The 57,671-nt window shown below is 39.9% G+C and carries 54 protein-coding genes and 1 pseudogene (1 of these 55 running past the window's edge); 20 read left to right on the top strand and 35 right to left on the bottom strand.

What is annotated here, in order from left to right; all coding sequences use genetic code 11:
- Nucleotides 1-1,791 (bottom strand): annotated as a pseudogene (locus ACO1QW_RS12320) (hypothetical protein); the annotation flags it as partial.
- 555 nt (nt 1,792-2,346) lie between these two features.
- On the bottom strand, nt 2,347-2,841 hold the full coding sequence (locus tag ACO1QW_RS12325) for a phosphoribosyltransferase family protein (RefSeq protein WP_486258932.1): 495 nt from the start codon (nt 2,839-2,841) through the stop codon (nt 2,347-2,349).
- 250 nt (nt 2,842-3,091) lie between these two features.
- Between ACO1QW_RS12325 and ACO1QW_RS12330 the strand changes: the two genes are divergently transcribed.
- Both ACO1QW_RS12330 and ACO1QW_RS12335 read left to right on the top strand, forming a co-directional pair.
- On the top strand, nt 3,092-4,060 hold the full coding sequence (locus ACO1QW_RS12330; protein ID WP_486258934.1) for a PepSY domain-containing protein: 969 nt from the start codon (nt 3,092-3,094) through the stop codon (nt 4,058-4,060).
- A gap of 249 nt (nt 4,061-4,309) precedes the next feature.
- Nucleotides 4,310-5,626 (top strand): 4Fe-4S dicluster domain-containing protein, encoded by a 1,317-nt coding sequence (locus ACO1QW_RS12335; RefSeq protein ID WP_486258936.1) that lies wholly within the window; start codon nt 4,310-4,312, stop codon nt 5,624-5,626.
- A 124-nt stretch (nt 5,627-5,750) separates the two neighbouring features.
- Here ACO1QW_RS12335 and ACO1QW_RS12340 read toward each other — a convergent pair whose 3' ends face one another.
- The 8 genes from ACO1QW_RS12340 to ACO1QW_RS12375 all read right to left on the bottom strand — a co-directional run bounded on the left by ACO1QW_RS12340 (nt 5,751) and on the right by ACO1QW_RS12375 (nt 11,632).
- A complete protein-coding gene (locus tag ACO1QW_RS12340; RefSeq protein WP_486258938.1) occupies nt 5,751-6,443 on the bottom strand; it encodes a LysE family translocator in 693 nt (230 codons plus the stop codon).
- A 33-nt stretch (nt 6,444-6,476) separates the two neighbouring features.
- Nucleotides 6,477-7,547, bottom strand: a complete 1,071-nt coding sequence (locus tag ACO1QW_RS12345; RefSeq protein ID WP_486258940.1) for a hypothetical protein — start codon at nt 7,545-7,547, stop codon at nt 6,477-6,479.
- Nucleotides 7,534-8,268 carry an NRDE family protein gene (locus tag ACO1QW_RS12350; protein ID WP_486258942.1) on the bottom strand — a complete coding sequence of 245 codons (735 nt, stop codon included), beginning with the start codon at nt 8,266-8,268 and terminating at the stop codon, nt 7,534-7,536. Before ACO1QW_RS12350 ends, ACO1QW_RS12345 begins: the two co-directional genes overlap by 14 nt.
- A complete protein-coding gene (locus tag ACO1QW_RS12355; protein ID WP_486258944.1) occupies nt 8,256-8,756 on the bottom strand; it encodes a hypothetical protein in 501 nt (166 codons plus the stop codon). The genes ACO1QW_RS12350 and ACO1QW_RS12355 overlap by 13 nt, the downstream gene beginning before the upstream one ends.
- 172 nt (nt 8,757-8,928) lie before the next feature.
- Complete coding sequence (locus tag ACO1QW_RS12360) at nt 8,929-9,333, bottom strand: DoxX family protein (protein WP_486258946.1); 405 nt, start codon at nt 9,331-9,333, stop codon at nt 8,929-8,931.
- A 27-nt stretch (nt 9,334-9,360) separates the two neighbouring features.
- Nucleotides 9,361-9,816: a YHS domain-containing (seleno)protein gene (locus ACO1QW_RS12365; RefSeq protein WP_486258948.1), complete on the bottom strand. Its 456-nt coding sequence runs from the start codon at nt 9,814-9,816 to the stop codon at nt 9,361-9,363.
- Nucleotides 9,817-9,869: 53 nt separating this feature from the next.
- The gene (locus ACO1QW_RS12370) at nt 9,870-10,571 is read right to left on the bottom strand and encodes a Crp/Fnr family transcriptional regulator (protein ID WP_486258950.1); all 702 of its coding nucleotides are present in this window, start codon (nt 10,569-10,571) and stop codon (nt 9,870-9,872) included.
- A 20-nt stretch (nt 10,572-10,591) separates the two neighbouring features.
- Nucleotides 10,592-11,632, bottom strand: coding sequence for a hypothetical protein (locus ACO1QW_RS12375; RefSeq protein ID WP_486258952.1), 1,041 nt, complete (start codon nt 11,630-11,632; stop codon nt 10,592-10,594).
- Nucleotides 11,633-11,726: 94 nt separating this feature from the next.
- Here ACO1QW_RS12375 and ACO1QW_RS12380 point away from each other — a divergent pair, with 94 nt between their 5' ends.
- The 6 genes from ACO1QW_RS12380 to argS all read left to right on the top strand — a co-directional run bounded on the left by ACO1QW_RS12380 (nt 11,727) and on the right by argS (nt 17,994).
- Complete coding sequence (locus tag ACO1QW_RS12380; protein ID WP_486258954.1) at nt 11,727-12,506, top strand: (Fe-S)-binding protein; 780 nt, start codon at nt 11,727-11,729, stop codon at nt 12,504-12,506.
- A 24-nt stretch (nt 12,507-12,530) separates the two neighbouring features.
- The gene (locus tag ACO1QW_RS12385; protein ID WP_486258956.1) at nt 12,531-13,034 is read left to right on the top strand and encodes a hypothetical protein; all 504 of its coding nucleotides are present in this window, start codon (nt 12,531-12,533) and stop codon (nt 13,032-13,034) included.
- A gap of 37 nt (nt 13,035-13,071) precedes the next feature.
- Nucleotides 13,072-13,593 (top strand): hypothetical protein, encoded by a 522-nt coding sequence (locus tag ACO1QW_RS12390; protein WP_486258957.1) that lies wholly within the window; start codon nt 13,072-13,074, stop codon nt 13,591-13,593.
- Nucleotides 13,594-14,324: 731 nt separating this feature from the next.
- Entirely contained in the window at nt 14,325-15,140 is an 816-nt protein-coding gene (locus ACO1QW_RS12395; RefSeq protein ID WP_486258959.1) for a hypothetical protein, read from the top strand.
- Nucleotides 15,141-15,286: 146 nt separating this feature from the next.
- Nucleotides 15,287-16,099: a hypothetical protein gene (locus ACO1QW_RS12400; protein ID WP_486258961.1), complete on the top strand. Its 813-nt coding sequence runs from the start codon at nt 15,287-15,289 to the stop codon at nt 16,097-16,099.
- Nucleotides 16,100-16,218: 119 nt separating this feature from the next.
- Nucleotides 16,219-17,994 (top strand): arginine--tRNA ligase, encoded by a 1,776-nt coding sequence (gene argS, locus ACO1QW_RS12405; RefSeq protein ID WP_486258962.1) that lies wholly within the window; start codon nt 16,219-16,221, stop codon nt 17,992-17,994.
- Nucleotides 17,995-18,090: 96 nt separating this feature from the next.
- Here argS and ACO1QW_RS12410 read toward each other — a convergent pair whose 3' ends face one another.
- The 7 genes from ACO1QW_RS12410 to ACO1QW_RS12440 form a co-directional block, all read right to left on the bottom strand.
- A complete protein-coding gene (locus ACO1QW_RS12410; protein ID WP_486258964.1) occupies nt 18,091-20,334 on the bottom strand; it encodes a TonB-dependent receptor in 2,244 nt (747 codons plus the stop codon).
- A gap of 201 nt (nt 20,335-20,535) precedes the next feature.
- The gene (locus ACO1QW_RS12415) at nt 20,536-21,228 is read right to left on the bottom strand and encodes a hypothetical protein (protein ID WP_486258966.1); all 693 of its coding nucleotides are present in this window, start codon (nt 21,226-21,228) and stop codon (nt 20,536-20,538) included.
- Between the two features lie 166 nt (nt 21,229-21,394).
- Entirely contained in the window at nt 21,395-21,907 is a 513-nt protein-coding gene (locus ACO1QW_RS12420; protein ID WP_486258968.1) for a heavy-metal-associated domain-containing protein, read from the bottom strand.
- A 64-nt stretch (nt 21,908-21,971) separates the two neighbouring features.
- Nucleotides 21,972-22,571: a heavy-metal-associated domain-containing protein gene (locus ACO1QW_RS12425; RefSeq protein ID WP_486258970.1), complete on the bottom strand. Its 600-nt coding sequence runs from the start codon at nt 22,569-22,571 to the stop codon at nt 21,972-21,974.
- Between the two features lie 75 nt (nt 22,572-22,646).
- Nucleotides 22,647-23,045, bottom strand: coding sequence for an HYC_CC_PP family protein (locus ACO1QW_RS12430; protein WP_486258972.1), 399 nt, complete (start codon nt 23,043-23,045; stop codon nt 22,647-22,649).
- Nucleotides 23,046-23,089: 44 nt separating this feature from the next.
- Nucleotides 23,090-25,117 carry a putative porin gene (locus ACO1QW_RS12435; RefSeq protein ID WP_486258974.1) on the bottom strand — a complete coding sequence of 676 codons (2,028 nt, stop codon included), beginning with the start codon at nt 25,115-25,117 and terminating at the stop codon, nt 23,090-23,092.
- A 70-nt stretch (nt 25,118-25,187) separates the two neighbouring features.
- Nucleotides 25,188-26,009: a purine-nucleoside phosphorylase gene (locus tag ACO1QW_RS12440; protein ID WP_486258976.1), complete on the bottom strand. Its 822-nt coding sequence runs from the start codon at nt 26,007-26,009 to the stop codon at nt 25,188-25,190.
- Nucleotides 26,010-26,235: 226 nt separating this feature from the next.
- Between ACO1QW_RS12440 and sucC the strand changes: the two genes are divergently transcribed.
- From sucC to ACO1QW_RS12455, 3 genes are all read left to right on the top strand, one after another.
- Nucleotides 26,236-27,447: an ADP-forming succinate--CoA ligase subunit beta gene (gene sucC / locus ACO1QW_RS12445; protein ID WP_486258977.1), complete on the top strand. Its 1,212-nt coding sequence runs from the start codon at nt 26,236-26,238 to the stop codon at nt 27,445-27,447.
- 147 nt (nt 27,448-27,594) lie between these two features.
- Nucleotides 27,595-28,209, top strand: a complete 615-nt coding sequence (locus tag ACO1QW_RS12450; RefSeq protein ID WP_486258979.1) for a hypothetical protein — start codon at nt 27,595-27,597, stop codon at nt 28,207-28,209.
- A 103-nt stretch (nt 28,210-28,312) separates the two neighbouring features.
- Entirely contained in the window at nt 28,313-28,801 is a 489-nt protein-coding gene (locus tag ACO1QW_RS12455) for a GNAT family N-acetyltransferase (protein ID WP_486258981.1), read from the top strand.
- Nucleotides 28,802-28,849: 48 nt separating this feature from the next.
- Here ACO1QW_RS12455 and ACO1QW_RS12460 read toward each other — a convergent pair whose 3' ends face one another.
- Genes ACO1QW_RS12460 through ACO1QW_RS12480 form a run of 5 tightly spaced genes read right to left on the bottom strand, consistent with a single transcriptional unit; the run spans nt 28,850 to nt 30,944 of the window.
- Nucleotides 28,850-29,473: a SprT-like domain-containing protein gene (locus tag ACO1QW_RS12460; RefSeq protein ID WP_486258983.1), complete on the bottom strand. Its 624-nt coding sequence runs from the start codon at nt 29,471-29,473 to the stop codon at nt 28,850-28,852.
- Entirely contained in the window at nt 29,466-29,879 is a 414-nt protein-coding gene (locus ACO1QW_RS12465) for a hypothetical protein (protein ID WP_486258985.1), read from the bottom strand. The genes ACO1QW_RS12460 and ACO1QW_RS12465 overlap by 8 nt, the downstream gene beginning before the upstream one ends.
- Nucleotides 29,876-30,115 (bottom strand): hypothetical protein, encoded by a 240-nt coding sequence (locus ACO1QW_RS12470; RefSeq protein WP_486258986.1) that lies wholly within the window; start codon nt 30,113-30,115, stop codon nt 29,876-29,878. Before ACO1QW_RS12470 ends, ACO1QW_RS12465 begins: the two co-directional genes overlap by 4 nt.
- The gene (locus tag ACO1QW_RS12475; RefSeq protein ID WP_486258988.1) at nt 30,093-30,530 is read right to left on the bottom strand and encodes a bactofilin family protein; all 438 of its coding nucleotides are present in this window, start codon (nt 30,528-30,530) and stop codon (nt 30,093-30,095) included. The genes ACO1QW_RS12470 and ACO1QW_RS12475 overlap by 23 nt, the downstream gene beginning before the upstream one ends.
- Nucleotides 30,531-30,542: 12 nt before the next feature.
- Nucleotides 30,543-30,944: a hypothetical protein gene (locus tag ACO1QW_RS12480; RefSeq protein WP_486258990.1), complete on the bottom strand. Its 402-nt coding sequence runs from the start codon at nt 30,942-30,944 to the stop codon at nt 30,543-30,545.
- A 125-nt stretch (nt 30,945-31,069) separates the two neighbouring features.
- On the opposite strand from ACO1QW_RS12480, the gene porW reads away from it, so the two are divergent.
- Together porW and ACO1QW_RS12490 are read left to right on the top strand one after the other, a co-directional pair.
- Nucleotides 31,070-34,132, top strand: coding sequence for a type IX secretion system periplasmic lipoprotein PorW/SprE (gene porW, locus ACO1QW_RS12485; RefSeq protein ID WP_486258992.1), 3,063 nt, complete (start codon nt 31,070-31,072; stop codon nt 34,130-34,132).
- Nucleotides 34,133-34,218: 86 nt separating this feature from the next.
- Nucleotides 34,219-36,597, top strand: a complete 2,379-nt coding sequence (locus ACO1QW_RS12490) for a transglycosylase domain-containing protein (RefSeq protein WP_486258994.1) — start codon at nt 34,219-34,221, stop codon at nt 36,595-36,597.
- 122 nt (nt 36,598-36,719) lie between these two features.
- Here the strand turns inward: ACO1QW_RS12490 and ACO1QW_RS12495 are convergent, their stop codons facing one another.
- Entirely contained in the window at nt 36,720-37,010 is a 291-nt protein-coding gene (locus tag ACO1QW_RS12495) for a hypothetical protein (RefSeq protein WP_486258995.1), read from the bottom strand.
- Between the two features lie 207 nt (nt 37,011-37,217).
- Here ACO1QW_RS12495 and glmS point away from each other — a divergent pair, with 207 nt between their 5' ends.
- From glmS to ACO1QW_RS12510, 3 genes are all read left to right on the top strand, one after another.
- Nucleotides 37,218-39,053, top strand: a complete 1,836-nt coding sequence (glmS, locus tag ACO1QW_RS12500; RefSeq protein ID WP_486258996.1) for a glutamine--fructose-6-phosphate transaminase (isomerizing) — start codon at nt 37,218-37,220, stop codon at nt 39,051-39,053.
- Nucleotides 39,054-39,141: 88 nt separating this feature from the next.
- Nucleotides 39,142-41,340, top strand: a complete 2,199-nt coding sequence (locus ACO1QW_RS12505; RefSeq protein ID WP_486258998.1) for a DUF4954 family protein — start codon at nt 39,142-39,144, stop codon at nt 41,338-41,340.
- A 16-nt stretch (nt 41,341-41,356) separates the two neighbouring features.
- On the top strand, nt 41,357-41,770 hold the full coding sequence (locus ACO1QW_RS12510) for a DUF1801 domain-containing protein (RefSeq protein WP_486259000.1): 414 nt from the start codon (nt 41,357-41,359) through the stop codon (nt 41,768-41,770).
- A gap of 48 nt (nt 41,771-41,818) precedes the next feature.
- On the opposite strand, the gene ACO1QW_RS12515 is transcribed toward ACO1QW_RS12510, so the two are convergent.
- From ACO1QW_RS12515 to ACO1QW_RS12545, 7 genes are all read right to left on the bottom strand, one after another.
- Nucleotides 41,819-43,138 (bottom strand): citrate (Si)-synthase, eukaryotic, encoded by a 1,320-nt coding sequence (locus ACO1QW_RS12515; protein WP_486259002.1) that lies wholly within the window; start codon nt 43,136-43,138, stop codon nt 41,819-41,821.
- A gap of 344 nt (nt 43,139-43,482) precedes the next feature.
- Entirely contained in the window at nt 43,483-43,860 is a 378-nt protein-coding gene (locus ACO1QW_RS12520; RefSeq protein ID WP_486259004.1) for a response regulator, read from the bottom strand.
- Nucleotides 43,857-46,223, bottom strand: a complete 2,367-nt coding sequence (locus ACO1QW_RS12525) for a PAS domain S-box protein (protein ID WP_486259006.1) — start codon at nt 46,221-46,223, stop codon at nt 43,857-43,859. The genes ACO1QW_RS12520 and ACO1QW_RS12525 overlap by 4 nt, the downstream gene beginning before the upstream one ends.
- Nucleotides 46,216-46,539: a circadian clock KaiB family protein gene (locus ACO1QW_RS12530; RefSeq protein ID WP_486259008.1), complete on the bottom strand. Its 324-nt coding sequence runs from the start codon at nt 46,537-46,539 to the stop codon at nt 46,216-46,218. Before ACO1QW_RS12530 ends, ACO1QW_RS12525 begins: the two co-directional genes overlap by 8 nt.
- Before the next feature lie 20 nt (nt 46,540-46,559).
- On the bottom strand, nt 46,560-46,853 hold the full coding sequence (locus ACO1QW_RS12535; RefSeq protein ID WP_486259010.1) for a circadian clock KaiB family protein: 294 nt from the start codon (nt 46,851-46,853) through the stop codon (nt 46,560-46,562).
- Between the two features lie 12 nt (nt 46,854-46,865).
- Entirely contained in the window at nt 46,866-48,293 is a 1,428-nt protein-coding gene (gene kaiC / locus ACO1QW_RS12540; RefSeq protein WP_486259012.1) for a circadian clock protein KaiC, read from the bottom strand.
- 183 nt (nt 48,294-48,476) lie between these two features.
- Nucleotides 48,477-49,640, bottom strand: coding sequence for an LptF/LptG family permease (locus tag ACO1QW_RS12545; protein ID WP_486259014.1), 1,164 nt, complete (start codon nt 49,638-49,640; stop codon nt 48,477-48,479).
- A 117-nt stretch (nt 49,641-49,757) separates the two neighbouring features.
- Here ACO1QW_RS12545 and ACO1QW_RS12550 point away from each other — a divergent pair, with 117 nt between their 5' ends.
- Genes ACO1QW_RS12550 through ACO1QW_RS12565 form a run of 4 tightly spaced genes read left to right on the top strand, consistent with a single transcriptional unit; the run spans nt 49,758 to nt 54,127 of the window.
- Nucleotides 49,758-50,645, top strand: coding sequence for a diiron oxygenase (locus ACO1QW_RS12550; RefSeq protein ID WP_486259016.1), 888 nt, complete (start codon nt 49,758-49,760; stop codon nt 50,643-50,645).
- On the top strand, nt 50,642-51,637 hold the full coding sequence (locus ACO1QW_RS12555; protein WP_486259017.1) for a 3-oxoacyl-ACP synthase III family protein: 996 nt from the start codon (nt 50,642-50,644) through the stop codon (nt 51,635-51,637). The genes ACO1QW_RS12550 and ACO1QW_RS12555 overlap by 4 nt, the downstream gene beginning before the upstream one ends.
- Before the next feature lies 1 nt (nt 51,638).
- Complete coding sequence (locus ACO1QW_RS12560; RefSeq protein WP_486259019.1) at nt 51,639-53,171, top strand: class I adenylate-forming enzyme family protein; 1,533 nt, start codon at nt 51,639-51,641, stop codon at nt 53,169-53,171.
- Nucleotides 53,172-53,188: 17 nt separating this feature from the next.
- Nucleotides 53,189-54,127 carry an NAD-dependent epimerase/dehydratase family protein gene (locus ACO1QW_RS12565; protein ID WP_486259339.1) on the top strand — a complete coding sequence of 313 codons (939 nt, stop codon included), beginning with the start codon at nt 53,189-53,191 and terminating at the stop codon, nt 54,125-54,127.
- A gap of 2 nt (nt 54,128-54,129) precedes the next feature.
- On the opposite strand, the gene ACO1QW_RS12570 is transcribed toward ACO1QW_RS12565, so the two are convergent.
- The 5 genes from ACO1QW_RS12570 to ACO1QW_RS12590 form a co-directional block, all read right to left on the bottom strand.
- Nucleotides 54,130-54,921, bottom strand: coding sequence for a glycerophosphodiester phosphodiesterase (locus tag ACO1QW_RS12570; RefSeq protein WP_486259021.1), 792 nt, complete (start codon nt 54,919-54,921; stop codon nt 54,130-54,132).
- Between the two features lie 65 nt (nt 54,922-54,986).
- Nucleotides 54,987-56,126 carry a tRNA guanosine(34) transglycosylase Tgt gene (gene tgt, locus ACO1QW_RS12575; protein ID WP_486259023.1) on the bottom strand — a complete coding sequence of 380 codons (1,140 nt, stop codon included), beginning with the start codon at nt 56,124-56,126 and terminating at the stop codon, nt 54,987-54,989.
- Nucleotides 56,127-56,235: 109 nt separating this feature from the next.
- Nucleotides 56,236-56,598, bottom strand: a complete 363-nt coding sequence (locus tag ACO1QW_RS12580) for a nuclear transport factor 2 family protein (protein WP_486259024.1) — start codon at nt 56,596-56,598, stop codon at nt 56,236-56,238.
- A gap of 32 nt (nt 56,599-56,630) precedes the next feature.
- Entirely contained in the window at nt 56,631-57,122 is a 492-nt protein-coding gene (locus tag ACO1QW_RS12585) for a DUF983 domain-containing protein (protein ID WP_486259026.1), read from the bottom strand.
- Between the two features lie 4 nt (nt 57,123-57,126).
- Nucleotides 57,127-57,671, bottom strand: partial view of a helix-turn-helix domain-containing protein gene (locus tag ACO1QW_RS12590; RefSeq protein WP_486259028.1) — the 3' portion only. It continues 340 nt past the right edge of the window; only the last 545 of its 885 coding nucleotides appear in the window; its start codon lies beyond the right edge, outside the window — the gene reads right to left on this strand; the stop codon is at nt 57,127-57,129.

Below are 57,671 nucleotides of genomic sequence, written 5' to 3' on the forward strand. Positions count from 1 at the left end.
AGAGTTGTTAGTTGCACCTGCTATTGGTGAACCATCCTTACTCCACTGGTAAGTGAACGGACCGGTACCACCTGCGGTTGTAGAGAAGGTTACACCTTCACCACCAACACATCTTGTTGCATCACTTGGATCTGTAGCTGTTGTTACAGGGTTCACTGTAAGTGTTGCACTCTGACTTGCTGTACCACAGGCACCTGTTACGGTTACACTGTATGTACCTGCTTGTGCTGCTGTGACAGGACCAGCTACTGTATAAGAACTCATCGTTGCTCCTGCGATCGGTGCACCATCTTTACTCCACTGGTAAGTGAACGGACCGGTACCACCTGCGGTTGTAGAGAAGGTTACACCTTCACCACCCACACATCTTGTTGCATCACTTGGATCAGTAGCTGTTGTTGGCGGATTAACAGTTATTGAATAAGTACATACCGTTGGACTTAATTCGGTATTGGCATAAGAAATAGTCAATGTTAATGTAAAGCTTTGCGCACCTGCTTTCACACTTACTGATTGACCGTTATCAGCCCCAGTAATAGAAGCACCATTATTCACTGTCCATTTCCATGTTTCATTCGCTGTAGGCGCTCTGCCTGCACTATACATATTAGTTGTACCGCTACATACTGCAGCAGTAGGAACTTCCGGACAACTGCCGGCTGTATTTACCGTTACCGAACAATGGGACGTAGATATACATCCTGTTGCTTTATTTGTAACAGTTACAGTAAAGGAAATAACCTGGCCTGCATCAAGTGGACCTGCAGTATAAACAGGATTCTTGATATTATTTGCATTAAAAGAACCTGCTCCATCTTCTGTCCACGCATAAGTATAATGAGTAGGATCTGTATCAGCATTTCCACTCAAATCAACATTTAATTGTGTGTTGTGAGCAGCAGAGGTAATATCGATCAATGTTGGCATGGCGCTGCAACTGATCACCGGCAAAGGATTGATCGTTACAGTTGCCTGGTTAGTAACAGTCGAACATTTATCCGCTGGTACTCTGTAAATACTCACATAATAAGTTCCCGCTGCAAGTCCTGTCCATGATAACGTGCCATTGTTACCATCTTTTGGTGCCTGCACATTAATATCATCAGCCGTGCTGGCTGTACCATTGGTATTTACCAATTGGTATTTTGCTCCTGATGTAGCATTGCTCAGCGTTATTGTTCCTGTAGCCGGCGCACAAACTGCACTGCCGGTTAAAGTTCCCGGCTGTATGGGTATACATGCTTTGGTTAAACAGGTACCCCCTGCTACATCTATAATACAGCACTCGGTTCCGTATTTGATAATTGCAAAGTCGGGCGACAATTCCCAACTACCATTAAGGGTTAACCGATACCAGATTACTTTGCTTCTGGCACCATCGTCGAATTTAAAAACCGGCCCATCATAACATGATTTAGCCGGCGGATTCTTTCCATAACTTGTTTTTGATGGCTCCCAATTCATACCATCATAACTGGTTTCTGCTACTGCCCCTTGAAGTGCAGCTGCAATATCAACCGGGTCATTAGGGTCAGGGCATTCTAAAGGAAAAGAGAAATTGCTGAGCGCATGCTTTGCTCCCGTCTGTGTTACCTTGTATGTAAACGTGGTTTTGTTGTTGGCTGCATCGTAGCTGCGTGTAGCTTCAACTGTAAAGTTGTTGGCACAGGTCTGCGACTGAACCTTTGTAACAAAACCCGTCAACAGAAAACACAGGAACGTACTCATCAACAAACCGCTCCATTGCCCCTTTGCAGATAGTTTCGGGTAGAGTTTTAAAAATTGTTTCATAACAGATGAATTAAATGTAAAATCTCGAATGAGGTTAAAAAACCTGGAAACATGTTCCAGGATAAGTGTTTGAAGACTGTCCTAAGTAGAATTCATTTCATCATTGTTTTTTAAGTGAAAGATGTTAACTGTTCAGGTTTAGCAAAAGATGAGATTTTAAAGAAGGATAGTTTGCTCGGCTGCAAAACATAGCACGTTAAGCACTATACCACGCACAGCATAGCAAATCATTTACAATGTGAATTATGAACAAGGACAGTAAAAAATATAACGGGGACAGTTATATAACGGTAACTGGTAACGGCAATTCAGGAATACAGGATTTAAGAAGGTATTGGTATTAATTCTACTTCAGAGGGTGGAATACACACGGGTAAACAAAAAATTTCGAAGGGGCGGTGCAAGCTTTCAAGGGGAGGCGGTTAGCGATAAGTAAACATAGCTATAAATTCCTAAAAATCCAATATTTAGTTAAGGTGGGAGAAGACATTTTTTATTCTCTCATACAAAATGTGGCAGTTTTCAAAACCTGTGAAGCTTCAGGTTTAGCTTGGGTTAAATCAGGTATGCACCTGTAATTTCTTCACCCGTTAATTCCACATAAATATGCTCTTCCAATGTTGTTGCAACCGATAAACCCACATAATCGGGCTGCACAGGAAATGTTTTATGGGTACGCTCCACCAATACCAACGTTTGAATTTTCTTTGGTTGGAAATTTAGAAAGGGCTTTAACGCATAAAGCATTGTCTTGCCACTGTTCGCCACATCATCGATTAATAAAACAGATTGGTTATTGAACCCGATTTCACGGTCAAGAAAAACTTCCACAGGATATTTCTTATCGAGCGTTACTTCCACCAGCTCCACGTGAATATTGCTGATATTCATCACTTCCTCAGCCAGTTTTTTTGCAACGATTAAACCACTCTGCCTGATGCCCGCAAAAAAAAGTTGCTGCTCATCATGATTGCGTTCTACAATTTCAAATGCCAAACGTTTCAATTTGCGTTGCGTGCTCTCTTTATCCAGAATGTATTTCTTTTCCATGTTGGGCTAAAGATGCAAATTTAAAAGGAATTTCAGCTGACAAAAAACATTCACTATAAGACGCTGATATTTCGATTCCTCTTCACCTGATGTCATCGTCAACCAGCATCAGATCATTGAACATTTTTTCTTCAAACTTCTTATTCTGGCACAATAGTTTCGGTCATTTCGTAATGTTTTAAAGTGGGGCGCTTCTATTGTTTCTAGAGTTTGCTCCGCACCAGTATTGTTCATTAAAAAATAATTAACCATGAAAAAAATCTTAATGATGGGCGCAGTACTGCTTACGGCCGCCAGTGCAGCGTCGGCAAGTGATGGCAGATCAGCATCTCAAAATTCAAAAAGTTTATACGTAAATCAGCCCGATACGGTTATTGTGCCTTCAGGCATTCAAACTTCATTCGTCAGGCTATATCCCAACGCCAACAGGGTGGTATGGTACCGTTACACTCCCGCCAACATCGTAATTGAACCGGGAATGTGGTATTCAACCATGGACACAAGTGACTACTATGCAAATTTTTGGTGGAACGATGACGAATACATTGCCTGGTACGACAATGGTGCATGGATACATTCTACTCAACGCATCGACAGATCAGACTTGCCCGATCAGGTTAGCCAGGCCATCAGTCGTGAATACCCCGGGTTTGTAGTTACTGATGTAGACATTGAACACGATCAGAATCAAAAATTATACGAAGTAAAACTGGATAAAGGAAATACCCGTTGGAATGTGCACTACTCTCCTACCGGAACAGTTGTAAAGAAAAAAATGAAAAACCTTTCGAAGGTCGATGCGGAAGCTGCGATGGTAACTGATTTTGAAACCCGTTACCCCACCGCTTCTACTGTAACATGGTATCGTTATTCACCAGCCGACAGAACAGATCTTGTGCCGTCTGATTGGCAATATGCATTGGACGAGCAGGATTATGAAGTACGTTATATCATGGACGGAAATGAATACGTCGCTTATTATGATAATGGAAAATGGTTACGTTCCGAAACAATGGTATTCGATCGTTCCAAATTACCTGCTTCAGTAACCAATGCCATCAATAGTCAATATGCTGGCTACAGTATTAAGGACGTTGACAGGGAAGACGAGGACAAGCAAATTATTTACGAAGTGGAATTGGTAAAAGGCAATGAAAAATGTAAAATTCATTACGCAGCTGATGGAACTATTGTTAAGAAAAAATGTAAAATGAAATAGTTTATAACCTTTGTCAAAGCCCCGTTTATTACGGGGCTTCTTTATTTCTGATTGAGATCGATCAATATTCAACTTTAAACTTCAAATCTTTCACCACTAACCTTAAACCTTCCCTCTTCAGCCCTTAACCAATAACTCTTAACCCAAAAGATTCAACCTGCCTGCTTCACGCTTAAACATTAACCATCAACAACTAACCCCTAACCATTAACAACTAACCTTTATCTTAGCAATACAAATAACGTTTGTATGCAGCTTGTTCAACAGGTTTTATTTGCACTATGTTTCGGTGGCGCTGTTTGGTTCTTCAGCAAAAAAGTGAAGGAGATCCGCAGAAATATTCTGCTCGGGGTTGATGAAGACCTTACAGATAATCCATCGCTTCGTTGGAAGAATATGTTGCTGTTGGCCTTTGGTCAAAAGAAGATGTTTAAAAATCCGTTAGTGGCAATCTTGCATCTTGCAGTGTATGTTGGATTTGTCATCATCAATATTGAAGTGCTTGAAATTGTATTGGATGGTTTATTTGGAACACATCGTTTATTCTTTCCCTTGCTCGGTTCTTTTTATTCATTCCTTATCAATTCATTTGAAATACTGGCTTTACTGGTGCTGGTTTCCTGCGTTATTTTTTTAGTGCGTAGAAATATATTGAAATTAAAACGCTTCCTGAGCAACGATCTTAAGGGATGGCCACGGAGCGATGCAAATAATATTCTAATTACAGAAATTGTGCTCATGGCACTGTTTCTCACGATGAACGCTGCCGACCGGGCTTTACAACTCAATGGTGCCGATCATTATCATGATACAGGCAGCTTTGTCATCTCGGGTTTATTGGCACCTTCCTTAGCAGGTTTATCTGAAACTTCATTGATGGCAATTGAACGTACCGCCTGGTGGTTGCACATACTCGGCATTCTTGCATTCTTAAATTATTTACCATGGAGTAAGCATTTACATATTCTGCTCGCTTTCCCAAACGCATGGTATGCACGTCTTACCAAAATGGGCGAAATGGCAAATATGCCTTCGGTGCAAAATGAAGTAAAGTATATGATGCAGCCTGAGCTTGCTCCGGCGGATGCTGCTCCGCCATCGAAGTTCGGCGCAAAAGATGTGTTTGAACTTAGCTGGAAAAGTTTGCTCGATGCTTACAGTTGCACAGAATGCGGTCGATGCAGTGCGGCTTGTCCTGCAAACATCACCGGCAAATTATTGAGTCCACGTAAGATCATGATGAGCACACGGGATCGTTTGGAAGATGTTGGCCGCAACATAAATGCAAACAAAGAATTCGTGGCTGATAATAAAACCTTGCTCAACGATTACATTACTGTGGAAGAATTACGTGCATGCACAACCTGCAATGCCTGTGTTGAAGAATGCCCCGTGAGTATTAACCCGCTCAGCATTATTCTTGAATTACGTCGTTCGTTAATTATGGAAGATAGTAATGCACCGGGCGAATGGAATGCCATGTTCAGTAACATTGAAAACAATTTTGCTCCCTGGAAATTTAGTCCTGATGAACGGGATAGATGGGTGGAAGAAATGAAATCATAACAGTGCATTTGCTTTTTTTTTCCGGCTTCACAATTTCATAGCACCCACATTGGCGACCCTCCATTCATGTTCGGTGCACTTGGCAGCACGCCCCTCGTACATCGTACTTACACCGTTGTACTTCCTAATGAACTTTATCCTCCAATCCTGCTGTTACTTCTTCAGGATGTTCTAATTGATGCACGGCATCTTTGTGTTTAAATATGCGGTAGAGTTGAAATAAGCCCGTAAAAAGAAATACGCCGCCAATGATCCAGTGAAGCATATCCTGTCTCGCATTCAAATGGTCAACAAGTAATCGTCCGCCAAAAATAAATATACAGTTACCTGCAAAAGTACCAATACCAATTCCTAAGATATAAGCATTGTAATTACTTACTTCCGGCTTTAATATTTTTTTGGTGAACAGCACGGTGCTCCATCCAAACCAAAAAGGAATTTGCACCGGGTTTATCAAACTCATGGTAAAGCCAAGCAGTCCACGGTGCATACCACTCGACAAAATAATATTTTCACTTACCGAGGGGTGAGCAGCGGCCCAAAAACTTGATGCTGCTAATGCAAATACGATAAGCACAGTTAACCATTCCAGTGCTTTTAATAATTTTTCCTGCCTGCGTACCCAATCCATTGCAACGAGAGAAATGCGCACATAAATAATTTCAGCGGTTAACGAACCCGCCGAAAACCAAAGCGCAGGCGAAATGCCATCGGTAATACCGATTTGCATTGCTGCAATGTTAAGTGTTCCAAGAGGCAGTGAACCAAGAAAGCTGATGATAAAGCCCCACATTAAAATTTTAGCAACCTGTGGCATAAAACAAATATAAGGCTTGAAACAAATGAGCCATTATAATTTTGGAGCAATGGCATCCAATGCTGTCACATGAAGATTATTTGTGCGAAACATTTCTCTTGCTTCATTTATAGTCATGTACGGATAACCTTTTGCATGATTCCGTTTACTGATGCTGTATAAAATAAACCAATGCCTGATGATTTCCTTCCAGGCATAAAACAAGGAATGTTTAGGATCATACATATGTGTAGGATCACTGCCTGCACCATTGAGTTCAATGATGTGAAAATTCTTTCCCTGCCTCAGATCGTCCCAATCATTGTACATCACATCCAAACGTCCGTAATAAAACCCGTTGATCTGCCTGCACACTGCATCTATGTTATCAATAAATGTTTCATCCGCTTTATCACTCCAGTCAACAAACTTCGATCCTCTTGCATGATTACCATAAGGCGCAAGAATCAGTACTTCACCCTTCGGTAATACGTTCAAAATATCTTTTCCATAAATCTGTTTTAATGCATCTATCTGCAAAATATAACGTGGCTCTTCCAAAATCAATTGATACAATGTCGACACTCCATCACCAAGTACAGTCATCGGTTCTTTTGCCACAATTCCGGTTACGGTTCCTGCAGCAATATCGGGCATGCGATAATAAAAAATACCAACCTCGTGTTTGTAAGGCGATAATTGCTGCACCATAAAATCAACAGTGCAAACTTCTGCATAGTGTGCTAACTCAGCAATGTCTTTTACTTTCTTCACTGCTTTGCCCTGCATGCCAATCACAGGTTTTGCAATAAGCGGAAAATGAAATTGATGAGCTTCTATTTGTTGCTGAATAAAATCGACACTGGTGCCCGCTTTTACAAAGAAGAATGCAGGATAATACTGGCTTGGAATTAATGGATAGATATCCTGTTTCGGCTCCATTAAAAAACCACCATGCTTAATAGTTGGATTAGCAGCAGTAAAAAAGAATTTGCCTCCTGCTTTTAAACATAGCCATGCAAATACGGGATAGATCCAGCCATATACTGCTGTAAAGCTCCAGTATTCCCAATGTAACAACCGGATAAAAAACGGGTGATGCGTAAACAGTTTAGGTAGACGCATGCAGCGATGAAATAGAATGATTGAATTGCTGAGTAAAAATTTGATTGCTTAGGAGATCATGATAATGCATGCTGGATAAATTTTGTTGGCGATCCAGTTGGGTTATGCTTACGGTTGACAATTCATTTCCCCTGTTCATTAATATATCGTTTTGCTCATCACCATCACCTGCAAAGCGATGGAAATGTAATATCTCTTTACTGCCGATGCTGCTGTATTCTTTAAGAAAAAGATCGAACCAGCTTTTTCTCTTTTCAACGATGGTGTTATTGTATAAAGTTACCGAAGACCATATATGTGGTGCAGCTGCATCAGTTTCTTTTATCGTTTTTTCCTGGCCATCCCATCTTGCTTCAACCAGTTGTTGCGCTTGCCTTATTACCAATGTAAACGGTTCGATCTTGTGCAGGTTAATAAGTTCAAAGGCCGCTACCGGTTGTGGATGATCGAATATATCGAGGAAAATAAGTCCACGGCTTTTTCGATAAGGCGGATTATAATGATGATTTACAAAAGCGCCATTAAGCAATACCATGGCGTTCCCGTTTTCATGCAAGGCCATCCATGTTCCACCTGCATTGCCATCTTTAGGAAACAGTAAATTACCACTGGCAAATTTGTACCATTGTGGCTGCTCTGCTTTTAAACGCACTTTTTTTTCATCCCTGTTTGATGTCAGGAAAAAGGAATTGTTATTGGGTATGTAGGTTACTGTGCACATTGTTCACGGTGCCGAATGGTAGAAGACGCAATGCCAAAATGTTCTGCTGCCAATTCGGTTTTGAGTTCTTTTAATCCCACACGGATCAGTGCCATGTGGTGAACGGTATGTTCAAGGTTATAAAGTAATTCACGATTGTAGTTGGTGGTAAGATGAAGTTGTTCACTTGCTGATCCATCGTATACACCCACCAGCTGCAATTCTATATTCTTTTGTTCAATAGACGACGAAATATCGCTTAACAGTTGCTTTGCAAATAAAGGATCAGTTTCAATATTTGCATCTCTCTTCCGTTCGTCGTAACAAATACGACCGGTTGAATAGCCACTCAAAAGACATTGAAACAATTCAATGATATGGCGTGTATGCTGACCAACCGATGCTCCGGATAAATTTTCAGATGACGCTTTGTATTGTTCAGCGGTTAACTGATCAAGCACTTCAGTAAGTTGTTGAAAGGATGCCCTGATGGCATTGTATAACTGCATAGAAATGGGTTGCGTTTTAAAAATAGTTATTTTCTTAATAAATAAACCTACCGCACATAAATTGTGGACATCCTGTTTCTAATCGTCAGGTAATCCTGAACATACGACTTCTCCCGCTGATCAGATTTTTTTGTTGAAGGGTACCATAGTTGCAAAATTGCGTCACATTCACTCAGGATTTTCTAAGTCGCAGAATTTGCAGCAATTGTTTGATCTGTGATTGATGGATAAAAAGCAAGATCACTGAAGAAATAAAAACCAGGAGAGCATAAATGAATAATTGCCCCCCATCTCCCTTTACTTCAATTCCCAATGTAGTAAGATGAAAAAATATTGCACCACTCATTAATCCAATGGCCAGCAATGCGCCCAATGCAGTTGTTCTGGGAACAAGGATCAGTATTGCTGCAATGAGCTCCATTACACCAGTGCCAATGCGGCCCCAAGGCTCCATGCCGATTGTTGAAAAAATATAAACTGATTCTTCGCTGGCGGAAAATTTGAAGAACAACGTTTGCAGCAAAATTACTGCAGCCAGCAAACGTAATACCCAGATAGCAATAGTTAAAGGTTTCATGATTGACATATAAATGATGTGATAAGATTAATGAGAAAGTTTGCTCCAATTGGCATCAGCTTTTGTTTTTAAAGCCTGCTCATCTTTATTCCACGTTTTAAGCGTATTGTTGAAAAGCTTATTGTAAAAAAGGTAAAGCTTACCATTCAACACTTTAAAAGTTTCGGGATCCACCTCCACTTTTTCACCCGTTGCTCCCATTGCGTAAGCACACCATCCACCGTATTGCGGTTCGTATTTCGATGGATTTTTTTTAAACGCTTCTTTGTTGGCATCGGTTGAAAAATGATAACGCACTCCCTGGTAAACAACAGCATGCTTGGCACTGCCTTTTACTGCTTTCCCGTTGAAATAGGCAACCACATCATAACCCTGTGCTGCTAAACCTTTTTCAAGATTAAATAGTTCAATCCTTTTCGGTTCCTGTGCCAGGCCGGCAGAAATTGAGGAGATAAATACAAAGAATAATAAAAGCTGTTTCATTTTGATTGTTTAATGAAACAAAAGTAGAGTACTGCTAAAGTAGCTAATGTCGGTTAAATGACAGCTACGCCCTTTTGCAGATTTTTAACGGAAGGGATGTTGATCACTTGCCTCGTAACCGCCAGCAGCCCTGCTGTCTCCAATTCATTCAGCATTGTTGTTACAGTTTGCCGGCTGCTGCCAATTAGTTGGGCAATATCTTCATGCGTAAGGAAATTCTGAATAGAGTACTCATCCTCATTGCTGGTTTCGCCTTCTTCCTTTGCCAGGATGACAAAGAAATTGATGAGCCTTGTTCTCACATCTTTATTCAACAGGTTCAATAAGCGATTTTCAAATTTGCGGAGCTTTTGTCCTACTTGTTTGGTAAAATGAAAACCAATATTGGGTTTGGTTTTGAGAAGTCGTTCAAAATCTTCGATATTAAATGCACACAGCGACACATCACTTTTATAAGCCTGTGCAAATTCGCCGTTCAGATTGTTACGCTCTAATGTAAACTGGCCAAACACTTCACCTTCACGAATGATCTCTTTGATCACTTCCTTTCCATCTTCATCAATATACCCGATCTTGATGGTGCCGCCCTTCAGGAAATAAAGTTTGTTGTGATACTGCGAATCGAAATAGATGTATTCGCCTTTGTTAGCTTCAATAAAATGATGATCAAGGTTCAATTCTTCATATTCGTCATCACTTATATGAGCAAACAAATCGTAATTGCGTATCAGCAGAAACTTTTGATCAGCACTCATAAATTCAGTTATACTTGAAGTTAGTCATATTTCTGCAGGAGTTTAAAATGCTGCTGCGACTGTTTTAAAAACCGGTAACCACGTTGAAAACTCCAGTAAGGAAATCCATGTTGATGATTATACTTGCTTATTTCATACAACGCTTTCCAGTGTTTTAAAATTTCACTGTACGCTTCCCCAAGGCTCATATTACAATCATAAATGTGATTAGGCTCCGCACCGCAGCCATTGTATTCGAGAATAAAAAAGTTTTTCCCTTTTTTCAGATCTTCAATGCTGGTTGTTTTAATATCGTATCGGCCGTAATAAAAATGTTTTGAATAATGACTTAGCTCATCAAACACTTTGTGCAGATTTTCATCAATTTCACTACGAAGGTTGGTAAAATGCGCACCACGATTATGATTTCCGGCGTAGGATAAATAAAAAATATGATCTTTCTCAATCACCCGGTCGAAACGATGTGCATGCCTGTGTTGCATTTCTAACATACGATGTTTGGCACGTGGATGGTTTGCGATTAAGTGTTGAAGCATGTCCTTTCCATTTCCAATAACATGCAACAGTTCTTTATTAATAAAACCGCTTACCGTTCCTTTTTGTGCTGATGGATGACGATAATAAAACACGCTCACTTCCACCGGTAGTTCAATAAGTTCCTGTACAATATACTCCACGGGAATTCGCTCATGATATTTTTTCAGTTGATCTTCTGAATCGATCTTTCTGAACAAAATTCCTTTCATGCCTACATCAGGCTTCACGATAAATGGATAAGTAAATTCTGCTGCTTCAAGTTTTTGCCTCACCTCATCAAATGCAAGATCATGCATAATGTATATGGTACGTGGCACTGTATGCGGCGGCAACTGGTCATACATTTCCTTTTTTCCTTCGCCTTCAAAACCACCAAATGAAATGGTTGGATTTGATGGCGTAAAAAACCAAACTGCCTTGCTGCGTATCATATACCATACCCACACAAAACTGATGGGAAAATAGATCATAGCGAAAGGCCACAATTCCCAATTCGTTAATCGTTCAAAAAATTTCTTCAACATGAAATTCAAAGATAGCCGCCTCAAAGAATATATGAACAAACTGCTGCCTGTAATTTCATCGCTTTCACTTAGTTTTGAAACAAATTGATTGATTATGCATATAAGGTCAATGGCTGAAATGATGGCGAATAATGAAACTCCTGAAGTACTTTTTTGGGTGGGTTGCGCCGGTAGTTTTGATCAGCGTGCACAAAAAATCACAAAAGCATTTGCTACTATTTTAGATAAAGCAGGAATTAAATTTGCCATTTTAGGAAAAGAAGAAATGTGTACCGGTGATCCTGCACGCCGCTCGGGAAATGAATTTCTTTTCCAGATGATGGCTTATAATAATATACAAGTGCTGAATGGTTATGGCATAAAAAAAATTGTAACTACCTGTCCGCACTGTTTTAATATTTTCAAAAACGAATACCCGGCCTTAGGAGGTTCGTATGAAGTTATTCATCACACAACTTTGTTGCAACAATTGATTGATGAAGGAAAAGTAAAACTAAAAGAAGGCGGATCATTCAAAGGCAAAAAAATTACTTACCACGACAGTTGTTACCTCGGTCGTGCAAATGATATTTATGAAGCACCACGTAAAGTATTAGAAGCGCTGGATGCGGAGTTGGTTGAAATGAAACGTTGCCGCAGCAATGGCCTATGTTGCGGTGCAGGCGGCGCACAAATGTTTAAAGAAGAAGAAAAAGGCACAACACGTGTAAATTGGGAACGCACTGATGAAGCCGTTGCAACTAATGCTTCCATTATAGCTGCCGCTTGTCCTTTCTGTAATACAATGTTAACAGATGGCGTTAAAGTTGCAGAAAAAGAAGAAGGAATAAAAGTATTAGATGTGGCCGAGTTGGTTGCTGCAAGTTTACAATAGACCCGTTGCATTGAAATTGAACATATGAAAAACTTTCTGAACGGATTTAACTGGAAAAACTTCTTTCAACGGACTGCCTTGTTTTTCCTGGTGTTCCTGGTAATACGAATACTGGTTGATTGGTTTGAAGGTAATTTTTCTTTTAACAATCTTTCACTCACTGATTTTATCCGCTATCTCATTCTTGGTGTGATTCTTGGCTTGCTTGACTCCGACACCTGGTCAAAAACCAAGAACATGGGTACAAAAGAGGAGCCATTACAATTCCGCAATTTTCGTTCTGCATTATTTCATTATATCGGCCTCGCCTTTTTCATTGCTTTATTGTGTGGAGTTATTTTCGCCGCACTACTTACACTGGTGTGGGGTATCAGCCGTGTAACCGGTGCCGAAGTAAAAGGCAGTTTTACCGAAGCATGGAAAACCTACCTCCTCATTATTGCCGTAATTGGTATTTGTTTTTCGGTGTACGATGCCGCCCGGAATTATATGCGGGTGAAACGTTTGAAAAAAACTACACGTGATTAACCTATTGCAATCACTCCACTCCCTTTAACTTTGCAAAATGAAGCTGGAATATAAACATTTGCTCCCCGTCGATTTTGCACCTGATTCCCGTGTCTGGATCTACCAAAGCAGCCGTATGTTTAGTTTAGGCGAAGCGATACAGATCGAGGACCTGATAAATCACTTTATCTCAGGCTGGAACAGCCATGGCACGCCCGTAAAAGGTTTTGGTACTATGTTTTATGGCCAGTTCATTATATTAATGGCCGATGAACGAGCTACAGGGGTTAGCGGATGCAGCACCGATAGCAGCGTAAGGCTTATTAAAGAAATTGAGCAATTATATAAGGTAAGCATGTTCGACCGGCAAAACCTTGCATTTGTACGTAAGGATAAAGTTGAACTACTTCCGCTTAACCAGCTACAATACGCCGTCGACAATGGATTTATCAAGGCCGATACCATATATATTAATAACCTTGTACAATCTAAAGAGGAACTTGAGCAAAACTGGCTTATTCCTGTAAAAGAAAGCTGGCTTGCTAAACGAATTAACCTGGAAAACAGCGAAAAAGCCTGAACTTAAAACCGTTCGTCCCACATCACATATTTGTGGTATACCACTTTAATCATTGGCTGCCACCTTTCATACGCCAATTTCTACAGTTCATCAGTGCGCATTTTGCGTTAACATTTCTTTCATGCCATCCATCCTCAATTCACTCCTTTTCACCAGAAAAAGAAAAGAATTTTGTGCTGCCGATGTAACAAAATAGTACGTTCTCCGTCACATCTGTACAAGTTCTTTGAAGCAATAAATGACACCAGCGATTGATTGCAGTTTTTGAAATTCAATTTGGGAATTATTGAAAATTCTGCAAAAAATACGCTTTTAACCAATGAAAAATACTAATGGAAAACACTAAACTGTCAAAAACTTTGTAATTTTCAAAAATTTTTGAAAATTTAGTTGGAAGATAATTTAGCCTGTTGTAAATTTGCAACGTCAAACAAAAGGTACCCAAAGCTCCGGTTAATATAGAAACACCGCCTTTGACAGTTTACTTCGAAAAACATCCCTGTTAAACTGCACTTTAAACAGGTACCAAACAAAAACGAAAGCGAACAAACCAGAACAAATTGCCTTGATGGCCGGTCATCCAAAAAAAATGACCATTCATCAGCTTAATAAGCCAAACAAGGTATTATGTATTGCAAAGTACCAGTTTTAAATAGTATCTTTGTTATACAATTGAAAGAAAAGAAAACCCGATAGGGATAAAATAAACAACCTTAAACATCAAAAACGAGATGACAACAAAATTAACAGTGAACTCCGAAACTAACGGAACACTTAAACAGAACAACAACAGCTTAGGTAGAAGAATGATGCGTTTAACCGCTACAGCCCTCTTCGCAGTTATTGCCTTCGCTACAATGTCGTTTACCCAAGACGACACAACCAAACGTGTGACTGAAAATACTGCTACTGTTGCAGATAGCTGCTGCGTAGTAACTTTCGTAAGTGGAAATCAACAAATTGTGATCACAAATACCAATGCATTTACTGCAGATGTAAAGATCAACAATATGGATATCAATACCTGGGTAAACAGCCTGAAAGCATACACTTACAAGAGAATCAACTTCTCTTCAATTGGATTGGCCGATAATAAAATGGACCTTTCTTTTGATGTAGCTGAACAAATGAACAGAAAAATGGCCGTTGCTTACAGCAAAAACCTGGAATCTGAAAACACCGTTGCTGATAATGGAATAAATAACCAGTTTACAGAAGCCGTGGCAGCTCCACTTTTCAGCAAAATGCTTCGTGTTGAAGCTTCTGAGGCTGATGCTTCGGTTGACAACATGATCGCTGATGATGCTCAGAACAAAGCAAACGCTTCAGCATTCAGAAGAACCGTTACAGCGGGCAACATTGCGGCTGATGAAGAACTAGACCTTTTGGTTTACGCTTCAACAGTTGAAAACAAAAAACTGAACACTACAGATGCAGACACTAAAATGGATGCACTCTTAAATAAATCTTCTTTCAGCCCTGTTCGTCCTTCACTGGGCGGTGCGGCAGACCAGGCAATTGATGCCTTGCTGAAAAAGATGAACTAATTAAGATTTTCTACATGCAGTTGGTTTAGGTTTCGGGGTTGATTTCCATCAACCCTTCTTTTTTTGTTAACCTTTACGCAATTACATGACCGGCGAACGATTTTTACGAATTGCCTCGTAAATTAGCAGCCTAAATTTTTCTGACGATGAAAATGATTGTTTCTGCCATTGCCGCATTACTTCTTATCGGCACCAGCACAGCTCAGCAAGTAGTTAACGAAGCGGTTATTCAAATGAAGACCGAAACAAGTAATCCAAATTCAGACGGTGCTCCTCCTGTTTCAAATGATGGAGAAGGACGTATGATGGTGCGTATCGGTGATGGCGAGATAAAATCAAAAATGTTTTTCAAAAACGGCATGACCAAAATCGAAAGCGATATGGGCATGGGTACCAACCAGGTTATCATTGATAGTAAAGAAAAGAAAACCACCACCCTGTTTGAAGCAATGGGCCGTAAAATGGGATTTTATACAACCGAAGCAGATATGCAACGAATGATGGCCGGTGCTGATTCAGGTCGTTCACCTCAACAAAGAATGCAGCAATTCAATCCGGAAGTTTTTATTGAATACTTGGGTGAAACGAAGAAGATTGCCAGCATGGAATGCAAAAAAGCGCTCATTCGTTATAAAGATCGTCGTGGACAGGAAGTACAGCAGGAAGTTTGGTATACTCCTGAATTTGTTTTTGGTGAAGGCTTCCGTATTCGTGACGTAATGCGTATGGCCAATGTGCCAGGGTTAGAAAAATTGAAAGGCTTCCCCATGGAGTTTGAATTGACGAGACAAAATGGAGCAAAAGTTCATTACCAGGTAACCAAAGTTGATTTAGGTGCAAAGGTTGATGACAAAGTATTTAATATTCCTAAGGATTATGATATTAAACCCATGAGCGAAATGAATCAAGGTGGTGGCCGGAATGGTTTCCAGTTCAGGGTAAATGGTGGCGGACAGTAATAAATTGTTTAGTTATATTCTCAAAACCTCCCGTTCACGGGAGGTTTTTTATTTCCATAAACTCACCCGAAGTTTTCACTTAGTTCATTTCAGTTATTTTTGCGGCACAATTACAACGAATGGCAATTCAGCAACAGATACAGCAGGCAGCAATTGAAAGTTTAGAAAAGCTTTATGGCAAAACATTTACCGCAAAGGATTTCCAGATCAATAAAACAAAACCTGAATTTGAAGGCGATTATACCATTGTGCTATTCTCTCTACTGAAACCGTTAGGAAAAAGTCCTGATGCGTTGGGTAATGAACTTGGTAAACATCTTACAGAAAATCATCCTGAGCTTTTTACTGCATACAACATCATTAAAGGATTTTTAAATCTAACTATCGCAGACAATTACTGGATCAATGTACTTTATACCAATTACAACGATGCGAATTTTGGTAAAGCAGAAGCGAAACATCAGAAAGTAATGGTTGAATATTCATCGCCTAACACCAACAAACCATTGCACCTCGGTCACCTGCGTAATAATTTTTTGGGATGGAGTATTGCAGAGATCATTAAAGCAAATGGATATGATACAGTGAAGACCTGTATTGTAAACGATCGTGGTATTCATATCTGTAAAAGCATGATCGCATGGCAATTGTTTGGAGATGGCGCAACTCCACAAAGCACCAATACAAAAGGCGATCATTTTGTTGGTGATTACTATGTAAAGTTTAATGATGAATATAAGAAGCAGGTTGAAGAATTGATATCGGCCGGCATGAAAAAAGACGAAGCGGAGAAAGAAGCGCCGATCATGAAAGCTACACAACAAATGTTGCTCGATTGGGAAGCTGGTAAACCCGAAGTGATGGAACTCTGGAAAGAAATGAACGGCTGGGTATATGCAGGTTTTGAGGAAACGTATAAACGCATTGGAAGTGATTTTGATAAGATCTATTACGAAAGCAATACATACCTCTTAGGTAAAGAAACGGTTCAGCAAGGTTTGGAGAAAAATGTATTTACACAAAAGGAAGATGGCAGCGTTTGGATCGATCTTACCAATGATGGACTTGATGAAAAAATTGTGCAGCGTAAAGATGGCACGTCTGTTTACATTACCCAGGATATTGGTTTGGCTCAGCAGAAATATGATGAATACAAAATTGATCAAAGCATTTATGTGATTGGTGATGAGCAAAACTATCACATGAAAGTGTTGCAACTCATTTGTAAAAAACTCGGACTTCCTTATGCTGATAGTATTTATCATTTGAGTTATGGCATGGTTGAATTGCCTACCGGTAAAATGAAAAGCCGTGAAGGAACTGTGGTGGATGCAGATGATCTGTTAACTGAAATGGAACAGGTATCGCAACAAAAAACAGAAGAGCTTGGTAAGGTGAAAGATTTTTCAGCAGAAGAATTGAAAGAACTGTACAAGACCATCAGCATTGGTGCATTGAAATTTTATTTGCTACGTGTTGATCCCAAAAAGAAAATGATATTTAATCCTGAAGAGTCGATCGATTTTCATGGCTACACCGGGCCGTTTATTCAGTACACACATGCAAGAATAAAATCAATACTGAGAAAACAAAAAGCAGAGGGAACAAATGCGGCGGCAAGCGGCCTCCTCAAGTTGGAAAAAGAATTGTTGATCGATCTGGAAAATTATCCGACCGTCATTGAGCAGTCAGGCAATGAACATGATCCATCTCACCTTGCAAACTATACTTACAATATTGCCAAAACCTTTAATTCATTTTACACCGAACATTCAGTGATGAATGCAGAAAGCCCTGAGAAGAAACAATTACGTTTGCTCATATGTGAATTGACAGCAAATGTAATTGCAAGCGGTATGCATTTGTTAGGTATTAAAGTGCCGGAAAGAATGTAACACTGGTCGGCACGGCCATCGGCCGTCAGACCACAGATAGAAAAGCGGCAAGATCAAACTTGCCGCTTTTTAACTTCTATCCCTACCTAAGATTTTTTAATCAATATTCACTCGCACACCCAGGAACAATCTTCTTCCACTCAAAGGAGCATAATTATAAGAAGGATCGAAAGTATATCCATTAGGATTATTAATTGGATCGTTTACACGTTTATCAAAAGGATCTTCCGGCCGCAGAATGGGATCATTAGGCATAAAGTTCAGCAGATTTTTTACACCTCCGTAAATTTCAACTTTCTTACCAATGCGTTGTGTCAATTGCAGGTTTGCCAATGTAAACCACGGAGAATATTCGGGCCGAAAATCATTTGGTACAACGGGCAATCGTTGCGGACCAAATACTTTCCCTGTAAGATCAAGGGCAAGTCTCCATTTTGGAAAACTATAACTCACTGAATAATTGCCTGAAAATTTTGGTGCAAACGCCTGTTGTTGTTTATAACTGATACCGCTTGCGTCCTTCTGTTTTGTAAACACATCCATCAACGTAATACCGGTAAGGATTTTCAACCTGTTTTTAAAAGCAAGATCAGCATTGAACGTAAATCCTTTTGACACTGCATACCCATCAATATTTTTATAAATGATCTTTTGCGGATCGGTATCATAATCAGGAATGATTTTGTTTGTAAAATAAGTGTAGAACAATGTTGCATCTAAGGTTAAAAATCCGAACGATGGTGCAAACGTGCCGGTATAGTTCACGTTCGCATTCCAGCTACGTTCGGGACTCAACGATTCTGCAATCACAACTTCCCTTGCGCCACTCAATGCTGCATGATCTTCAGTAAACAGGTTTACAATGCGAAAACCATTTCCGGCACTAAACCGAAACACCTGATGTTTACCGTTATTCCATTTAAATGCTAACCGTGGCGATACAATCCCACCCTGCACATTTGTTAACTCATAACGTACGCCTGCAAGCATGGTCCATTGATCATTAAATTTTAATTCATCCTGCACAAACAAACCCTGCAGCTTTTGTACGGATGGCTGTGTTGTAACGCCATCTGGTTTGGCAGTTGCAACTGTATTATCATCATACCAAATAAAACGATAAGGTAGGCCAGCTGAAATACTGTGCTTACCAATGTCTTTATTCCAACGCAGCTGTGCAAATGCACTATGTTGTTTCGCCATGTAAGGAATACTTCCGTAATAAGAATCCTGTTGATGAAAGTTATACGAATACTCAAGCAGCAATTGTTCCTTCCCTGCTTTAATGCCATAGTTACCGATCAATTCCATTCGCTTTGTGTAAATACTTTCACCATATACACTATCACTTCCACGCCAGGTTTTATCCCACTGCATTTCACCACCCCAACGGTCTTCGGTTAATAAACGAAGAGCAAACTGGAAAGGAAGTTTATTCTTACGTTCAAAACTCCATTTATTAAAAAGTGAAACTCGTTTTTGTATTGTTACATCTGTGAAATTATCCTTGTTCACATCATAACGCTTTCCAAAATTAAACATGTTTATTCCTAACAATGAATGGGCCTTACCAAGTTTGAATTTTGCACTGATATCCGCATTCACTTCGTCATAAGTTGTAGCATACACATCAGCATGAAATAGTGCAGCTGAACCCGGATCTTTTGTAATAATGTTGATCAACCCTGCAACTGCTTCACTGCCGTATAAGGTTGATGATGGCCCTTTTACAATTTCAATTCGTTTGATGAGATTTGCAGGTATTCCTGAAAAACCATAAACAGTTGCAAGATTACTGACCACGGGCATTCCATCGATCAACACCATTGTATAGGGCCCTTCCATGCCATTGATATGAATATCGCCTGTATTACAAACATTGCAATTCAATTGTGGTTGCACACCATTTACAATTGATAAGGCTTCAAACACAGTAGCGCTTGCATTTTTCTTAAAAAATTTTGCTGAATATGATTCAACAGCAATAGGACTGTTTGATTTGCTGATTTCTTTTAGCGTTCCGCTGATCACTACTTCTTCCAAAGATTTTGTAGCAGGTTGCAACAGAACAGAAACCATTTTGGTTGACAGGTTCACCATCAGTGTATCACCAAAATATCCTACAGCCGAAATCACAATGGTATCGCCATGTGATGCCGCTACCAAAAATTCTCCACGATGATCGCTCAGCACCGATTGTGTTGTGCGCAGGTTGCGAACCGTAGCATGCTTCACTCTTTCTTCGGAACGCAGGTCAATGACCTCTCCTTTTACAGAAATTACCTGTGCCCTAGCCAAGGTAACCATCAGCATCAATCCCACAAAAATTACACCCCTCATAATTATTTTTTAGACTTGTCTAAATTTATATTTAGACAAATTTAGAAATTCTTTTCATATGGTCAAATTAATTTGGCTGTTTTGCTAATGCCTGTAAGCAAGAAAAAAGCCTGTTCCAATGGAACAGGCTTTAAGTTTATCTGCAACATTCCTTTTTCCGAAACAAGGAAAGAAGGAATAAGAGTATGGGTTTGATGTGTTTCATTTTAAAGCATTTAAAAAATAATGTTCAAGGCTTATGAACAATGAGCGCTCTGTCATACGATGTGCATTGCCTGTCAATTGATAACGTGCTCCTACATTAAACCTTGTGCTGCTATTAAAGATCAACTGAACCGCTGGAGCAATATCAATAAATCCGGACTTGATGTCGGTGCTTTGCTGAGCTAAAAACTCGCAGTACAAATTAAGATTTGTCTGCTTATAGTTTTCATATTTACGTGGGAACAATAGATAGCCCATTGACAAATTGTACTGTAATGCCTGGTTTGAAAAAGGATAGCCCAAATAAATTTTATCGGTTTTTTCTAACTGATTTACAAAAGCAACACCAGCAGATGCAGCAAATTTATCAACCAGTTGCGTAGCTACTAAACCCAACTGCACGCCACTATTATCACCTTCGAGATTTAATTCCTGGTACACCAATGGATTATTACTCCATGCTCCGGCAGCATACACTGCAGCACGAAAATGTTTATGCACTTCATCATTACTGTAAAAACGATACTTTGTATACAGCCTGGCGCTTTCAAATTGTTGTTTCGATTGAAAAAACATATTGGAGAAACTTACTCCTCCTGTAAGCATCCAGTTTTTTGTTAATCCTAATTGCAACTCCGGCATAAACCTATACTCACGCTCATTATTGTGGTACGACTTCATTGTCTTCATGGAAGCCTTTGCAACAATTGTTTTTGCAGGAATATTTGAGGCAGGATTCGAAAAAATATATAACTCCTGGCTCTTTACAGCCAAGCAAATTGATACTAATAAAACGATAGATAAAAAACGGAACATGATATTACGAAAAGGAAGCCCTGAAGCTTCCTTTCTTTATTTAAATTGTTACATGATAAACACGCACACCATTTGCCTCGCCCGTTTTAAAACTTTCGGCTTTAGTTTGGCCGGCATATTTTTTATATTCTTTTGCAGGTAAGAAATTCTTATCAACAATGGTGATCACTTTCTCACCTGTTAACTGTTGATTTTTTGCTTCCAGAAAATAAAGCTGCTTGCCGCCAACAGTAACCGGTTGATTGTTTTGCACAGATACGTTATCGAAATTTGTAACCACTTGCAGTTTAGCAACTGAAAATCCTGCATCCTCCACTTTCTTACGCAATTGGTCGAAATTAATATCAGCACCTTCTTTAAAATTGATAATAAAAGAAGATGTTTTAATATCAGATTCAACACTTGAAATAAACGAAAGTGTTTTCAAAGATTTATTGATGGCGTTGCTACACATAGCACAGGTTAAACCGCTTGCCTGTAAAGTAGCCGATTTAAATTGTGCAGTAGCAGATAAACCCACCACGAGGCATATAAAGAAAAAAACTTTTTTCATAGTAATTCATTTGGTGATTGAAGTATAGCTGCTGAGAACTACTTGCTCTCAGCAGCATTATCTTTTAGTGATGTGTGCACTTACCATCTTTGCAGCAATCTGCCATGGCAACTATGCCTTCTTTCTTGCAGCAATCGCTACCTTTTTCACATTTCATTCCTGCGCAGCATCCACCTTCTTTAGCACAGTTTCCGTTTGCACAGCAATCAGATTTGCCTTCAACTTTTTTGCAACATGCTTTATCACCTATGCATTTACCATCTTTCATGCAACATGCAGCCGCTTCAGTTGCGGTTGTAGTTGCAACTTTACGATCGTATTTGCAGCACTCGTGTAAGTTATTATATACATCATCGGGTGCTGTATATTTTTCATTGTCGTAACCTGCACCTGCTACACCCTTCTGGATTTTCTCGTCAGACGATTTTGCAGCAGCGTATTTTACTGTCAGCATTTTACTATCCTCATTCCATTCTGCAAATGATGCACCGCTTGTTTTAGCAGCGCCTTCAATTGTTTTCTTACACATGCCGCAATTACCCCATACTTTAAATACAGAAGTTTTTACTGAAGCTTGTTTACCGCTTGTTTTAGATTGGGCATTTATTGTTGATACACCTGCAAACAAAAAGATGAATGCAGCCATTAACTGAATTGATTTCATTTTTGAAAATTTTAAGTTGATTTAAATAAGAATACAGTTCCGCTAAGCAGAACAAAAACGAATGATCAACCTAAACTAAATTAAGAAATTGCGTACATCGAGATAGACTTTATTGAAAGTCTTTGGAGGAGGGGAAACATAAGCATTAACCGGTGGAGCCGACAATCCTTGTTCAGGATCGTTTAAATCAACCATCTGAACAGGCTGAGATGCACTGATGCCTGAGAGTTCAAAATCGATTGATGAAATTTGATGTGCATCATTCAACTTCACTTCCGATACTTCATCCTTGCAACAATGGTTTTCGGTTTTCAGCATACCGCACTTATCGCAGTTACCGTCATTATGATCCTTTTCGTGGCCAAAGCTGATGGATGAAAACTTACCCATACAATAATGCACATTCATCACCATTCCGCTGGTGGCGGAAAGGTAAAGCAGAGCAATCATTGATATGAATAACTTCTTCAGCACGTTGGCAAAGATAAACAATTGATTCCAAAAGGATATGATGCCCGTCAGTTAACAAAACCCCAATAAACGCCAAAACGGATAAAAAACCCAGGTGTTGGACTTAAAGGTGCGGCTAAATTGTTATTTAGGAACCCATTGCTGGCGCCTAATTGAAAAGTGTTGAGATTCTCAGCTCTCAGAAACACGCTCAGGCTCCTGATTCTGAACTGAAGATAAGCGGCGATATCGGGCAAATTGTTGATGGTGGTATCATTCTGCAAAAAGAACTGGCCAAGCATAGGCGAATAGCCATCGGCTTTGTATGGAGTATGATAACGCAATTCAACACCTGTGCTCAGGTTGAGCGTTTTAAAGAATTTCCCTTCAAACGCAAAACGATTTCTCGTAAACAATAAGGGAAGATTTACCGGCGCACCTGCGGTTGATTGTTGCGCATACGCTTCAATATACCAGTTCCAATGACGGCCAACACGAAATTGTTTTTCCAATTGTAGTTGCAACACATTGAACAAAGTAGCTTCCTGGTCGGCCTGCGAATAATTTTTAAAATAGATATAGTTTGCAGCCAGAAAGTATTTTGCACCCAACTTCAATTTCTGTTGCGGTAATTCATACAAAGCTGATGCAATAGTTGTGTTCTCATTTTTAAAACTGGTATTACCAAGATTCAGTTTTTTAAAATTACTCCTGTCATCGTGAATGAATGATGGCTTCCGATTCACATTATCAAAACCAAGAGTGAGATAACCAAGCTTCTGACCTATTAAACGTTTCAATGAAGCGTGTACATTGTAATCACCCGCATTAAAGCCACCGATATAAAGCGTACCGGCCAGTTCCATATCCCATTTCTTATTTCTTGTTTTGTTCCGGTACTCGCCGTTAAGATAAAGATTGGAAAAAGAAGGCTCAACCGATCCAAAATCTGCTTCCAGCTGTTGGTAACCCGCAGCCGCTTTAATAAACTGCTGTTGATTTTTGATATCAGGAAAGGAATAAATGGCGGCTTCGTTTGTAAATACTTGCCAATAATCTTTTATACCAAGGGTTGAAGAAAGGTTGCTAATACCATACAGCAATCTATAACCAGCCGTATCAACTTTTGAATCGGCATACTCAAACTTGTACTTATTGAATTGCACGGTATGCTGAAAACGAAAGCGTGGATTGTATAAATAGATAGTAGTTGAATCATTCACCACCAAAGAATCTTTTTTCCCAATATCGTAGTGATGACGCAATAAAAAATTTGTGACAGTATACCGATTGCCTGTTGTAATTGTATTACTTAAAAAACTATTCTGGATAGCTTCGGCACCACCAATGTTGGTTGGAATACTGAAACGTTCAGCAAAGTAAGGCAGACTATCAAGAAATTTTATACTCTTGATACCACCATTCTCTGTTGCACCGATCTTGTTATGTGCCGCAATAAAATAAACAGTGTATCTCCTGTTGGGTGTTGTGTACCAGGTATTGAAATTTACATTGCTATGATTATTCTTTGTATTACGGAAAATACCGGGCGCATTGATCAATTTAAAATTAAAAGCGGCGTTCCAATTGTACCTGATGTTTTGCGTGTGCAAAACGCCAATACTTTGCTCCATTTTTGCACCAAGAATATAATCGAACTGAGTATAAGGCCTGGTGGTATTGAAAAACTTTGTTTCTTCCACTTTGGGAATATAAGCGTCGTATGCATGGAAGCCATGATCCCAACCTGGCTTCATATTAGGTGTAAATAACAAAGAACGTGAAGCGCTACCTGTGTTCCCAAGGAAAATATGGGTCCATGGCAGATGCCATCGCTTACTAAAATCGTTTACTGTTGAATCGAGATAAGAAAAACGGGCCGTATCGAGGTAACGGAATGCAATGGTAATAGAATCTTCCAAACCCGTGCGATGTAATAAAGTATCTTTAAACGGACCGCCTCCTCCTCCTCCACCGCCGCCACCAATCCTGTTACCACCCAGCAAACCTGCGCCCGGCAATCGTTGTAATGGATTTTGCGCCTGCATTGCATACGTTGAAAAAAGCAGTAATAATAACAGTAGTAAACGGGTCATGTGTGAAAAACGGGCTTTACCAGCCCGTGCAAAAATAAAAGAATTAAACAAGTGACTTATTAAAGGCAACTTAAAGTTCCAGAATCAATTGTTTCACTATTGCCGTCATTTTGGGTTCAGCTTCCTTCGCCGCCTGCAACACTTCTTCGTGGGTGATCACGTTTTCTTCTTCACGAATACCAATATCAGTGATCACGCTCATAGCAAAAACAGGAATGCTCATGTGTATTGCTGCAATTACTTCGGCAACGGTACTCATGCCCACTGCATCGCCACCCAGTACTTGAATCATTTTATATTCACTACGTGTTTCAAATGTTGGTCCGGTAACACCGCAATACACACCTTCCTTTACATCTATATTCATAGTAGTTGCAATAGCCTTTGCTTTTTTAATGAATTCTTTTTTGTAAGGTTCACTCATATCAGGAAAACGTGGACCGAGCTCACTCATGTTTTTACCAATAAGCGGATTTGGTGTAAGCTGACTGATATGATCTTTGATGATCATCAAATCACCAACTTTAAAACCAATATTAACCCCACCTGCTGCATTGCTGATAACAAGCGATTGCACGCCTAAGTATTTCATCACCCGAATTGGATACACCACATCCTGAATAGAATAACCTTCATAGTAATGAAATCGACCAGCCATTACCACCACATTTTTATCACCGAGTTTACCAAACACCAACTTCCCTTTATGACCTTCTACGGTTGATACGGGAAAGTGCGGTATATCGTTATAGCTGATCTCTTTTTCAATTTGCAGCTCATCAGTAAAGTGACCTAATCCACTTCCTAACACAACACCCACTGATGATTCCTGTGCATACTGGCTGCGGATATAAGCAACCGTTTCGTTTATCTTATTCAGTAATTCTCCCATTGCTTCAATTTATGTAAGGCGGCAAATATAAGAATAAGTACGGGGTAGGAATTCGGAAGTACGAAGTGAAAACATTATGGACGAAAACAAAAACTGAAGCTTCACAACTTCTGAACTTTATAACTTAGAACTTCTTCCTTACTGCCGTTAGCTCGCTTCCCGCAACTCTGCAAATTGGATAAACCTCTTTGTTCTTTCCTTATCTTCGCCGAAATTTTTTCGCAATATGAACCTCCACGAATATCAAGCTAAGGAACTATTGAAGAAATACAATGTTCCGGTGCAGGAAGGATTTGCCTGCAACACAGTACATGAAGCCGAAGAAGCTTACCGCCAGATAAAGAACCAGAGCGGCAGCAACTTTGCAGTTGTAAAAGCACAAATTCATGCGGGTGGTCGTGGTAAAGGAACAGTGAAAGAAAGTGGAATAAACGGTGTTAAAGTGGCGAAGAATATTGAGCAGATCACTGAGTTTGCCAAAGGTATTTTAGGTGGCACTTTGGTAACCATTCAAACAGGCCCTGCAGGTAAAGTGGTGAACAAGATATTGGTTGCACAGGATATGTATTACGATGGACCAACAGAGCGTAAAGAATTTTATCTGTCTATTTTATTAGATCGTACAAAAAAACAAAACGTGATCATGTACAGTACCGAAGGTGGTATGAACATTGAAGATGTGGCACATGACACTCCTGAAAAAATATTTAAAGAGTGGGTAAACCCAGGTGGACCCCTACAAGCTTTCCAGGCAAGAAAGATTGCGTTTAATCTTGGCTTAAGTGGTGAAGCATTTAAGAACTGTGTGAAGTTTGTAACAAACTTGTATAACGCATACGTTGGATTGGATTGTGGTATGCTTGAAATTAATCCGTTGTTTAAAGCAGCCGATAACAAGATCATTGCAGTGGATTGCAAAATGAACATTGATGATAATGCGTTGATGCGTCATCCCGATGTTGCAAACATGCGTGATACAACAGAAGAAGATCCTACAGAAGTGGAAGCAGGAAATCATAACCTCAACTTTATTAAGCTTGATGGTAACGTAGGTTGTATGGTGAACGGTGCTGGCTTGGCGATGGCAACCATGGATATGATCCAGTTGAGTGGTGGACAACCGGCAAACTTCCTTGATGTAGGTGGTACTGCTAATGCACAAACAGTTGAAGCTGGTTTCAAGATTATCTTGAAAGATCCGAATGTAAAAGCAATTCTCATCAACATCTTTGGTGGTATTGTTCGTTGCGACCGTGTTGCTGCAGGTGTAATTGAAGCCTACAAAACAATTGGTAATATTCCGGTTCCCATCATCGTACGTTTACAAGGTACAAATGCTGAAGAAGCAAAGAAACTGATCGATGAAAGTGGATTGAAAGTACAAAGTGCTATTCAGTTAAGTGAAGCAGCTGCATTGGTAAAACAGGCAGTAGCGTAAACTGAACGAAAAATAAACAGACGGTGCCATACGATTTTCGTATGGCATTCGTTTTTATACCTTGTGAATAGTTTAACCATTCACTTTGCTTGGTCGGCTTGTTTTTTGAACACGATCATGCATTGCAAACCATCAACCAATTATCACATGAAAGGACTACTCCGTAACAGTTTTGTTTTACTCGTTAGTTTGTTTATCATTCAATCGGCCTCAGCACAACTCCGTTTCGAAACACAACATCATTTTAAACCATTTGAAGTATTACTTGATGCTGGTCTTGCCCGCCCGGCAGGTAAGGGTGCGAAAGCTGGTGTGTTGCTGGCCTTGGAACCACGCTTCAATGCATTGGATCGTTTAACTGTTGGTTTACGTATGGAAGCTACGGCAATGGCCCGTGGTTTTGCTGGCTTTAACGGAACAGATCCGAATGCCAACGGCGAAGCCGGTGTGGGCATTTCATTTGTGCCTACTGCTGAATATTATTTTGCCAACCGCACTGTGCGTCCATTTATTGGAGGAGGCGCAGGTGTTTATAATTTCCTGAGTATTGAAGCGAATAGCGACAATGGTGGTGAGATTACCGTTCCGGCTTCAACCAAGTTTGGTGGGATGGCAAGGGTGGGTGTGGAGATATGGCATATACGTGCAGCCGTTGAATATAATTTCGTTGGCAAAACCGGTGAGATCAATAATAATTATCTCGGCATAAAAATCGGTATCATCTTAGGTGGTGGACAATATTCCTTAGAAGATACTTATTAATTATTGCCACAAAGACGCAAAGTCTCTAAGCACGCAAAGGAAGAAAGGATTCTTCCTTTTTTTGTGTCTTTGTGGAAAATGCTTTTCCATTTAGCTTTGATACATGGCTTCACCTGTTAACATTCGCCCCATTGAACCAGGAGATAATGCAGCGTTGGCAGTGATCGTACGCACTTCACTTGCCGAGTTTGGTGCCAACAAACCGGGTACTGTATTCTATGATCCCACTACCGATGCATTGTATGAGCTTTTTCAAACCAAAGGCAGTTTTTATTTTGTTGCGGAAGAAGAAGAAACATTATTAGGCGGCGGTGGTATTTATCCAACTGAAGGTTTGCCTGCTAAAACTTGCGAACTGGTAAAGATGTATTTGCACAAAGATGCACGTGGTAAAGGTTTGGGCAAACGAATGATCGAACAATGTTTGAGCTGGGCAAAAGATAACGGCTATGAACAGGTGTATTTGGAAACTATGCCGGAGCTGAAGCAGGCATTAAAAATTTATGAACTTTTCGGATTTGAATACTTAGACGGACCACTTGGCAACAGCGGACATTTTGGTTGCGATCGATGGATGTTGAAGAAGCTTTAATAAAAGTTCTGAAGTTCTTTGTTGTAAGTTGTATTTCAACTTCAAAAACTAGGAACTTACAACTTCCACCTCATACACCCCACTAAACAAATAAACCGCCCCGCTTTTCACATCAACTGCTTTATGTCGCTTGCGTAACTTTTCTTTTTTCTGAAAAACACGGCCATCTTTAGTTTTAAACAACTGGTCTTGCTGCAACTCTTCCACCAATACTTCTCCATTCTTCCTTTCATCGTAGTTACGAAGCACACGCATTAAATGTTCTTCACCACAACTGGTGGCCGAAGGATTCTGCAAGGATTTCATCAATGCTTTTTCAATATCAACAGGAAAAACTTTTTTCAAAAGAAATTGTGCAAGTATTTTTCCATACTCATGTTTCCATTCTTTGCCATGGGCTGCAATACGATGACCGTAAATTTCAAATGCAAGTAAGTGTGCTATTTCGTGCAGCAACGTAACAAGAAATCCATATTTATTGAGATTACCATTAACACTGATACGGTGATTCTTTTGATTGATTGCATGCCGGTAATCACCCAATATACTGTTACGTTCCCTGGTAATGGTTAAGTGAATTTTATATTCGTGGAGATACTGCAGCACCGGTTCAAGCGAACCATCGGGTAAATAGGCGGCTAATGCATGTAATGGAACTTCCTTCTTACTCATTATTCTTATTCTCTTTCTTCTGCTTCAACAGGCGAAACACCATCCGCACTTCCATAAATGAATAAACAAAATACAAGGCCATGCAAACATATAAGGCAGGCTTATTAATGTTGGGCTTTGCTGCCATGGCATAAATAATTACAGCAGCGGCACAAATAAACATCTTAATCATGAGTGCACCATACACACTGCGAAAAAACACCTGGATGTTTTTATGCAAAAAGCCCTTTACATGAAAATACAGCGATGCAATGGTTACAACAAACAACACAACGTTGCCAATGATCAGCACATCCTGGCTCATACCATATTTGGTAAGCCAGCTTTTGCCGCTAATGAACAAGGCGTTAAGAACGATAAACAAAATAACAAGGGGAACAAAAAGCTGACGTGTTTCTTTCTTCATGATTTCTTAGATGTGTCTTTGAGTATGCGGTAAAACATGGCCATTAAAACTACCAATGGCAATAGCCATCCCAATAAAGGAAAGTTGAGTTTCAACCAGCCATCCGCTTTCAGCCCCAAAAATACGGCTAAGCCCAATCCCACGAGCAGTTGCGAGGCAAGGCCGGCATACTGCATCAGGTATTGCTTATTTGTTTTTGTTTCCCTGTTTTGTTTATTGGTCGTTGGCTGCGGCATTTAAAGATTCTTTGCTGATCTCCAGCACGCTGGCCAATGGTGCATTTGAGACAGCAGCAGCGCCCATATGACATTCGCCATTGAACGAAGCTGTAGCATCAACCTGCAACTGACCGGCATAAATATTACCATTGATCTGGCAACTGCCTTTCAGGTAAAGCAACTCAGTTACTTTAATGGTGCCGTTGATCTGTCCAAGCACATCGGCTTGTTGAGCAACAACATCACCATAAATTTTACCCGATGGGCCAACCAACACTTTGGATGAAGTCGAGAGGTTTCCATGGAGCGTACCATCCACCCGGATGTCGCCTTTACTTTCAATGTTTCCTTTGATTTCGGTACCTGATGCAACGATCGTTGCCATACCTGTAGAGGATTCTTTTTCCTGGGAACTGGATTTACTGTTGAACATATGCAGTGGTTTTTATTGTGTCGAACGTTCTACTTCAGGCACTTTCAGGGTTGCAGTATCCAACACATTGGTTTTTACATCACCCGATAATACCTTTTTCAGGTTGTCAAGATATTGGTCTTTATATAACATCGATCTTTCCAGCGAATCGATCTTCGTTTTATAGAAGATCAACTCTTTACGCTGACTTTGCGAACCATACCCCGGTAAATAATATTTAAGGTTGGTAAAGGTGATCAGCGCTACTGTAAGTCCCACCAATAACACAAAAATGGTGCTAAGAGTGACATAAACGCTTAATCTGGATAACTTAAATGTTACTACTTCTTCATAGGTATCGTCGTTCATCACCACCAAACGGTAGCGGTTGCGTAAGCGCTTCAATGTACTTTCTGCATCAATTCGTGTTGCCATACTGTAAATGAGGACTAAATTTACTGTTTAACAGGTGGAAATAAAGAAATTCTTCCTGATTTTACCGTGAATTAAAATATTTTTGGTCGTATTGAGTTAATTAAGAAAAACGACCCAACGCCTGCATGCAGCCAATTATTGTACCTAAATTGAATCTCATCTTAATCGTTCTCCTGCTGGGCTGCTTTTCTGCATCGGCACAACCTGATTTTACCTTACCCTTGGTAAAACCGAAAAAATACGAGAATAAAATCCTTGGATCGGAAAAAACAGAGGATAAGAAATTTACCCTGCCCCGCCGTGTTTACCAAAGTATGGTCACGCACTATAATTTTTATTACAATGCCACCAACAAGATCAATGCTATTGTGGAGAAAGCAAAGCTGAGCCACCAGGATGATTATACGCAACTTCTTCCCTTCTATAATTATTCAACTGATCACACAGCTGCCGATTCAATGGAGCTTGATTCGGTAATCTTTAAAGCAACAGCAGGCATTGTGTTGCACGATCTGCGAAACAGCTATATCGATAACATGTACCTGCTTATTGGCCAGAGTTATTTTTACTGGCAGAAATACGATTCGGCCTACCGCATTTTCCAGTTCATCAATTATAATTTCTTTCCAAAAGGAAAAGACGAATATATTATTGTTGTTGGATCAAATGATCGCTCCACAAAAGGTGATCTGAATATTGCGACGAAGGAAAAGACAGGATTGGTGCATAAAGCATTTTCGCATGAGCCAAGCCGTAATGATGCACTGATCTGGCTGGCACGCACTTATGCAGAAGATAATTTGTATCCTGAAGCTTATAGCTTAATAAATCTCTTAAAGAAAGATCCCACATTTCCTAAACGACTTCATGCTAAGTTGAATGAAGTGCAGGCTTATACATTTTATAAACAGGAACAATGGGATAGTACTGCTTTTTATTTAAAAGATGCTTTGAGCGAAACGGAAGATAAAACAGAACTGGCACGTTGGGAATATTTGCTGGCCCAGCTCTATGCAAAAACAAAACAACCTGAACTGGCATCATCTTATTTCAATAAAGCAAAATCACATACTACTGATCCCGTGCTTTATATACATGCACGTATTTATGAAGCACAGTTATTAAAAAAAGATGGTGGTGATGCTGTAGCTGAAACATTGGCGGATCTGTTGAAACTTTCAAAGAAGGAACGTTTTGACGGATATGAAGATGTATTGTTCTATGCTGCAGCGGGTATGGCTTTGGAAAAAGGCGACACAACACAAGCGATCAATTTACTGAAACGAAGTGTTTCTTACATGCCTGAAAATCCATCAACAAAGAATAAAGCGTTTGTAAAACTTTCTGACCTAGCTTATGCACGCAGAGATTACACACTTGCCTCCCACTCACTTGATAGTGTGAACATGCAAGACGCGGCTCTTGTTGAGATCAGTGGTCAACTGCAGATAAAACAGCAAATGCTGAAACAGTTGGTGAACTTAATTACTGTTGTAAAGCAGCAAGACAGTTTGCAGGCGGTAGCTAAAATGCCTGAGAAAGAAATGGATGCTTACTTAAAATCACTTGCACGCAAACTGCGTAGGCAACGTGGTTTAAAAGAAGAAGCTGCTTACACACCAACATTAGCGGTAAACACAGGCACACAGGATAACACGCCTCTTTTCACCAATGCCGGTAGCGGTAATAGCTGGTACTTCTATAATGCGGCTCAAAAGTCGAGAGGGTTTAGTGAGTTTAAATCAAAATGGGGGACAAGACCGAATATAGATAACTGGCGCAGGCAGGCAGCTGTTGATGCTGCTAAGCCAGAAATGCAGGCCCCACAGTATGATCACAGTGCCGGCGAAGAAGTGAGTGTAGATGTTGATAAAATTCCGGCTGATGAATTAACAGTGGAAGGTTTAAAAAGTCGTTTGCCTCTTACTGAAGAAAAATTACTTGCATCCAACAAAAAAATTGCTGAGTCATTATTTGAGCAGGGACAGATTTATAAAAATCAACTGGAGGATTATCAACAGGCTGCTTTGGTATTTGAAGAAATCTGGAGGCGCTTTGGTAACTATGAAAGAGAGCAGGATGTATTGTTTGAATTATATTATTGCTACAATAAGATCGGCGATAAACAAAAAGCCTCTATCTTTCAAAGTGAGTTGAATAAAAAATATCCGAATGGTGACATGCTGCAGAAAATCAATGCATCAAAAAATCCAACGGTTGTTTCGAAAGATGCAAAAACAATTGCTTACGAAAATATTTACAACCTCTTCATCTCCGGGAAATTTGACGAAGCACAACAGGAGAAAAAGTTAGCTGATTCATTATACGGAAGTTCGTACTGGACGCCGCAATTATTATACATCGAATCGCTCTATCACATCAAACAAAAAAATGATAGCGTAGCTATTCTCACGTTGACAAATCTTGAACGCAATTTTCCCGGCACTCCAATGGCCGAAAAAGCAGCGGTAATGAAAGATGTGGTTAGCCGTCGTGCAGAAATTGAAGATTACCTCACCCGCACCAACATAGTTCGTCAAACCGAAGACAGCGTGATAATTCCTTTTGATGAAGGTACAAAGGTGAATAAGATCGTACAGGAAACAAGAAAAGATTCAACATCTCAAATAAAGCCGCTCAATCTTCCTGGCCAGAACAATGCGAACATTCAACGACCAGTTGCACCCATTGAAAAAACAGATGCGAACAAAAATGATCGCAATAATGCGGGCAAACCTGTTATTGGCAATAAGCCCGGCATGGATACAACGGCCATTAAACCATTGAAGGAAGGAAAAGTTGAAATGGCGTATATCTACAATGCCACCGACCCTTACATGGTGCTCATGTATTTTGACGAAGTAGATCCTGTGTATTTAACAGAAGCCAGAACCGCTTACCAGCGTTATAATTCATCATCATTTGGAGGACAAAACATCCCGTTGAAAATTTATGAAGGCGATAAAGAGAACACCTGGATGGAAATGGGCCAGTTTTCAGATGTAACAACTGCACTTGGTTACATGGAAGAATGGAAAAAGAATGCCCGCCAGATAGTTCCATGGTTACCTGAGCTTAAATACAACTTTGTCATTATCTCCGATCGCAACCTGGAAATGCTTAAAACCAGGAAGAATATGCAGGAATACAGAACATTTTTACGCCAGTACATTAAGGATAAATTTTAGCAATTCTTCTTCCTTTCGCCTCCCTGAATTGTTATAGATTTGTCTGGTATTGAATTTGCATATAATTGCATCTCATTACTCATCTTATGCGTAAACCAATCAAGTATCTCTGGCGTGCTTTTTTCATCGGTATGGGTCTGTTTGTTTTGCTTGTGATCGGCGCAAATTTCGGTCTGCTCGGCAAAATGCCTTCTCTTGAAGAACTCGAAAATCCATCGGCTTCACTTGCCAGTGAAGTAATTGCTTCCGATGGTACAATGATGGGTAAGTTTTACCTCGAAGATCGCACCAACGTAGAGTACAGAGACATTTCAAAAAATATAGTGAATGCATTAATCGCCGCTGAAGATGAGCGTTTTTACGAACATTCAGGTATCGATGGTCGTGCACTTGCCCGTGCCATTGCAAAACTTGGCAGCGATGGTGGAGGTAGTACCATTACCCAGCAATTAGCATTAAATCTTTTCCGTGAGCGTGCAAAGAACAAGTTTCGTCGTGTATTCCAGAAAATCCAGGAATGGATCATTGCTGTGAAACTTGAACGAAATTTTACCAAAGATGAGATCGTTGCATTATACCTCAACACGGTTGAGTATAGCGATAACGTGTTTGGTATTCGTAACGCATCAAAAACATTTTTCCAGAAAGAACCATCATTGGTAACTGTTGATGAAGCTGCTTTGCTCATAGGAATGGTGAATGCACCTTATGCTTACAATCCACGTTTGTTTCCGCCAAGAGCTATGCAAAAAAGAAATGCGGTGATCAATGATATGGTACGCAACAATTTTGTGAGCGAAGCTGAAGCAGAAAAGTTAAAGAACAAACCTATTAACCTCAAGTATAAAAAGCTGGATGAAAGTGCGGGCCTTGCGCCTTATTTCCGTGATGTGTTACGTGATCATGTAAAGAAATGGGCGAAAGAAAATAAAAAGCCAAATGGAGAGAGTTATAATATTTACAGGGATGGTTTAAAGATCTACACTACCATCAATCCTCGTATGCAGTTGTATGCTGAAGAAGCAGTATCGAAGCACATGAGTGCATTGCAAAAAAATTACTGGACATTACCTTGGGTGAAAGACAACAGCATCTGGAAAGGTCATGAAAATATTCTTGAGCGTGGTATGAAGGATAGTGACCGTTGGAAAAAAATGGAAGCTGCCGGTGCAAGTGAAGAAGAGATACGCAAAGTATTCAAGACAAAAACAAAAATGAGGGTGTTTGCATGGAATGCAAAGCGTGAAACAGACACTATTATGTCGCCTTATGATTCGGTACGTTATCATAAGATGATCATTCAAACAGGTTTCATGGTAATGGATCCTTTTACTGGTGAAGTAAAAGCATGGGTTGGTGGTGTAAACTTTAAAAATTTCAAGTTTGATCACGTGAACATGAATACCAAGCGCCAGGTGGGTTCAACATTCAAACCTATTCTTTATGCTTATGCAGTAGAAAATGGTTTTACACCTGAAACTCCGTTGCCAAGTGGTCCAATCAATTTAGGTGGTAAAATGATCACAGGTGGAGGTGGTCCAATGGCTATTTGTTTGGCGTTTTCAAAAAACCCTGGTGCCGCTTATCTAATGAACCAGTTTGGTGTTAAGAGTGTCATCAACTTTACACATCAAACAGGTGTTAAAACAGAAATACCTCCTTACCCATCTATTGCATTAGGTGCTGCTGAAATAAGTGTGTTTGAAATGATGCAGAGTTATACCATGTTCCCGACAAATGGCATGAGCACTCAACCTATTTTCATTACCCGTATTGAAGATCGCAACGGTAACATTCTTCAAACTTATGCGCCTGAACAAAAAGTAGTGATGAGTGAAGCTGCTGCATACACGATGGTGAAGATGATGCAGGGTGTTATTGATATTGGCACCGGTCGGCGTTTACGTGGTATGGGCTTAACGGGAGAAATTGCAGGTAAAACGGGAACTACCAACGGCAATACTGATACCTGGTTCATTGGTTTTAATCCACAGTTGCTCGCAGGTGGCTGGGTTGGTTGCGATGATCCATTCCTGAAAATGGTGGGCGAAGGTAACCGAACAGCGTTGCCAATTTGGGGCTACTTCTTCGATAAAGTTTTTAACGATAAAACATTGGCTATTTCAAACCAGGCCAAATTTGTGCAGCCTGAAAGTATGAAGATGGAAACCTTTATGGATTTCGAAAACTTTGCCGACAGGTATCGCAATGAACCGGACGCAGAAAATCCCGACGCAGGTAATGGAACTTCATCAGACTATAACGATCTGAAGTTAACACCTGATCCAACACTTGGTCCTGAATCACAGATCAGCGAAGAACAAAAAGTTTTGCAGGAAGCCAAGAAGCAAGCGGATAAAAATACCGATCCAAAAAAAGATCAGCCGAAGCCAACAGCAACCGATCCAAAGAAAGACACCACTAAAAAAAAATGGTGGCCATTCCGAAAAAAGAAAGATAACTAAATAGAAAAGCCCCGTCATAACGACGGGGCTTTTTATAACAGGATGTGCTTTACAGGTCTGCAACAGAAAGAAAAATCAGGTGAACTTCATAGACCGCCGATATGTAGCAAGCAATCGTTCAACTATGATAATGACGTACTCCAGGCAAGTTTGTAAATACCATCTTCTCCTTTTACACAAGTGAACAGGAAGTTCGTAATGAACGGAATGTTCAACTGCTCAGTGCCTTCTGTTAATGCAACAGTTCCACTAAGATAAATGGAAGATGATGATGTTTCTAACGCTTCGCTGTCAACAGGTACCTTCTGGTTGCCAAAACCGAGATCAATACGACGGTAGGCTAATTGTTCGACCATAGTTTCCAACAGATCGGGCTTGTCGAGCGTAGCGGCAATGTGAATTAAGTTGTTCATGATCCTTTCTTTTGAGTAGATCAACCATTCGCCTCAATTGTTACCAAACTCTCATTCAATAGATGCTGCAATCGCTTTTCTGATTAATAAAGAAATGTGAAAGCTGTAAAAAGCTGCACCTGTGAATAAACTCTTACACCCATAACATTTCCGATTGCACTTAGGCATATTTTTGCATCTTTGTAAACTAACAAACTACTGATTATTATGTGTGGAATCGTTGGCTATATAGGGTCAAGGGAAGCCTACCCCATTGTCTTGAAAGGATTAAAACGTTTAGAGTATCGTGGTTACGATAGTGCCGGTGTTGCGCTTTTGAACCATGGAATGAAAGTGTACAAAAAGAAAGGCAAAGTTGCCCAGCTTGAAGAAGAAGTTATTGGGAAGGACGTACAATCAACCATTGGTATTGGCCATACACGTTGGGCCACACATGGTGAACCAAGCGACCGCAACGCTCACCCCCACCTCTCCAACAATGGCAAGCTGGCCATGATCCACAACGGCATCATTGAAAACTACGTATCCATCAAAAACGAATTGCTGAAAAAAGGCTATTCGTTTAAAAGCGATACAGACACTGAAGTACTTCTCAACTTTATTGAAGATATTAAAACCAATAACGAATGCTCACTTGAAGAAGCAGTGCGTATTGCTTTGAAACGTGTGGTGGGTGCTTATGTTATTTTATTGATTGATGAAGAAACTCCCGATACGATCATTGCAGCACGCAAGGGAAGTCCGCTGGTAATTGGCATCGGCAAGAACGAACATTTTCTTGCAAGCGATGCATCACCAATCATTGAGTACACGAAAGAAGTGGTTTATGTAAATGATTATGAACTGGCGATTGTGAAGGCCGATGAATTGATCCTGAAAAATCTCGGCAATGAAAAGATCACTCCTTATGTTCAGAAACTTGATCTTGAATTAGCAGCTATTGAAAAAGGCGGCTACGATCATTTCATGATCAAAGAGATCAATGAGCAACCACATACCATTTATGATTGCTTACGAGGACGTTTAGATCCTGTTGCAGGAACTATTACAATGGCCGGCGTGCAAAACAATATGGAGCAATTAAAAAATGCACAACGTATTGTAATGATCGCATGCGGTACCAGCTGGCATGCAGGACTTGTTGCTGAATATATTTTTGAAGAACTCTGTCGTATTCCTGTTGAAGTGGAATATGCAAGTGAGTTCCGTTATCGTAACCCTGTTATTAACAAAGGCGATGTGATCATTGCCATTTCACAAAGTGGTGAAACAGCTGATACCATTGTTGCGATTGATAAGGCAAAAGAACAAGGTGCATTTATTTTTGGCGTTGTGAATGTGGTGGGTAGTTCAATTGCACGCTTATCACATGCAGGTGCCTATACACATGCCGGACCTGAAATCGGTGTAGCCAGTACAAAAGCATTTACTGCACAGTTAGCAGTGTTGACAATGGTGGCTTTGAAGATCGCATTGGAAAAAGGAACGATCACGCATGAACGTTATATGCACTTGTTGAACGAACTGCATGAAATTCCTGATAAAGTAAAATTGTTGCTTGAAGATGCAGAAAATGTAAAACAGATCGGCATGAAATATAAAGATGCCGGAGATTTTCTTTATCTCGGACGTGGATATAATTTTCCTGTTGCATTGGAAGGCGCATTAAAGCTGAAAGAGATTTCTTACATACATGCAGAAGGATATCCTGCTGCTGAAATGAAACACGGACCAATTGCATTGGTTGATGAAAAACTTCCAGTTGTGTTTGTTGCAACAAAAGACGCTTACTACGATAAGATCGTTAGCAATATCCAGGAGATCAAAGCAAGGAAAGGCCAGGTAATCGCTGTCATTACCGAGAACGATGAAACCATTCCTACCATGAGCAATGATATCATGTTTGTACCCGAGGCTGATGAAATTGTTGCACCGATGTTGAGCGTTATTCCGCTGCAACTCCTCTCCTATTATATTGGTGTGGCAAAAGGATTGGATGTTGATAAACCACGTAATTTGGCAAAGAGCGTAACGGTGGAGTAAATCCTGAGCGAAGTCGAAGGGTTTATAAAGTCATGTTGAGCGAAGTCGAAACATGGCTTTGCTGTTTAATGAACCGAAATAAATTATTATGAACCGCATCAGCAAGCAACCGATCTCAAAAATAGGTTACAACTTTATACCAGCTGCTTATCTTCCGAAAGGGAAAGATGAGTATTACCTCCGCAATAAGCAGAACAGAAGCGGCATCAACTATCGTAAACTCACAGCATTGGAGATCGAAGTATTGGTGCGGAACAGGAACGCTTCCGACGATTGGAATCATCTGCTTGTATCGGATGCTTTTAACCCTGAACTCGTAAAGAACTGTAAGTTTTTTGGATTAGTGCGGATTGGAAAATTAGAACCTTACTATTTAGAATTTCATTCGATCAAATTACAGGTTGGTTTATATAACAGTACCATCATCAGTTGCGATCTTGGTGATAATGTTGTGATCGATAGTGTTCATTATCTATCTCACTACATCATTGGCAACGAAGTGATCATTACAAATGTGCATGAAATGGCCACAACCGACTATGCAAAATTTGGTAATGGTATTTTAAAACAAGGTGAAGAAGAACGCATCCGCATCTGGATGGAAGTGTGTAATGAAAATGCAGGAAGAAAAATTATTCCTTTCAACGGAATGTTACCGGGCGATGCATGGCTGTGGAGCCGCAACAGGGATAACGATCAACTGCAACAAAAACTAAAAGAATTTACCGAGCTGAAATTTGATAAGCTTCGTGGTTATTACGGCAAAGTGGGCGATCGTACGGTAATTAAAAGTTGTGCGATCATTAAAGATGTGTGGATTGGTAGTGATGCTTATTTAAAAGGTGCAAATAAATTAAAGAACCTCACCATTAACTCAACACCTGAAGCAAGCTCGCAAGTGGGTGAAGGTTGTGAAATGGTGAATGGCATTATGAGTGAAGGTTGTCGTGCCTTCTATGGTGTAAAAGCAGTGCGTTTTTATATGGCATCGCATTCACAATTGAAATATGGTGCACGACTTATCAACTCCTACCTTGGCAATAATGCAACCATCTCCTGTTGTGAAGTGTTGAACTCACTTATTTTTCCTGCGCACGAACAACATCACAACAATTCCTTTTTGTGTGCAGCAACAGTGATGGGCCAAAGTAATATTGCGGCAGGTGCAACATTGGGCAGCAATCATAATAGTCGCAGTGCTGATGGTGAATTAGTTGCTGGTCGTGGTTTTTGGCCGGGCTTATGTGTAAGTATAAAACACAATACAAGATTTGCATCTTATACTTTGCTTGCAAAAGGCGATTATCCTGCTGAGCTTGATATACCTATTCCTTTTTCATTGGTGAGTACAGATACTGCACATGACCAGTTAGTAGTGATGCCAGGTTATTGGTTTATGTATAACATGTATGCACTTGCACGCAATGCTTGGAAATATATTGATCGTGATCATCGTATTGATAAAACGCAATACCTGGAATATGATTTTCTTGCACCCGACAGTATCAATGAAGTAGTTGATTCATTGCAGCTGCTGGAGAAATATACCGGCAAAACGTTGTTGAAGCAGAGCAAAACCAAACTCACCGATGCAGATTATATAAAGGCCGGAAGAAAAGCTTTACTCAATAATGAAGTGACTGATGATCTTGAAATAACTGCTGATGGTTTTGAGAACAGCAAACGCAAAGTTGTGTTACTGAAAGTAAAAAAAAGTTATATCCTGTTTAAAGAATTAGTTGATTATTATGCAGCAGAACAGGTGTTGAAGTTTATTGCAGCAAATAAATTAAAATCAACAAACGACCTGCTTAACCAACTTCCCAAAAAACAAAAACGTGCAGCATGGATAAATATGGGCGGACAATTGGTACCTGCTGCTGAACTGGATAAATTGAAACAACGCATCGGCACAGGCAAAATAAAAAACTGGGATGCTGTGCATGCATTTTATAAAACACAAGCAGAACAATATCCACAACAAAAGTTAACGCATGCTCTCTCTGCTTTTTATGAAGTAACAGGTTTAGCAAAACTGGACAAAAGCAATTTAAAAGACCTGCTGCAGAACTATCTCTACATCAAAGCATGGATGGTCGATAATATTGCATCATCCCGAGCAAAAGATTACAGCAATCCCTTCCGCAAAATGGTATATGAAACAGAAATGGAGATGGAAGCTGTAACCGGAAAGCTAAGCGACAATTCATTCATTCTGCAGCAACAGGAAGAATTGAAAACAACAAAAGCTACGGTGCAGAAAGTGATCAGGCAATTTAAACTCTGATCAGAAAGCTAACTCAATGAATCGCCTTGTTGATGAATACATCGAAAGTCTTCCCGATGAAAAACGGGAAATTGCTGAGCAGGTTCGTGAAATGATCTTATCACTTATTCCAAACGTAAAAGAAAAGCTCAGCTTTAAAATTCCTTTCTATCATTATCATGGTATGTTCTGCTATATCAATGAAGTGAAAGATGGAATTGATTTGGGATTGTGCCGTGGTAAAGACCTGGTGAACGTATTACCTCAATTGGAACAAGGCAAACGTGTAATGGTGGCTTCTGTTATCATCCGGTCGACAAAAGAAATTCAAACAAAACAAATTGAAGAAGTGCTGCTCACGGCTGCTAACTGGCAGGAAGAAGCGAAGCGCTTAAAAATTTCGATGATCAATACAAAAAAGAAAACAGCGAAGAAAAACAAAGCGCAATAAAAAAGCCGCTTCTAACGAAGCGGCTTTACTTATTTTTACCGAAGCAAATCAATCGCCCCAGATATTATCTTTTCCATCTAGCCATTTTTTCACTAAGTCAGTTGTAACAGATTTTGGACGTTCTAACGGGAAGCCCAACGCTCTGTCCCAGATCAAACTTGCCATTACACCTAATGCACGACTCACTGCAAACAACACAGTGTAATATTCATACTCCACCATACCATAATGCACCAGCAATGCACCACTGTGCGAATCAACATTAGGCCAAGGATTTTTCACTTTACCTAATGACTGAAGAATTGGTGGCACCACTTCATAAATATTCCAGACAGTATTCACCAGTTTATCATCGGGCATATGCTTTTTACCAAATTCCATTTGCGCTGTAAAACGTGGATCAGTTTTACGTAAGACCGCATGACCGTAACCAGGCACCACTTTCCCTTCGCTCAAAGTTTTCTTTACGTAATCTGCTATCTGAACTTTATCAGGAGCATCAGTACCCAACGCTTCCTGCATTTCAAATATCCATTTGATCACTTCCTGGTTTGCAAGACCATGCAACGGACCAGCCAATCCATTCATGCCTGCAGCGTAAGCTAAATAAGGATCGCTTAATGCTGAACCAACAAGATGTGTAGTATGTGCCGATACGTTACCACCTTCATGATCGGCATGAATGGTCATGTACAAACGCATCAATTCCATAAACCCTTCATCTTCGTAACCGAGCATGTGTGCAAGGTTACCCGACCAGTCGAGCAAACCATTTGGATGAATATGCTCATTATTTTTATATTTCCGGCGATAGATATAAGCTGCAATACGTGGCAAACGTGCAATAAGCGTCATTGCATCATCAAAAACCGGTTCCCAGTAATCTTTCTTGTTAATGCCTTCACCATATTGTTTCGCAAACGTACTTTCTGTTTGCAGGGCCATTACACCCACTACAAACATCGTCATGGGATGTGTATGCAACGGCAATGCATCAATAGCATCAAAAACATGATTGGGAACGTGACTACGGCGTTGCCAGTTATCAGTAACCGAATTAACCATTGCTTCATCGGGCAAATCGCCGGTGAGCATTAAGTAAAACAAACCCTCAGGTAGTGGTTGTTCACCGTTCTTTGGAAACTTCGGGAGCTTTTGTTGTAATTCAGGAATGGTGAATCCACGAAAACGAATTCCTTCCTGTGAATCGAGTAAAGAAGTTTCAGTAACCAACCCCGTAATACCACGCATACCCTGGTAAATCTGGGCAAGGGTAACCTCGCCCGCCACTTTATTACCATGTTCCTTCAGTAAATCTTTAATTTCAGCACTGGCCGCATCAGCCTTCGACTTAAACCGTTCTTTCATGTTTTATTTGTTATTTATTTAATTGATCATCGGGATGCCCAAATAATCATTTAAGAAATGTACGCATTCACTACGGCCATTTCATGATGCCTGTTTTGTTTGCTTATGTTGAAATGAGTCGTTGTAACCGGATTTTTTCGAATCTGCCAAAGTTAACCAATCCGAAGGTTCAGGACTGCTTTTTTTGCTTGATTTTCGGCCGTTTGTAAAACAACAAACTGTTTAATCGCATTAATCGATCGTTCGTTATTTTTTGAAGAATTTAAACGTCAATAAAGAAAATGAGAACATAACATGCTTTTACGCGGAAAAACTTATGCTCAACCAAATGGAGTAAATGGAACTTATTTAACGTAGGTATTTTTTGTGATCATTTCTTTTACCTTTTCCAACATATCATTCATTTGAAAAGGCTTTGAAATAAAATCATCGGCTCCCGCTTCTTTTGCTAATTTTTTGCCCTCGGGAAGTGCTGAAAACATAAGCACGGGTAAGGTTGAAAATTCGCTGCCGCTTTTTAGTGATCTGCAATAGTCGCAACCATTTTCGCCCGCAATAAGCATGTCTAATATCATTAGCTGAAACTGGTTAGCGGCAAGGATAATATTCATTTTATCAACCCTGTCAACAAGTGTAACATCGTAGCCTTTGTATTCCAGCATCATTTTTAGCACATTGCCGATATCTTCATCGTCGTCGAGAATAATAATATGATGTTTCACAGTTTAGCTTGTTTTTTTAAAGGAAGAGTGAATGAAAAAGATGAACCTTCGTTTACTTTACTCGTTACTGCCATTGTTCCGCCATGCCGGTGAATAATTTCAGCCGAAATAAATAAGCCGATTCCGAAACCAGTATAATTCTGGGTTTGATGACCGCCCGTTTGATAAAAGCGCTCAAATATTTTACTATGTTCTTTTTCATCAATGCCAATGCCAAAATCTTTAATGCTAACTGTAGCATACCCTTCTGGCTGTTCATACAGGCTTATTTCAATTTTGTTTTCTCCCGGTGAATATTTAATTGCATTATTTATCAGGTTGATAAGTACCTGCCCAATCCTGTTTTTGTCGGCAAATACAGTGCATGGAAAAGTCTCCTTAATTATAATTGTATGAGTTGATACGGCAAACATCATGTCGAGCATGGTTTCTTTTACCAATTCATTTAATGCAAAATGTTCTTTATTTAAATCCAACCGACCATCTTCCAATCTTGATATATCCAAAATATCGCTGATGAGTTTGCCCAACCTTTCCACTTGATTTTCTATACGCTGCAGTGGTTTTTTTACAATTCCCGCAACGGTGCTATGGTCTTCGGCAAGCATAGCAAGCATTAACTGAACATAACCCTTTATAGAAGTAACGGGTGTCTTAAGCTCATGGCTTACCATTTTAAGGAACTCATCTTTTTGCGATTCGTGTATTTTTTGCACATCAATATCCGTGGCGGAGCCATACCATTTCAGTACAGTACCATCGTCGTTCAAATGTGGATAGCCCCTGCTGAGGAACCATTTATAACTTCCATCTTTTAATTGAATGCGATGTTCTTTTTCATACACCCACTTGTTCTTAATGGCATCTCTCCACGCATTTGCAGTGGGCTCACGATCATCGGGGTGAAGTAGCTTTTCCCAAAGCCACCTGCCATTATCCTGCTTCGCTGCGCCTGCGAATTCATAAATCCGTTTATTGTAATAAATTACATTTCCATCAGGATCAGCTATCCATACCAATGCAGGCACTGCATTCGCTAATTCATTCAATTCGTTTTCACTCCGTTTCAGCTTCTCTTCCGCCAATTTCTGTTCAGTTATATCCCTGGCTATTTTGGAAGCCCCAATAATATTTCCATTGCTATCTTTTATGGGAGAGATGGTGAGCGAAATATCAAATAGCTCACCATTCTTCTTCATGCGTTTTGTTTCAAAATGTTCAATTGCTTTGCCGTTTGAAAGTTGTTCAACTATTCTTCGTTCTTCATCATGCCTGTCGGGGGGAATTAGCGTAGAGATGTGATGGCCGATTATTTCTGTAGCAGTATAACCAAACAATTTTTTGGCTCCATCATTCCATGTAGTAATAATGCCTCCCAGTGTTTTACTAATGATGGCATCATCGGAATTTTGAATAATAGCTGCCAACATTTCGTTCTCATGGGCATTCTCCTCTAATTTTCTTCTTGCTGTTACATGCTCAGTAACATCAACCACATGGGTCATAATCGAAATAACTTCGCCTTTTTCATTTTTGATAGGTTGCATTACCGAGTTGAAAAAATTGCTTGATAGCTCTTTATTCCCATCTTTTAGTAATGCAACTTCCCGCTCAACTGTTTCCATTGTATCACCGGTGCGGAAAACCTGTTGGTAAAGATCAACAACACCTTGTTGCACCGTTTCCGGAAATGCTTCTGCCAATGACTTTCCAATGAGTGACTTTTCGGTACGGCCAACCATGGCGCAATAATAATTGTTAGCGGAAACAAAAACGAATTCAGGTCCTTCCATAATAGCAATGGCAGCAGGACTTTGCCTGAAAAGATTTTGCAATGTTTCATTCAGTGCAATTTCTTTTTCTACTTGTTTTTTTTCCCTGAGATCCGATACGATCATCCCCACAGTATCGAGATTGGGACGCAAAGAAGTAAGTGAAATGTATACAGGGATTGAAGTGTCTCCGGCAATCAGTGCTATTTCTGCAGTGGATTCGCCATTAAGCGATGTGTTAAACAGTTGTCTGAAAAACTGAAGGTAATCAGGGTGAATAAAATTCTCAATATTATTGCCAATTACTTTTTCGTAAGGCAATTGCAGTAAATGATGAAAATGTTTATTAGTATAAACAATTAAACCCTCTTCAGAAAGATTAAGAGCACCTTCGTTAATATTTTCAACCAATATGCGGTAAGCGAAGTCGCCACTTTGCAGCGTAAACACTTCCTGCTTATCATTATTTGTTATGGCAAAAGCATCTACCTCGCCTTCTTTGATTGCCTCAATTAAACTTTCGGCTTCTTCAAGACGACTCTCCAGCTCCTCAATACGGGCCAGGTAATGTTCTTCACTTGTTTTACCCATCTTGCTTTTTCACTTCTATGCCTAGGGCTTTTACAACTTTACCTTCATCAGAAAGTGAGCCCACTAATATTTTTTTCGGGATAGGAAATCGTTTTATCAGAGCAGGACTAAAAACAATCTGATGATCGGCTGCTGCTTGTGGATCTTTATAGATGTCCACAATTTCCAAATCAAATGCACCTTCAAGATGTTCTTTGCAAATGCGATTGATGTTTTCTATAGCTGCCATCGATTTCGGCGACATGCCCGACACATATAATTGCAGAACAAGTCTCCCCTCTGCAACTATATTCTTCTCTTCTTTTTTGTTGGGCATATGTTTACTTTAAACAGTTGTTACGTTCCTTGCAATTTGCGTATGTTCAACCCTACCAATACCTTTTCTTCGTTTGAAAGATCGCCAATGATTTTCCTGATTGGCTCCGGTACCTTACGCACCAGCGTTGGTATGGCAAATATTTGATCACCTTCAGCCAATTGCGGTGTTTTTAAAAGATCAATAATTTCAATGCTGTATTTACCTTTTAAGTGTTCTTCGCAATACTTTGTAATATTCCTTAACGCAGTTACAGACTTGGGTGTTTGTCCTGCGATATAAAGTCTTAACTGATATTGTACATCCTTAACCATCTGACTATGCAACTATTTTTTTGATTGAATAAATTTTAATCCTTTTCCTGTTACCTTGAATTGCTGAGTTTCCATTTCATGCCCCATGCCCCTGTTTTTAATAATGCGCAGGTTCCGTACACCTTCTTTACTATTCAGCGCATCAAAGCTGGTGTCAATCCAGATATCGGCGAGTGACGAAACCGCATCTACAGTAATGTCTTCGCTGATTTTATTAGCCTGTGTAAGCGAACAGAAAAAGGCATTTATCTGCCTTGTTTTCAGAATGTCGATAACTCTTATGAGGATATCTTTCACTTCACTGATTGAGCCAACAGTAAGCAGGCTGCTGATCGGGTCGATAATCACGGTTCCGGGCTGAAATTCGTCTATCAGGTTATGCAAAACCAGCAAATGACGTTCCAAGCCGGTTAGCGATGGCCTTGAAGCATGAACAACCAGCAGCTGAGATTTAATGTAGGGCCGCAAATTGATCCCTACCGAAGACATGTTGCGGATTAACTGCTCCTGCGATTCTTCAAAGGAAAAATACAGAGTTCGCTCCCCTCTTTTGCAGCTTTCTAAGGCAAACGACGAAGCTAAAATGGTTTTAGCAGTGCCCGCCGAACCGGTAAGCAAAATGCTGCTGCCTTTAAAAATTCCGCCCTTTGCAAAAAGATCATCCAGTTGGGGAACACCTGTGGAAATAATATTTGTAGAAACTTTATGATCAAGCTTTAAGGAGGTGATGGGAATGACCGAAACTCCCCTTTCATCAATTAAAAATGGGTATTCATTGGTACCATGTGTGGAACCACGGTATTTTACGATCCGCAGCCGGCGGGTTGCCAATTGGTTAATTACCCTGAAATCGAGCAGTATTACACAATCAGAAACATATTCTTCAAGACCCTGCCGGGTTAATGTTTGTTCGCCCCTTTCGCCGGTAATAATAACCGTTACACCTTTTTCTTTCAGCCAGTGAAACAATCTGCGAATTTCGGAGCGGAGAATAGCAGTATTGTCGATGCCCCCAAATAAGGTTTCGAGCGTATCAAGCACCACTCTTTTCGCCCCTATACTATCTATTGCATGATTAAGGCGAATAAATAACCCTTCGAGGTCATATTCCCCGGTTTCTTCAATCTCCGAACGTTCAATTCTTACCTGATCAATACGGAGCTTTTTTTGTTCGATCAATTTATCAAGTTCAAAACCAAGCGATCTCATATTTACAATAAGATCATTTGTGGTTTCTTCGAAACTCATAAATACGCCCGGCTCATTAAATTGATTAATGCCATTTACAAGAAATTCAACGCCAAATATGGTTTTACCGCAGCCCGGGCTGCCACACAAAAGTGTTGGCCTGCCTTTAGGAAGACCGCCATTTGTAATTTCATCGAGCCCGGTTATACCTGTGGGAGTTTTGGGGAATTGTTTGTTTAATTGCTTCGCCATAAATTAAAAAAAAGATGTTTACTTAAATTTGAAGTTAAGGGTTTGTATTGATTTTTTTACAGCACCTTAACTATGCAGCGCCCCATAAAAATGGGGACACAAGCTACATTTGCAAATATGCTGCCGGAAGAAATTGGCATGCCGGTAAATGGTAAAAGATAAGTGTCGGGGCGGTTAAAATTTCTATTTAGGCGCCCGTTTATAAAGACGATAAGCAACTACGGCGAAAATAACATTCGGTATCCATGCTGCTATTATGGGGGGGAGATTCCCCTTGGTGGAGAACACCATTGAAAATTTATCGATCACAATAAAAAGAACACCTATAATAAATGCGAGGGCAAGATGAAAACCGCTGCCACCCCTTATTTTCCTGCAGGCGAGAATTCCGGCGATCATGGTCATAATAATTACTGAAATAGCGCTTGCATCACGCCGGTAGCGTTCAAATTTTATGGCACTAACGCCCTCCGATCCACGATTTTGTTCCTGCTTTATAAACCGATCGAGGGCAGGCGTTTTTAACTTATCTTTTTTAAACTCATCTTCCGAAATATCCCCGGGCAAATAACCCATCTTTAAATAATAGTTCGAAAGCACTTTTACTTCTTCTTTTAAGCCGTTGATCTTTCGCTCAACCGCATTTTCCAGTTTCCAATGTTTTTTTGCTGTGTCCCAGATAATAGTTTCGGAACGTAGATTATAATATACCTGGTTATTCCTCACTTTCTCCATAAAAAAACCACTACCCGTTTTAGCCAGCGTATCGTAATTACGCATGCCAGCATAAGTATAAGTATCAACCCGGAAATGAATGTTGTTAAGATACTGCCGTTGCTGCTTGGCAATATTGCCCATATCAACGTACTTATTTTCGAAATCGGTACGAATGATATTGGCTACGGGAACAAGGAAATGGTTGGCCAGGCCAAGCACCAGTGCAAGAAAAACACCACCCACCCAATATGGACGAAGAATGCGGTTTAAACTCATACCCACACTTAACATCGCCACTATTTCACTTCGCAAGGCAAGCTTTGATGTAAAAAACACCACAGCAATTAATACAAATACCGGGAACAACATGCCGATGATATGCGGCAGAAAACCATAATAGTACTTGGTTACAATATCACTAAAGCCCAAACCACTGCGTACAAAATCTTCCGTTTTTTCACTGGCGTCAATGGCCAAGGTGATCATCGAAAAGATAAGCAGCAGGAAAAAAAAGGTTTTAAGAAACGCTTTTAATATGTACCAATCGAGGGTTTTCATCAATGGCTGCAAAGTAAGGACAGAAATTGGAAAAGAAACTGTTAGAATTGCAAATACAATTCTCCAATACATGTTCAAAGTGCATTTACTGCAAATGAAAACACAGCCATTTGCGAACTTTACAAATTCATACTAGCCTTCTTTTGCTATTTTTATCACTCACAATTCGCCCAAAAATCAAGGTTATTCATGATCACTGCTGCAGATATTGAAAAAGTGGAACGCCTTATAAAACTCAGCGAAACACACCCCGTGTTGCCCGATGAATTTATTCCCTGGCATTTGAAGGAGAAGGACGAGTTGCTGCTGCCGCAGGAATTGGTGTCGCTTGAAGGTCACCCGTTGTTTAATACATTAACCGAAACGCAGAAACGTGAACTGGGCCGGCATGAAGTGGTGCAGGTAATGTATTCGTATGCATGGGCTGAAGGCCTGGCTTGTTTTATCTTCAATAAGCGTTTATTAAAAATTCCACCCGATTCAGTTGAATACCGTTACCTCGTAAAAGAGTTGATTGAAGAATTTCGTCACCAGGATATGTTTGCAAGAGCTATTCGCTTATTGAATGGTAAAAAAATTCAGCTTTCAAAATTTCACCAGTTTGTTGGAAGGTTTCATAGCAGGTATATGCCGGCATCCTATCAATTTATTTCAGTGTTGGCGGTTGAACTGGTAACTGATATTTATGGAAAGATGATCCGTAAATCACCTGAAGTGTTTGAACCAATTCGTAAAGTATCGGAACTGCATCATATTGAAGAAGGCCGTCATATTCATTACACCAAAATGTGGATGAAACATTATACAGATAACGCTGGTTTTTTCAAACGAAGTGCTTTTAGTATCGTGGTACTGCTCAATATCTGGTCCATGCGCTCCTTATACGTAACCAAAGAAAACTTTGAAGTGATTGGTGTTGACGATGCGGCTAAGTATGCCAAAGTTGCACGCCAACATTTGAAACAAAAATTCGGAGCATTTTATCTTGATGAGATCATTGAATTTGTACAGGAGTTCAACGGTTTCAATTTTATTACTAAACCATTGTGGAGAAGCATACTTGCTGCTAAAATATGAAGCGTGTTTTTATTGAACATATTGAATCGTATATGCCGGAAGAACGCATCTGCAATTACCAGGTAGAAGAAAAAATACGTGCAGGTGGGTTTGATATACAGGAAGGCTTGATGGAAAAAATGATCGGCAGTGAAGTTCGATACTATGCACACAAAAACGAACAGGCTTCTGATCTTGCAGTTGCTGCGGCACAAAAACTGTTGAAAAAATTCCCCGAACGAAAAATTGACCTATTGATTTTTGCTGCTGCATCAGCCGACTTGATTGAACCGGCCACTGTAAACATTGTGCAACAGAAATTAGGCTTAAGCTGCCCGGGCTTCGATTTAAAAAATGCCTGCAACAGCGTAACCAATGCTATGGAAATAGCAAGTGCATTGCTATTGAACAGCAGCTACAAAAATATTCTGATCGTAAGTGGCGAAAAAACCAGCGACAGCATCAAGTACAACGATATTGAAAAAGAAACCATTAAAGATCACTTTGCTGCATATTCCTTTGGCGATGCCGGTGTTGCATTATTGCTGACTACAACAACAGAAGACAAAGGATTTTTCTTCCAGCAACACCAAACTTTTGGTGAGCATTGGAGTCTTTGTCGAATTGAAGGCGGTGGTTCTATGTTCCCCAACGATGCAAGTAAACTTGTGTTTAGTGGCGATACATTTGGTTTGAAAAATGTGATCTATGAAATTGCGCCACCCTTTGTTAAGAGTTGCATTGAAGCAGCAGGATTAACTGTAAACGATATTGATCTCATCTGTACACACCAGGTATCAAGAGACACGTATCGTATGGTGGCAGAAACGTTATCGTATGATGTAAACAAGATCATGCAAACATTTCACTTGTATGGCAACACGGCAGCAACATCAGTACCTATTGCTTATCACCAGGCGTTGCTTGATGGCCGAATAAAAAAAGGAAGTATTGTAATGTTGCTGGGCATGGCGGCAGGCATTAATATTTCCGTACAGCTAATGAAAGTATAGCATGTTGTACCACTCTTCTTTTCTACAGTTGCTTCAACAATTACCAGCGGATTATGTGGTGTGCATTCACCAGCAAAAAGAATTAACTGCTGCTGAGCTAATTGATCAAAGTAAAAACCTTGCAGCAAACTTAGCGGCGAAAGGAATAAAGAAAGGCGATCATGTATTATTGGCCTGTGATGTTGGCACAGAGTTTCTCATTTTATTCATGGCGCTAATTCACCTGCGTACAAAAACAGCATTGGTCGATCCGCATATGGGTAACCAACGTTATGCATCAAAGCTCAAACAGTTTCAACCGAAATGGGCTTTTATTGACAGTCGCCTGTTGCTGTTGCAGGAACATCCGCTGATAAAATTTATTTATAAAAAAACGAGAGGTACTGCGTTTTATATTCCCTATTCAAATAAGTATACTGTATTTGCAACGGGCATGTGGTTGCCGTTAATGCAAAAGCATCATCGTTTAAATTATGTGCTCAATACTGAAATAGAATTTACCACATCAACTGAAGATGATGAATTGGTTGTAGTGTACACATCGGGCACACTGGATGAACCGAAAGCCGTGGTACATACAATGAACAGTTTATTTGAAAGCATGAAAGCAGTTTCAGCTTTGTTTGAACAAAACAAGAATGCATCAATGGTTACGCATTTGCCACAATTTGCATTAATTGGAATGATGACCGGCTATAAAACCTATTTCTGGAAAGAATCAACGACAGCGGCGGAACGTATGCGGTTCATCAAACAACATCAAATCACAACATTGTTCGGACCGCCGGCTGAATATAAAGCGTTAATGAATTATTGTAAACAATCAGGCCAATTGTTTCCCGAAAGTCTGAATCATCTTATTCTTGGATCGGCACCGGTACTAAGGTCATTTCTTATTGAGCTTAAACATTTCAGTAAGGCAAAAATCACATGCCTGTATGGAATGACGGAACATCTTGTCGTTTCAAGTATTGACGTCGACGAAAAAATAAATTATGAAGGCAAAGGAGACATAGTGGGATGGCCATTACAAAACATGACTTACAAAATAAGCGATGATGGTGAATTGCACATTAAATCAGCTTTATTATTTAAACGCTATTTTCATTTACAGGATGCTGATGTGTATCATGCAACAGGTGATTTAGTTGAACTGGATAAAGCGGGAAGATTTATAATGAAAGGACGAAAGAAGAATATGATCATTCGTGCAAACAAAAATATTTATCCTGGTCTTTATGAAACAACCATTAGCCAGGTAAAAGCTGTAAAAGAAGTTTGCATGATCGGAATTTACGATGAAGCCATACATGATGAACGGGTGATATTGGTGGTTGATGCAGATAGTAGCTTAACAGAAAAAATGTTGATGCAGGAATTGAAAAATGGAAAACATGCGATTGATTCAGATGCATTACCTGATCATATCATTTTCCAGTCTATCCCAAAATCGGGACGACAACAAAAAACCGATCTATACTTATTGACTCAACAAATAAAACAGCAACTGCCATCGCTTACGATATTATCATAACAGGAGCAACAGGATTTATTGGCGCTGCTTACACCCGTCACTTTTCCCGGCAAGGTTATAAAGTGCTGGCATTGGGAAGAACAAAAAATCCTCCCGCCGCATTGTACCCCTTTGCTGATTATTTAGCTGTTGACATTGCTGAAAGTATACGAACACTTGAAGCAACTATTTGCATTCATTGCGCCGGGCTTGCATCCGATAAAGAAACAGCTTCTACGCTCAATAAAATAAATGTGGAAGGAACTAAACATGTATTTCACAATATCAGCTGCAGTCATTTTATTTTTCTTTCGTCTGCATCCGTTTATCCACCCACAAATAAAATACATACTGAACAAGAACAAATTGATGAAGCCAATGTTTCAGCTTATGGTTTATCAAAATTAAAAGGCGAGCAATTTTTGCAGCAACAAATAGACAGAAGGATCAGCATCATTCGTCCACGTGCTGTTTATGGTATTGGCGATCGCATTTTGCTACCTAGACTGTTGCGATTGAAAAAAGGACCGCTGCTTGTTACGCCTGCGCAACTTGATTACAATATTTCCATTACCAATATTGAAAATCTTTTATTCGCCACACACCGGCTAATTGAACATTCATCACTAAACGGAGTTGAAATATACAATGTGGTTGATGACACAGTGCAAACATTCAAAGAAGTAATTAAAGATGTAATGGATTTAGCCGATGTAAAACTATTGGCACATTTGCGCATTCCACAAACAGTTCTTCGTTTCCTCGGCAAACAGTTTCCAAAATCTGATATCAACAGCAACACGTTGAAGTACTATCTCTGTCATCACCAGTTATCGAACAAAAAAATAAAGGAGGATCTGCAAATAGAATTTCCACAAACGTTCACGACCTATAAAAAGAATTACAAAACCTGGATTGAAAAAATCGGGCTTAAAGATTTGCAAAGAGCTGCTACTGATCTGCCGTGGAGAATTTAGTTCTAGTTCTTAAGCAAACGAAATAACAACTCCGGCTCATTGGTAGTTATATAATCAAACCCTTCTTTCAGCAACCAACTCATGGTTGTGCTGTCGTTCACTGTCCATGCATTGAGTGCAAGCTTGTGTTGTTTTGCTTCTGTTATCCACTGCGGGTTTTTCTGAAAAAAGCTGAAATGATAATCAATACCATCAATCTGATCAGCCTTTACTTGTGCAGGGGATTTATCCCCTTCGAGGTATTGAAGTATGGCTTTGTCATCCAGCTCACGGATCTTCAGAAGAATTTCATAATCAAAACTGATATACACGATCATTGATTCTGCTTTAAGTTTTTTCACCAGTCTCACTACTTTTTCTGCAATTAATTTACCACGCTCTTTGCTGATGCCCGAAGGTTTTATCTCGAGCACCAGTCGTGTGCTGTTGTTTGATTGCATTCCCGCAAGAAGATATTGCTGCAGGGTTGGCAATGGTTCTCCATTTGAAAGCTTAAAAGCCATTAACTCAGCATAAGTTGCTTTTTCGATTTCCAGTTTGTTGAAATGCGGATCATGATTAATAATAAGGGAATCATCGGCCGTCATACGCACATCAAATTCTGAACCGGTGCACCTTAACCTGATGGCTTCTTTTAAAGCGGCAATAGAGTTTTCAGGGAATTTGTTGAATTTGAAAGCACCCCTGTGAGCCACAACAGGATTTGCTGCAAATTTCTTCGACTGAGTTGCTTGTTTATTTACAGAGCAGGATAAACAAACCAAAAGACAACATCTGAAAATAATCTGTTTCAAACCAATAAATTTAACGTGAACTTTTTCTTTAATTCAAAAGTATGCAACCTTCACAGGTTCTATTTTTACAATCTCGTTTTCAACACCGGCACCATTTCATTTTTCCAGCTTGTAAAATCACCTGCAACAATATGTTTTCTCGCTTCCTTTACCAGCCATAAATAAAAAGCGAGGTTATGCACGCTTGCTAAAGTCAAGCCGGTTATTTCCTTGGCTTTTATGAGATGTCGCAAGTAAGCTTTGCTATAATAATTGCTGATGTGGCAATCGATACCATCATCCAACGGTGAAAAATCTTTTTCCCATTTTTTATTATCGATATTGATCACCCCTTTACTGGTGAACAGCATTGCATTACGTCCGTTGCGTGTGGGCATTACACAATCAAACATATCAACGCCTAACGCAATGCATTCTAAAATATTCCATGGTGTACCCACACCCATCAGGTATCTTGGTTTCTGCGTTGGTAATTCATCGCAACACAATTCTGTGAATTCATACATCATTTCTTCCGGTTCACCCACACTCAATCCTCCGATAGCACAACCTGTAAGATTTGCATTGGCCATAAATTGTGATGATGCTACACGCAGATCTTTATACGTGCCGCCCTGCACAATAGGAAAAAGATTTTGCGTGTATCCATATTTGTCTGGCGTGTCATTAAAATGTTTGATGCAGCGATCGAGCCAGCGATGTGTTAACTCCATGCTTTTCTTTGCGTAAGTATAATCGCTGGGATATGGTGGGCATTCATCAAAAGCCATCACAATATCAGCACCAATATTCCGCTGGATATCCATTACACTTTCAGGTGTGAACAAATGCCTGCTTCCATCAATATGACTTTGAAAAACCACACCCTCTTCTTTGATCTTACGATTACCTGCCAATGAAAAAACCTGGTAGCCGCCACTATCTGTAAGAATTGGTTTATCCCAACCATTAAATTTATGTAAACCACCGGCCGCTTCCAGCACTTCTGTACCCGGGCGCAAATACAAATGATAAGTATTACCAAGAATGATCTCTGCTTTTACTTCATGTTTCAACTGCTCAACCGTAAGTGATTTTACACTTCCCACTGTGCCCACCGGCATAAAGATGGGTGTTTGAATATTGCCATGATCAGTAGTGATCTCTCCTGCCCTTGCTTTTGAATTTGTATCGGTATGCTGTAGCTGAAAATGTAATGCGGCCATAGCGGCAAAGATAACCGATAGCAGGATTTGGGAATTAGTAATTGGGAATTAGATTGTCCAGGGTTTTAGATGCAATATTTTTTCTTAGTAATCTCTCACGTTCTCCTTTTTAGGAAGCAGGCATCATCTCCACATCCATTCTTCTTAATAAACCATCTTCCAACACATATATGTGTTTTACATTGCCATCAAACAAAATTTCTCCGTTTAAATCTTTTACTATTTGATGGACAGTAATTTCTAAACTGCCGTCTTGTTGTTCAACTATCTTAACAGGTTCTACGTGAGGGTTTATTTCTGTCCATTGCCTCGTCCAGTATGCCCTGATTTCATCATGACCGGTTACATAACCTCCTTTAAATGCTTTTGGCCATTGCACATTTGCATGCATCGTTGAAAGAGCCGTATCAATATCTCTTGCATTAAAAGCGGAATAAGCTTTGTTGATCAGGTCTTCGTGCTGAGAAGGCATAATTTTTTTTGCAAAGGTAAAGGTATAATCACTCACCAATTTCCTTCCTGTTGCTCATTCGTACGTTCGGGTTGCTTTGGTGCTTTCGTGCTCCATTGTTTATCATACCCAATAAAAAATGCAAGCCAACCCGTTCTTGCAACACGCATAAAATAAGGTTGCAGTAATAACAGGAATAAAGAGTTGAACCCTAACCAGTAAAACACACGATTATCGTCAATTGAAATACCAATGATCACCCACCACGCTATAAATGTAGCTACGCTAAATGCAATGGTAAGTGCATACGATACATAACTGGCACCATAATAAAAACCCACTTCAAGATTAAAAGGTTGCTTACATACCGGGCATTCCTTATGCATCTTCATGGTATGTTTTAACTGCCATGGGTTTTTGTATTCAAACATATCACCTCTTCTGCATCGTGGACATTTACACTGCAGTAAACGAAATACAGAAGGCTTCACATCCTTATTCACATTGTCTTGCATATCTGTTACTGTAAAAGTTTTCGTTTCCATTTGTTTATTTTTTAATGATCTGTTTACGGAATAACTCAGGTGTAGTTCCTGCATTTTTTTTAAAGAACCTTGAGAAATAAGAATTATCGGCAAACCCCAGTTCAATTGAAATTTCTGCAACAGTAAGTTGAGCATTCACCAATAAACGTTTTGCTTCAAGTATAATTCTATCCCTTATCAATTCACCTGCGGGACGTCCTGTAATATCTTTACAAAGAGCATTTAAATGATTTGGCGTTACATACAACATCGCAGCATAATCTTTGGTTAGTTTCTTTTGCTTATAGTGCAGTTCGATCAGTTTTTGAAAATTGGTTAACAGTAATGAATTATAATTTGTGGATTGCTCACGAGTTACTTTAAAACTCAACCTGCTAACCGTTACAAACAATTGCACTAATGCAGCCCGAACAACATCATCTTTTAATGCACGTTTTGAATTTGCTTCTTCCACAATGCGTGTTAATATTTGTTCAACTGCCTTCCTTGCTTCCGGTTGCAGATCGATCACCTGTTTTGCAGCAATACCTGAAAAAAAGCTAAACTGAT

Source organism: Lacibacter sp., from assembly GCF_057361365.1.

What these genes read in the sequence shown, in the direction of transcription:
- ACO1QW_RS12325 (WP_486258932.1), bottom strand. Translation starts at nt 2,841, where the DNA reads ATGGAAAAGAAATACATTCTGGATAAAGAGAGCACGCAACGCAAATTG.
- ACO1QW_RS12330 (WP_486258934.1), top strand. Translation starts at nt 3,092, where the DNA reads ATGAAAAAAATCTTAATGATGGGCGCAGTACTGCTTACGGCCGCCAGT.
- ACO1QW_RS12335 (WP_486258936.1), top strand. Translation starts at nt 4,310, where the DNA reads ATGCAGCTTGTTCAACAGGTTTTATTTGCACTATGTTTCGGTGGCGCT.
- ACO1QW_RS12340 (WP_486258938.1), bottom strand. Translation starts at nt 6,443, where the DNA reads ATGCCACAGGTTGCTAAAATTTTAATGTGGGGCTTTATCATCAGCTTT.
- ACO1QW_RS12345 (WP_486258940.1), bottom strand. Translation starts at nt 7,547, where the DNA reads ATGCGTCTACCTAAACTGTTTACGCATCACCCGTTTTTTATCCGGTTG.
- ACO1QW_RS12350 (WP_486258942.1), bottom strand. Translation starts at nt 8,268, where the DNA reads ATGTGCACAGTAACCTACATACCCAATAACAATTCCTTTTTCCTGACA.
- ACO1QW_RS12355 (WP_486258944.1), bottom strand. Translation starts at nt 8,756, where the DNA reads ATGCAGTTATACAATGCCATCAGGGCATCCTTTCAACAACTTACTGAA.
- ACO1QW_RS12360 (WP_486258946.1), bottom strand. Translation starts at nt 9,333, where the DNA reads ATGAAACCTTTAACTATTGCTATCTGGGTATTACGTTTGCTGGCTGCA.
- ACO1QW_RS12365 (WP_486258948.1), bottom strand. Translation starts at nt 9,816, where the DNA reads ATGAAACAGCTTTTATTATTCTTTGTATTTATCTCCTCAATTTCTGCC.
- ACO1QW_RS12370 (WP_486258950.1), bottom strand. Translation starts at nt 10,571, where the DNA reads ATGAGTGCTGATCAAAAGTTTCTGCTGATACGCAATTACGATTTGTTT.
- ACO1QW_RS12375 (WP_486258952.1), bottom strand. Translation starts at nt 11,632, where the DNA reads ATGTTGAAGAAATTTTTTGAACGATTAACGAATTGGGAATTGTGGCCT.
- ACO1QW_RS12380 (WP_486258954.1), top strand. Translation starts at nt 11,727, where the DNA reads ATGCATATAAGGTCAATGGCTGAAATGATGGCGAATAATGAAACTCCT.
- ACO1QW_RS12385 (WP_486258956.1), top strand. Translation starts at nt 12,531, where the DNA reads ATGAAAAACTTTCTGAACGGATTTAACTGGAAAAACTTCTTTCAACGG.
- ACO1QW_RS12390 (WP_486258957.1), top strand. Translation starts at nt 13,072, where the DNA reads ATGAAGCTGGAATATAAACATTTGCTCCCCGTCGATTTTGCACCTGAT.
- ACO1QW_RS12395 (WP_486258959.1), top strand. Translation starts at nt 14,325, where the DNA reads ATGACAACAAAATTAACAGTGAACTCCGAAACTAACGGAACACTTAAA.
- ACO1QW_RS12400 (WP_486258961.1), top strand. Translation starts at nt 15,287, where the DNA reads ATGAAAATGATTGTTTCTGCCATTGCCGCATTACTTCTTATCGGCACC.
- argS (WP_486258962.1), top strand. Translation starts at nt 16,219, where the DNA reads ATGGCAATTCAGCAACAGATACAGCAGGCAGCAATTGAAAGTTTAGAA.
- ACO1QW_RS12410 (WP_486258964.1), bottom strand. Translation starts at nt 20,334, where the DNA reads ATGAGGGGTGTAATTTTTGTGGGATTGATGCTGATGGTTACCTTGGCT.
- ACO1QW_RS12415 (WP_486258966.1), bottom strand. Translation starts at nt 21,228, where the DNA reads ATGAAGACAATGAAGTCGTACCACAATAATGAGCGTGAGTATAGGTTT.
- ACO1QW_RS12420 (WP_486258968.1), bottom strand. Translation starts at nt 21,907, where the DNA reads ATGAAAAAAGTTTTTTTCTTTATATGCCTCGTGGTGGGTTTATCTGCT.
- ACO1QW_RS12425 (WP_486258970.1), bottom strand. Translation starts at nt 22,571, where the DNA reads ATGAAATCAATTCAGTTAATGGCTGCATTCATCTTTTTGTTTGCAGGT.
- ACO1QW_RS12435 (WP_486258974.1), bottom strand. Translation starts at nt 25,117, where the DNA reads ATGACCCGTTTACTACTGTTATTATTACTGCTTTTTTCAACGTATGCA.
- ACO1QW_RS12440 (WP_486258976.1), bottom strand. Translation starts at nt 26,009, where the DNA reads ATGGGAGAATTACTGAATAAGATAAACGAAACGGTTGCTTATATCCGC.
- sucC (WP_486258977.1), top strand. Translation starts at nt 26,236, where the DNA reads ATGAACCTCCACGAATATCAAGCTAAGGAACTATTGAAGAAATACAAT.
- ACO1QW_RS12450 (WP_486258979.1), top strand. Translation starts at nt 27,595, where the DNA reads ATGAAAGGACTACTCCGTAACAGTTTTGTTTTACTCGTTAGTTTGTTT.
- ACO1QW_RS12455 (WP_486258981.1), top strand. Translation starts at nt 28,313, where the DNA reads ATGGCTTCACCTGTTAACATTCGCCCCATTGAACCAGGAGATAATGCA.
- ACO1QW_RS12460 (WP_486258983.1), bottom strand. Translation starts at nt 29,473, where the DNA reads ATGAGTAAGAAGGAAGTTCCATTACATGCATTAGCCGCCTATTTACCC.
- ACO1QW_RS12465 (WP_486258985.1), bottom strand. Translation starts at nt 29,879, where the DNA reads ATGAAGAAAGAAACACGTCAGCTTTTTGTTCCCCTTGTTATTTTGTTT.
- ACO1QW_RS12470 (WP_486258986.1), bottom strand. Translation starts at nt 30,115, where the DNA reads ATGCCGCAGCCAACGACCAATAAACAAAACAGGGAAACAAAAACAAAT.
- ACO1QW_RS12475 (WP_486258988.1), bottom strand. Translation starts at nt 30,530, where the DNA reads ATGTTCAACAGTAAATCCAGTTCCCAGGAAAAAGAATCCTCTACAGGT.
- ACO1QW_RS12480 (WP_486258990.1), bottom strand. Translation starts at nt 30,944, where the DNA reads ATGGCAACACGAATTGATGCAGAAAGTACATTGAAGCGCTTACGCAAC.
- porW (WP_486258992.1), top strand. Translation starts at nt 31,070, where the DNA reads ATGCAGCCAATTATTGTACCTAAATTGAATCTCATCTTAATCGTTCTC.
- ACO1QW_RS12490 (WP_486258994.1), top strand. Translation starts at nt 34,219, where the DNA reads ATGCGTAAACCAATCAAGTATCTCTGGCGTGCTTTTTTCATCGGTATG.
- ACO1QW_RS12495 (WP_486258995.1), bottom strand. Translation starts at nt 37,010, where the DNA reads ATGAACAACTTAATTCACATTGCCGCTACGCTCGACAAGCCCGATCTG.
- glmS (WP_486258996.1), top strand. Translation starts at nt 37,218, where the DNA reads ATGTGTGGAATCGTTGGCTATATAGGGTCAAGGGAAGCCTACCCCATT.
- ACO1QW_RS12505 (WP_486258998.1), top strand. Translation starts at nt 39,142, where the DNA reads ATGAACCGCATCAGCAAGCAACCGATCTCAAAAATAGGTTACAACTTT.
- ACO1QW_RS12510 (WP_486259000.1), top strand. Translation starts at nt 41,357, where the DNA reads ATGAATCGCCTTGTTGATGAATACATCGAAAGTCTTCCCGATGAAAAA.
- ACO1QW_RS12515 (WP_486259002.1), bottom strand. Translation starts at nt 43,138, where the DNA reads ATGAAAGAACGGTTTAAGTCGAAGGCTGATGCGGCCAGTGCTGAAATT.
- ACO1QW_RS12525 (WP_486259006.1), bottom strand. Translation starts at nt 46,223, where the DNA reads ATGGGTAAAACAAGTGAAGAACATTACCTGGCCCGTATTGAGGAGCTG.
- ACO1QW_RS12530 (WP_486259008.1), bottom strand. Translation starts at nt 46,539, where the DNA reads ATGCCCAACAAAAAAGAAGAGAAGAATATAGTTGCAGAGGGGAGACTT.
- ACO1QW_RS12535 (WP_486259010.1), bottom strand. Translation starts at nt 46,853, where the DNA reads ATGGTTAAGGATGTACAATATCAGTTAAGACTTTATATCGCAGGACAA.
- kaiC (WP_486259012.1), bottom strand. Translation starts at nt 48,293, where the DNA reads ATGGCGAAGCAATTAAACAAACAATTCCCCAAAACTCCCACAGGTATA.
- ACO1QW_RS12545 (WP_486259014.1), bottom strand. Translation starts at nt 49,640, where the DNA reads ATGTATTGGAGAATTGTATTTGCAATTCTAACAGTTTCTTTTCCAATT.
- ACO1QW_RS12550 (WP_486259016.1), top strand. Translation starts at nt 49,758, where the DNA reads ATGATCACTGCTGCAGATATTGAAAAAGTGGAACGCCTTATAAAACTC.
- ACO1QW_RS12555 (WP_486259017.1), top strand. Translation starts at nt 50,642, where the DNA reads ATGAAGCGTGTTTTTATTGAACATATTGAATCGTATATGCCGGAAGAA.
- ACO1QW_RS12560 (WP_486259019.1), top strand. Translation starts at nt 51,639, where the DNA reads ATGTTGTACCACTCTTCTTTTCTACAGTTGCTTCAACAATTACCAGCG.
- tgt (WP_486259023.1), bottom strand. Translation starts at nt 56,126, where the DNA reads ATGGCCGCATTACATTTTCAGCTACAGCATACCGATACAAATTCAAAA.
- ACO1QW_RS12580 (WP_486259024.1), bottom strand. Translation starts at nt 56,598, where the DNA reads ATGCCTTCTCAGCACGAAGACCTGATCAACAAAGCTTATTCCGCTTTT.
- ACO1QW_RS12585 (WP_486259026.1), bottom strand. Translation starts at nt 57,122, where the DNA reads ATGGAAACGAAAACTTTTACAGTAACAGATATGCAAGACAATGTGAAT.